The following is a 54,639-nucleotide window of genomic DNA, read 5'->3' as shown; positions in this document are numbered from 1 at the left end:
GCATCGACCGTCCGGATCGAATTGGCGATGTCGAAGCTGTTGGTGAAGGTCGAGCCCATGCCCGGCAGGGGGGCGACGATCACCGTGGCGCCCGCGAACCAGTCGACCACCTCGTGCAGGTTGTCGTCGGGCGTCCAGATGCCGCCCATGACGAACAGCACCGGCCGCTTCTCGTCGGTATGGACCCGGCCGACGAAATACAGCGGCCCGTGCTCGGTCGACAGAATCAGGTGGTTCATGGGCGCGCCTATAGGGGCCTATGGCCGCGCTGGCTACCAGTCCCCGAATGGCGGGCGTTCCGGATCAGCCGGGGTTCTCGCTGATCCCCTTGACCAGCCGCAGGTGGATCGGCGTGCCCAGCACGTCGCGGGAGTCCACGCCCTTGGCCATGTCGACCGGCAACGCCTGGCAGAAGCTGATCGGCAGGGTGGGCGGCCGCGACTGGCGCAGGCAGACCTTGCCGTCCTTCAGGAACCAGTGACCGGCGAGCGGCGTGCCCTTGCGGCTGAGGCCGGTCCAGTTCCCGTCCGGTTGGATCCAGACCTTCTGCGAGCGCCCGTCGGGATAGACCGAGACGACCGTGTTGCCGAAGGTGGCCGCCACATTAGGCGCCGGCGCGGCGGGCTCGGCCGCGCGCGCGCGCCCGGCAAGCGCCAGCACGGCCAGGACGAGGGCGGATCGGCTCATGGGAGGCTCAACGCACAGCGACAGGATTTGGCGCCCCCGGCTCAGAAGCCGGGCGGCCGGCGGACGCCGCCGAACGCGCGCTCGACCAGTTCGGCGAATCCGAGGGTCGTGCGGTCTTCCAGATAGGGCCCGATCACCTGGGCGCCGAAGGGCAGGCCGGCCTTGGTCAGCCCGACCGGGATCGCCGTCGACGGCAGGTTGGCGACCGTGGCGACACCCGACCAGCCGATCTGGAGGAAGTAGGGGACGGTCTGCCCATTCACCGTCAGGGTGCGGGCGTTCAGGTCGGGATTGTCGTCGTGCGGGTAGGCCGCCGTGCTGGCCGCCGGGGCGAGCACGACGTCGAAGCTGTCGAACAGCACGGCCCACTGGCGGCGCAACTCCGCCTGGGCGTCCAGCTTGGTCAGCCATTCGTGCGCCGAGATGCTCTGCGCGCCGGGCTGGCCGCGCGACATGGCGGTCGTCAGGAGGCTGGAATAGAGCTCCTGGGCCTTGGCCAGGTCGGGCAGCAGGTCGCTGCTGCGGGCCACCTTGGCGCCCTGTTTCTCCAGGCCCGCCGCCAGGTCGTGGAGGCCCGCGCGAATCTCGGCGTCCAGCGGCGCCAGGGGATGATGGTCGAGCAGCAGCACGCGATAGTCGGCCAGGCGCGCGTGGCGGGCCGGCTTCAGGTCGAGCCTGTAGCCGCGTTCCTCGAACTCGCCGGGCCCCGCCAGCACGTCCATGGCCAGGGACAGGTCGGCGGCGCTGCGGGCCAAAGGCCCCACCACGGCCAGGATGACGCCCGCGCCCGGGGGGACGTTCGGCGGTTCATGGCCCCGCGACGGGACCAGATTGTAGGACGGCTTGTGGCCGAACACGCCGCAGAAATGCGCCGGGACCCGGATCGAGCCGCCGATGTCGGAGCCGTACTCCAGGGGGATCATCCGCGCCGCCAGCGCCGCCGCCGCGCCGCCGGACGAGCCACCGGGCGTCCGCTCCAGGTCCCAGGGATTGCGCGTGCGGCCGTAGATCGGGTTGTTCGACTGCCAGTCCGACAGGAAGGGCGGGACATTGGTCTTGCCCAGGATGATCGCGCCCGCGGCCTTCAGCCGGGCGACGCCGACGGCGTCTTCCGAGGCGACGAACTTGCCGAACACCGACGTGCCCCAGGTGGTCGGCAGGCCGGCGACGTTGTGCGACTCCTTCACCGTCATCGGCAGGCCGAGCAGGGCGCCACGCTCTCCGCGCGCCAGGGCGTCGTCGGCGGCGCGGGCGGCTTCGCGGGCGCGGTCGAAGTCGCGCACCACCACGGCGTTGATCGGCCCGTCGCGGGCCTCGATGCGGGCGATGGCGGCGTCGGTCAGTTCGAGCGCGCCCACCTTGCGTGCGGCGAGCGCGGCGACCAGTTCGGTCGCGGTGGCGTCAAGATCGACGGAGCTCATGGTCTCGGACATGGCAGGCAGGCTCCCTGGGCGAGCCGCCAGCATCAGCATTCCGGCGCGGCGGAGTCTAGTTCGCCGCCGTGCGGTGGGGGCTGTCCACCGACCAGATCTTCTCGATGTTGTAGAAGCTGCGGACCTCGGGCCGGAACAGGTGGACGATCACGTCGCCGGTGTCGATCAGCACCCAGTCGCAATGCGGCAGGCCCTCGACCCGCGCGCGGCCGTAGCCTTCGTCCTTCAGGGCGCGCAGCAGGTGGTCGGCCATGGCGCCCACATGCCGGTGCGAGCGGCCGGAGGCCACCACCAGGCCGTCGGCGACGGCGGATTTGCCCTTGAGATCGATAAATACGACGTCCTGCGCCTTGTCGTCGTCCAGACGGGCCAGGATCAGGTCCTCCAGCGCGCTGATGCGACTGGAAGGGTCTTCGGAAGGCCCGGTTTCCCTTTTGGAGGGGGCGCCTTCCTGCGCACGCGGCGCACTTTCACGGGACAGCGGGGTTGCTCCTTTGAATGCCTCGCAGAGGTCACCCTAGCATGACGGGGCCCGCCGGTCAGCCGCCGTCATGCGGGGCGGTCAAGGAGCCGCGCTTCATCCGCTCGCGAAGCGCCGTGGAGCTCTGGAAGTTGAGCGGGCCGCGCAGGAAGACCCAGGCCGGCGGCTTGGTCCCAGGCAGCGTCGCGGCGGCCATGGACGGGATGCGGAAACGGGCGAACCGCCGCGCGGCCGGTGAGAAGCGGCTCTTCAGCGCGATCCAGGGCCGCGAGACCACGGCCACCGGGACTTCGCGCATGATCTGGGTCCAGCCGCGCCAGCGGTGGAAGCCGGCCAGGCTGTCGGCGCCCATGATCCAGACGAACTTCACGCCCGGGAAGCGGGCCTTCAGCGCGCGCACCGTGTCGATGGTGTAGGCGCTGCCGAGCCGGCCCTCGACGTCGGTGATGATCATGTCGCGGCCGCGGGCGAAGGACCGCGCGCCGGCCATGCGGTCGGCGAGGTCGGCGGTCTCGTGACGAGCCTTCAGGGGGTTCTGCGGAGAGACCAGCCAGATCACCCGGTCCAGCCGCAGCCGCTTGCGCGCCGTCTCGGCCACGTGGGCGTGGCCCTCGTGCGCCGGGTTGAACGAGCCGCCGTAGAGGCCCACGCGCATCCCCGGCTCCAGATGGAATCCGGGCCTGAGCGCGGCCGGCCGGCCGCCCTCAGGGACGCGTCTGGCCGGTCCCGCGGACCACATATTTGAAGGTCGTGAGCTGTTCGGCGCCCACCGGGCCCCTGGCATGCAGGCGGTCGGTGGCGATGCCGATCTCGGCGCCGAAGCCGAACTCGCCGCCATCGGCGAACTGGGTCGAGGCGTTGATCAGCACGATGGCGCTGTCCACTAGGGCTGCGAACCGCTCGGCGGCCGCGCCGTCCTCGGCGACGATGGCGTCGGTGTGGGCAGATCCGTAGGCCGCGATGTGCGCCGCGGCGCCCTCCACCCCATCGACCACGGCGATGCTGATGGTCGGCGCCAGGTATTCGGTGGTCCAATCCTCCTGCGACGCTTCAGCCATGCCAGGGACCAGGCTGCGGGCCCGCGCATCGCCGCGCAGTTCGCAGCCGGCCTCGCGCAGCGCCTCGGCCACCGGCGGCAGCAGGCGCTGGGCGTCGGCGCTGTCGACCAGCAGGGTCTCGGCCGCCCCGCAGACCGAGACGCGGCGCATCTTGGCGTTGACCGCGATGGCCTTGGCCTTCTCCAGGTCGGCGCTCTTGTGCAGGAAGACGTGGTTCAGGCCCTCCAGGTGGCCCAGCACCGGGGCGCGGGCCTCGGCCTGGACGCGGGCCACCAGGCTCTTGCCGCCGCGCGGGATGATCAGGTCCACCGCGCCGTCCAGCCCCCCAAGGATCAGGCCCACGGCGGCGCGGTCGGCGGTCTTCACCACCTGGACGCAGGCTTCCGGCAGGCCGGCGGCCGCGAGACCCTTGGCCACGGCCGCGTGGATCGCCAGGTTCGAGGCCAGGCATTCGGAGCCGCCGCGCAGGATCGCCGCATTGCCGGACCGCACGCACAGCGCCGCGGCGTCGGCGGTCACATTGGGCCGGCTCTCGTAGATGATGGCGATGACGCCGATCGGTGTGCGCACCCGGGCGATGTCCAGGCCGTTGGGCCGGCTCCAGCGCTGCGTCTCCACGCCCAGCGGGTCGGGAATGGCGGCGACGGTCTCCACGCCCGCGGCCATGCCCTCGACGCGGGCGGCGTCCAGGGCCAGGCGATCCACCATGGCCGGCGCCAGGCCGGCGGCCCTGGCGTCGGCGACGTCGCGGGCGTTGGCGGCCAGGATGGCCCGGGCGTCGGCGCGGATGGCGGCGGCCATGGCCATGAGCGCGCGGGTGCGCGCCGCGCCGTCGGCCAGCCGCAGGGCCTGGGCCGCGGCCTTCGCCGCGCGGCCCATGGCGCTCATCTGCGCGGTCAGGCTGGCGCCTGCATCGTCCATCCCGATAAGGCTTCCTGGGTCGCCCATATGCTCAATCTGAGCCTTACCTAGCCTCTTTGTGTCGCGAAGGGCTAGAACCATCGCCCATGGACGCCTTCCCCGCCTTCTTCCCGCTCTCCGGCAAGACCGTGGTTGTGGCCGGGTCAGGCGAGGGCGCGGCGGCCAAGCTGCGCCTGTTCGAAAGCTCGCCGGCCAGGCTGAAGACGATCGACGGCGCCGAGGCCCTGCGGCCCGACGCCTACGCCGGCGCGGTGCTGGCGTTTGTCGCCTCGGACGACGAGGCCTTCGCCGAAGCCGCCGTGGCGGCGGCGCGGGCGGCGGGCGTGCCGGTCAACGCCGTGGACCGCCCGGGGCTCTGCGACTTCACCACGCCTGCGCTCATCGACCGCGGCGAGGTGGTGGCGGCGATCGGCACCGGCGGCGCATCGCCCATGCTGGCGACCCTGCTGCGCCACGACCTGGAGGCCCGGGTCCCCGAGGGCGCGGGCCGGGTCGCGGCCCTGTTCGCGGCGATGCAGGACGAGGTCCGCGCCGCGCTACCGGAGGCCCACCAGCGCCGGGCCTTCCTGCGCGCCGCCCTGACCGGCCCCACCGCCGAGGCGGCCCTGCGCGGCGACCGGGCGACAGCCCAGCGCCTGCTGCGCGAGGCCCTGGCGCGCGGCGCGCCCGCCGCCGGGCGGGTGCAGTTCATCGACGCGCGCGGGCCGGCGGACCTTTTGACCCTGCGAGCCGCCCGCGCCCTGGCGGCGGCCGACGTGCTGGTCTGCGACGAGGCCGCCCACGCCGACGTCCTGGCGCTCGCCCGCCGCGACGCCGAGCGGTCCGGACCCCAGCCGCCCGAGGTGCTGGCGACCCTGGCCGGTCAGGGCCTGGCGGTGGCGCGGCTGGTCACCAATCCGGCCTGGCGCAGCGAACAGGCGGCCCTCGACGCCGCCGGAGTGGACACCGAGGTGCTCCCCATCGCAGGCTGAGCCCGAATTCGAATCCCGGGGGCTTCCATGCATAGACTGACCATCGCCCTGCTGGCGGGCGCCGCCCTAATCGCAACGGCCGCTGCTACGAGTGCTTGGGCCGCCCCGTCCGACGCCGAGATCGCCGCGCGCGTCGCCAAGGTGCTAAAGGCCACGCCGCTGATCGACGGCCACAACGACTTCCCCTGGGAGGTGCGCGAGCGCTTCGCCCAGAAGACCGGCGTCTTCGACTTCAAGTCCGACCTCAGCCACCAGCCGCCCGTGCCCGGCGGCGAGGGGAACGGCGGGCTGATGACCGACATCCCGCGCCTGCACAAAGGCGGCGTCGGCGGCCAGTTCTGGAGCGTCTACATCCCGGTCAGCATCACCGGTCCGGCGGCGGTGCAGACCACCATCGAGCAGATCGACATCGTCAAGCGCCTGGCCGCCCGCTATCCGGCCGACCTCGGCATGGCCTACACGGCCGACGACATCGTGCGGCTGCACAAGGAAGGCCGCGTCGCCTCGCTGATCGGCGTCGAGGGCGGCCACCAGATCGACGATTCCCTGGCCGTGCTGCGCGCCTACTACGCGCTGGGCGCGCGCTACATGACGCTGGCCCACGCCACCGACAACGACTTCGCCGACAGCGCCACCGACAACCCCAGGCGCCACGGCCTGACGCCGTACGGCAAGGCGGTGGTGGGCGAGATGAACCGGCTGGGCATGCTGGTGGACCTGAGCCACGTCTCACCCGACGTGATGCGCCAGGCGCTGGCGGTCTCCCAGGCGCCGGTGATCTTCTCCCACTCCGGCGCGCGCGCGGTGGACGACCATCCGCGCAATGTGCCCGACGACGTCCTGGCGATGGTCGCCAAGAACCACGGGGTGGTGATGGCCAACTTCGCCACCACCTACGTCAGCCACGCCCGCGCGGTGTGGAGCGCCGACCGTTCGGCCGAGATCGCCCGGACCAACAGCCCGCCGTTCGGGGGTCTTTTCATCGGCCAGCCGGAAAAGGCGGCCGCCTATATGAAAGCCTGGGATGCGGCCCATCCCAAGCCGCCCGTGACCATCCCCATGGTCGCCGACCACATCGAGCACATCGCCAAGGTCTGCGGCGTCGACTGCGTGGGCCTGGGCTCCGACTTCGACGGCATCCCCGACACGCCGGAGGGGCTGGAGGGCGTCGACAAATATCCGGCCCTGCTGGCCGAGCTCGCCCGCCGCGGCTGGTCGGACGAGGACCTTTCCAAGGTCGCCGGCGGCAACCTTCTGCGCGTGCTGCGCGAGGCCGAGGCGGTCGCCAAACGCCTGCAGGCGGCGGAACAGCCCTCCGAGGCGACCATCGCCGAGCTGGATGGAGCGAAGAAGTAGCCCCCAGCCCTCGTCATCCTCCGGTCAGCCGCCTGGCTGATCCGGGGGACCCATTCGACGCCACCACACCCTGCAACTCGGCTCGGGTCCCCCGGATCGCCCTTCAGGCGACCGGAGGATGACGGGCGTTTGGGGCTACTGGTGCAAATCCCGCCCCTTCGTCTCTGGCAGCAGGAAGAGGCAGGTCACCACGCTGACCAGGGTGAAGGCGAAGGGATACCAGAGCCCGGCGTAGATGTTGCCCACCGCGGCCACGATGGCGAAGGCGGTGAAGGGCACGAAGCCGCCGATCCAGCCGGTGCCGATGTTGTAGGGCAGGCTCATGGCCGTGTAGCGGATCCGGGTTGGGAACAGCTCTACCAGGCAGGCGGCGATCGGGCCGTAGAGGGCGGTGGCGGCGACCACGAACACCAGCAGCCAGGCGAAGGCTCCGGGCAGGTTCATGCGCTTGGGGTCGGCCTTGGCGGGATAGCCAGACCGGGCCAGGCCCTCCTTGATCTTGTCATCGACGTTGGCCTTCAGCGCCTTGGCGACGGCCGCCGGGACGCCGCGCGCGTCGATGGAATCGACGGTCGCCAGGCCGACGCGGACCATGGCCGGCTGCCCGGGCTGGCCCGGCTGGTTGACGTAGGAGACCCCGGCGTTGGCCAGGGCGCTCTTGGCGATGTCGCAGGAGCTCGTGAAGCTGGCCTTGCCGATCGGGTCGAACTGCAGGGAGCAGTCGGCCGGGTCGGCGATCACCGTCACCGGGTTGGCCTTCTCCGCCTCGGCCAGCGCCGGGTTCAGGGTGGCCGACAGGCCGTGGAAGGCGGGGAAGTAGGCGATCAGCATCAGGGTCATGCCGAACAGCATCACCGGCTTGCGGCCCACCTTGTCCGACAGCCAGCCGAAGACGACGTAGAGCACGGCGCTGACCGCGGTGGCGGCCATCAGCAGGGCGTTGATCGTCGCCTGGTCGACCTTGAGGAAGTTGCCGAGGAAGGTCTGGACGTAGAAGAAGGCCGTGTACCAGACCGCGCCCTGGGCCGACATGATCGCCACCAGCGCCAGCAGCACGATCTTGAGGTTGCGCCACTGGCCGAAGGCCTCGGCGTAGGGGGCCTTGGACTGGGTCCCTTCGGCCTTCATGGCCGCGAAGGCCGGGCTCTCGGAGAGTTTCAGCCGCATCCAGATCGAGACGATGAGCAGGCCGGCGGAGAACAGGAACGGGATGCGCCAGCCCCAGGCGTCGAACGCTGCAGGGCCCGCCACCGCCCCGAGCCCCAGGCGCGTCGCCAGGATCACCAGCAGGGCCGCGAACAGGCCGAAGGCGGCCGAGGTCTGCACCCAGCCGGTGGAGCGGCCGCGGGCGTCGTCGGCCGCGTGCTCGGCCACATAGATCGCCGCCCCGCCATACTCGCCGCCCAGCGCGAAGCCCTGGATGATCCGCATGATGAGCAGCAGGATCGGGCTGGCGATCCCCACCTGGGCGTAGCTGGGCAACAGGCCGATGGCCACCGTCGCCCCGCCCATCAGGGTCACGGTCACCAGGAAGGCGCCCTTGCGGCCCACCCGGTCGCCGATCCGGCCGAACACCAGCGCCCCGATCGGACGGAACAGGAAGCCGGCTCCGAACAGGGCCAGCGCCGCGGCGATGCCGGCGGTCTGCGGCAGGCCGGAAAAGAAGGTCTTCTGGATGACCGCGGTCAGGCTGCCGAAGACAAAGAAGTCATACCACTCGAAGGCGGTGCCAGCGGCGGAAGCCGCCACCACGGTGCGCAGGCCCGCGCCTTTCAGCGGCGCCTGTGCGGCGCCTGCGGCGATCTCCGCCATGCCCTCATTCCTCCCCGACACTTTCGTGAGGAGTTACCTGGGTTTGATGAGGCGGGGAAGGAGGAGAGCGTCCTTCTCCCGCAAGGGGAGAAGGGAACTAGCAGGTCTTGTGCTTGGGGTTGCCGGCGATGGGCGGCAGGGCGTGGATGTATTCGCCCAGCGCCGCGAGGTCCGCGTCCGGCAGCTTGCTGGTAGACGCGATGACGTCCTTCATCCCGTCCGGCTCGTTGAAGCACTTGTCGGTCCCGGACTTCAGGAAATCGGTGATGTCCTGGGCGCTCCAGTCCCCGAGGCCGTCCTTGTGCGGGGTGATGTTGGAGGCGAAGCGGCCGCCGGCCTCGAGGTTGGGCGCGCCGGCGTAGAGCTTGTCGGCCTCCAGCCCGCCGAGCGCGTTCCTGGGCGTGTGGCACTCGGCGCAGTGGGCCGGGCCCTCAGCCAGGTACTCGCCGCGGTTCCAGGCGTCGGAGTGCTTCGGATCGGCCTTGAACTCGTGCGGGTGGAAATAGAGCAGCTTCCAGCCGCCCAACGCCAGGCGGATGTTGAACGGGAACTTCAGTTCGTGCGGCGCCGTGGGCTTGGCCACCGCGGGCAGGGTCTTCAGATAGGCGAAGACGTCGCGCACATCGGCCGTCTTCATCAGGCTGTAGGAGGCATAGGGGAAGGCCGGATAGAGGTGCTCGCCGCGCCGGCCCGTTCCCCGCTTCATGGCGTTGACGAACTGCGCCTCCGTCCAGCCGCCGAGGCCGGCCTTCGGGTCCGGCGAGATGTTGGGCGTGACGAACGTCCCGAACGGCGATTTCAGCTTCAGCCCGCCGCCCAGGACGGTGCGATCGGTCTGGCCGGGGCTCATGTGGCAGGCCGAGCAGTTGCCGGCCGTGAACATCAGCTGGCCGTTGGCCACGTCGGGCTTGTAGCCGGCCGGCAGCTCCGAGGCGGGCAGGGTCTGCGGGCGGGTGATGAACAGGCCGCCGGCGACGCCGACCACGATCAGCACCGCCAGAATGATCAGAACGCGCCGCATGACCGCCCCTCCTTACGATCCCGCCGTACGACCTGGGGCGATCAGGTCGTCTTCTTCTTCATGCGATAGACGTCGTGGCAGCTCTTGCAGGTCGCGCCCACCGCCGCATAGGCCGGCTTGTAGGCGTCGGCGGTGGTCGCCTTCGACGCGGTCGTGGCCAGGCTCGCCAGTTCGGTCAGGCGCTTGTCGAAGTCGGCCTTGTTCTCCCAGATCTTCGGGTCGGCCTCCGTCTTCGGGTCCTTGTCGCTGCCCGCCGGATAGAGGCCGTGCAGCTTCTTGGCGTTGGCGGCGACGCTTTCCATGGCCGTCTTGGCCTTGGCCGCGTCGAAGGCGGTCGGGTTGTTGATCCCCGCGCCTTCCTTCATGGACTGGCCGACGGCCTTCATGGCGGCCTGGCGGTCCTCCACCGGATTGCCGGCCGAGATCGCCGCGAAGGCCACGCTGAGCGCCAGGCAGGCGCCGCCGGCCGCAGCCCAAACCACCGTCGAAGAACGCTTCATCCCCAATCTCCCAGCAAGGCGAGGTTATTCCGTTATGTCAGCGACCTACCGCGCCCGCGCGGACGCGACAAGGGGCTTGGCCCCATGGAACTGCGCGTACCGGAAATTCGAAAATGTCCGCGACGCCAGGCGCCCGGTTCGTCAGGGCTTCAACGTCATCAGGTAGTCGGCGATCTGCTTGGCGGTGGCCGCGTCGGCCCCCGAGTAGTCCATCTTGTTGTTCGGGATCGTCTTGGCCGGGTCGGTGATGAAGGCCGTCAGCGTGTCGGCGCTCCAGACGATCGGGGAGTTCTTCATGGCGTCGGAATAGTCGAAGTCCTTGGCGGTCCCGACCTTGCGGCCGCCGACCCCGAACAGGTTCGGGCCCACCGACGGGCCGGCGCCGGCGGTGCTCTCGTGGCAGGCCTGGCAGACGGCGAACAGCGGCGGTGGGGTCGCGGCGGGCGGGGTCGCAGTCGGCTGGTTCTGGCCCGGCGTCTGGGCTGGCGGTTGGGACGGGGTTTGCGCCTGGGCGGAGAGGGCCCAGAAGCCCCCGCTGAGGACGGTCGTGACGGCGAGGATGGCGCCGGCTGGGAGGAATCGGCGGTTCATAGGGGTTCCCCAAGGACGGAAGGCGCGCAGCACTAGCATTGCTGCGCGAGCCCTTGGAAGCGCTTTGCGATCAGGCGGCGACGGTCGCCGCGTCGCCCTCGACCGGGGCCGAGAGGCGAGCGATCTCGCGCAGCAGGACGCCGGGCGAGATCGGCTTGCCGACCACGCCGTCCATGCCCGCGTCGAGGTAGGCGCGGCGCTGGTGGGCCAGCACATTAGCGGTGAGCGCCACGATCGGCGTCTGGGCAGGCGCGCCGCCCAGCGCGCGGATGCGGCGCGCCGCCTCCAGGCCGTCGATGCCCGGCATCTGCACGTCCATCAGGATCAGGTGGAAATCGCCGCGCTCGGCGGCTTCCACGCCCAGATAGCCGTCGGCGGCCGTCTCGACCTCGGCGCCCAGGCTTTCGAGCAGCTTGGTGGCGATCATCCGGTTGGTGGCGTTGTCTTCCACCACCAGCACCCTCAGGCCTTCCAGCACCGGCTCCAGGCTCTCGGACTGGGCGGCCACCGCCTCGCCGGCCGCGGCGGCGATCTCCAGCGAGAAGGTCGAGCCGACGCCTTCCTCCGAGACGAAGCTCACGTCGCCGCCCATCATCTCGGCCAGCTTCTTGGTGATCGCCAGGCCCAGACCCGAGCCGCCGAACTTGCGAGTGGTGGACGCATCGCCCTGGTCGAAGCGCTGGAAGATGCGCCCCTGGGCCTCCGCCGGGATGCCGACGCCGGTGTCGATGACGTCGAAGCGCAGGGCGCCGGGTTGCGGCGCGGTACAGCGCACCGTCACCGAGCCGCGCTCGGTGAACTTCACTGCGTTGCCCACCAGGTTGAACAGCGCCTGGCGCAGGCGCACCGGATCGGACTGCACCCAGCCCAGGTCGGCCGGGGCGTCGAAGCGCAGGATCAGGCCCTTGCCCTCGGCCTGCGGCCGCAGCAGGCGCACCACCCCCTCCACCAGCCCCTTGGGGTCGAGCGGTTCGGAGGTCAGCTCCAGGCGCCCCGCCTCGATCTTGGCGAAGTCGATGACGTCGTTCAGCAGTTCGGCCAGCATCTGGCCGCAGCTCAGCGCCTCGTCCAGCATGTGGCGGCCTTCCTCGGAAAGCCGCTCGCCCTTCAACAGGTGGAGCACGCCCATCACCCCGTTCATCGGGGTGCGGATTTCGTGGCTCATATTGGCCAGGAAGGCCGACTTGGCCTCGGCGGCCGCCTCGGCGGCGCGCTGGGCCTCGATCAGCGCGATCTCCTGGCGCTTGCGTTCGTCGACGTCCTGCAACAGGCCGACGGCCTTCAGCCAGCGCCCTTCCTTGCCGACCTTCAGGTGGTGCGAGATGCGGATCCAGCGGGTCTCGCCGTCCGGCCGCACGATGCGCGCGTCGAAGGCGCCGGACTTGTCCTGGCCGGTGTGCAGGGTGCGGAAGGCTTCGCGCACATGGTGCAGGTCGTCCGGGTGGAAGCCGGGGAACCGGAGCTGGGTCGCCTCCTCGTAGGTGGCGTTGGTCTGGCCGGTGATCCGTTCGAACTCCGGCGAGGCCCAGAAGGTCTTCCCGACGTGGTCGATCTCATAGACGCCGGATTCGGCGGATTGCAGGGCGACGGCCAGGCGCTGGGCGTTGGCCTTCGCCTCGCGCTCGGCCCGCTTCATCTTCAGCTCGCCGTGGCGGGCCGCGTCGCGGGCGCGGGCAAGCTCGGTGATGTCCTCGGAGACGCCGCGCAGCAGGAACAGGCCGCCGGCCCGCGGCTCAGTGCGGAAGGTGGCGCGCCAGGAGGTCCAGCGCCCGGCCACCTTCAGCCGGTGCTCCAGGGTCGCGCCTTCGCCGGTGAACACGGCGCCGCCCATCACCTCGCGGGTCCTCTGGCGGTCGGCGGGGTGCACCAGGGCGTAGAAACGCTCCGGACTCGCCATTTCCTCGGCGGTGCGCGCGGTCAGCGACAGCAGTTCGCGCGACCACTCGATGCAGCCGGTCTCCGGATCGTAGGCCCAGGCGCCGATGCCGGCGGCCTCGCCCAACAGGCGCCGCGTGCGCCGGGTCTCCTCCAGCTCCTCGGCGCGGGCGCGTTCCTCGGTGGCGTCACGCATGGTGACGATCAGGTCGCCGCCTTCCATCTTCTGGGTGCGCGAGGCGAACCAGGCCCATTCCTCCGCGCCCACGGCGGAGCCCTTGCGCTTCACGCGCATGGGGTTTTCGGCAACCTCGCCGGGGGTCAGCGCGCGGATGTTGTCGCGCACCACGGCGATGTCCTCGGGATGCAGGAAGTCCAGGGCGCGTTCGCCCACCACCTCGGCCTCGTCCCAGCCGACCAGCGTCTTCCAGGCGCCATTGACGAGCTTGAAGCGGCCATCGGCGCCGATGACCTGCATGAGATCGCGGCTGTTCTCGAACAGCCAGCGGATCATCTCAGCCTTGTTGGCCGCGCCTGACGCGCTTTTGCCGGCCATGTACGGTTCCCCCCAAGGGACGGGGGAAATTAGCGGCCATCCGTAAAGTTTCCGTTCGCCGCCTCCGTAGTTCTACGGATACGCGCGTCGCCTCTCCCTCTGTCGCTACGCTCCGGGGAAAGGAAGATCAGAAGGCGTTCTCGCCGGTGATCGCGCGGCCCAGGATCAGCGCGTGGACGTCGTGGGCGCCCTCGTAGGTGTTCACCGTCTCCAGGTTCGCGGCGTGGCGCATCACGTGGTACTCGCCGCTGATCCCGTTGCCGCCGTGCATGTCGCGGGCTTCCCGCGCAATGGCCAGCGCCTTGCCGCAGTTGTTGCGCTTCATCATCGAGATGGCTTCCGGAACCCAAGCGCCCTCGTCGATCAGCCGGCCCAGCGCCAGCGCGCCCTCGAAACCCAGCGCGATCTCGGTGGACATGTCGGCCAGCTTCTTCTGGACGAGCTGGCGGCTGGCGAGCGTGCGGCCGAACAGCTTGCGGCTGGAGGTGTAGTCGCGGGCCGCATGCATGCAGAACTCGGCCGCGCCCATGGCGCCCCAGGCGATGCCGTAGCGCGCCTTGTTCAAGCAGGAGAACGGGCCGCGCAGGCCGGAAACGTTCGGCAGCATCATGTTTTCCGGCACGAAGACGTCGTCGAGGGCGATCTCGCCGGTGACCGAGGCGCGCAGGGACAGCTTGTTCATGATCTTCGGGGTCTCGAAGCCCTTGGCGCCCCGCTCCACCAGGAAGCCGCGGATCGTCCCGTCCAGCTTGGCCCAGACCAGGGCCACGTCGCTGACGGGCGAATTGGTGATCCACATCTTGGCGCCGGAGAGCGAGTAGCCGCCGCTGACCTTCTTCGCGGTCGTGCGCATCGAGGCCGGATCGGAGCCGCCGTCCGGCTCGGTCAGGCCGAAGCAGCCGATGATCTCGCCCTTGGCCATGCCGGGCAGGAACTTCTTCTTCTGCTTCTCCGAGCCGAACGCGTAGATCGGGTACATCACCAGCGAGGACTGCACGCTCATCGCCGAGCGGTAGCCAGAGTCGACCGCCTCGATCTCACGGGCGATCAGGCCGTAGGCCACGTGGTTCACCCCGGCGCAGCCGTATTCCTCGGGCAGCGTCGGGCCCAGGAAACCCAGCTCGCCCATCTCGGTCATGATCTCGCGGTCGAACCGCTCCTCGGCGAAGGCCGAGACCACCCGCGGCAGCAACCGGTCGCGCGCATAGGCCCGCGCCGCCTCCCAGATCATCCGCTCCTCCTCCGAGAGGCGGGCGGTCATGTCGAAGGGGTCTTCCCAGCGGTAGGTCTTCTGAGGCGCGGCCGTATCGAGCGGCATGGAAATCTCTCCGGATAACAATGCGGCGCCTTATGACGGCAAATCAGGTCCCTGAGTAGACGCCCGGGCGCTTTTCCAGGAAGGAGTCGCGGGATTCCTTCACATCGTTGGGCGCGCGCCGGGCGTAGTAGAGGCCCTGGCTCTCGTAGCGCAGGGCGTCTTCCAGCGGCGCCTCGACATTGTGCTGCAGCACCCGCTTGGAGACACGCAGCGCCACCGGCGGCCAGCGGGTCATCTCGTTCGCATAGTCGACGGCCGCGTCGAGCAGGGCGTCGGCGGCGGCCATCCGGTTCAGCAGGCCGAGCTTCAGGGCCTCCTCGGCGCCCACGGCGCGAGAGGTGAAGATGATGTCGGCGGCGGCCGCGTAGCCCACGATCCTGGGGAGGAAGAAGGATAGGCCGCTGTCGGGCGACAGGGATCGCTCGATGAACACGCTGTTGAAGCGGCTGGCCTCGCAGCCGATGCGGACGTCGCAGGCCAGGGCCGTGGACATGCCGGCGCCGGCCGCCACCCCGTTGATCGCGCCGATCACCGGCTTGTCGAAGTCCGACCACATCGTCGCCCAGCGGCCGACCCAGCTCATCTCGTCCAGCCGCTCGAACTGGTTCTGTGGTTCCGGCGCCTTGCCGGCCACCGCCTGGCCCGCGCCCATCAGGTCGGCGCCGGCGCAGAAGCCCTTGCCGGCCCCGGTGACCACCAGGGCGCGGACCGCGTCATCAGCTCGGGCCTGGGCCACGGCGGCGGCTACTTCGGCCATCATCGTCCGGTTGATGGCGTTCAGCCGGTCCGGGCGGTTCAGCGTCAGGATGGCGACGTGGTCGCGTCGCGAAAGCGTGATGGTCTCGTAGTCGCTCACCTCATAGGCCATGGCCGCATCCTCCGCCGGGGTCCCGCCCTCAGCGGCATCCTCGCGCCGATCCCCGCCGGCGTCGAATCGGCTTCTGATTTTTGCAAATCATTCTCATTGCTAACTTGCGGCGGTCTAACTAAGAACGACTCGCAATCGCAGTTGAGGGCGGCGCCGGAGACTTCCGGCCGGGCCGCCGGGGAGTGGGTGATGAGCGTGTCGGGAATCGTGGCCTATCGCCGGGCGCGGCCGATGCTGCTGGGCTTGGCGGCCTCCGCCAGCCTGTGCGGGGCGGCGCAGGCGGCGGAGATCGCGGGCGACGCGGACGCCGTCACGGTGTCCGGCGTCACGGTCACCGGCGAGGGCCAGACGCTGAACCGCGGCACGGGCCTGTCGGTCCTGCAATCCACCGTCCAGGACACGCCCCAGGCGATCAGCATCGTCGGCGCCGACCAGCTCAAGGCCCAGGGGATCGCCAGCCTGGAAGGCGCGCTGCGCAACGTGCCGGGCATCACCGTCGCCATCGGCGAAGGCGGCACGCTTTCCGGCGACCAGTTCAAGATCCGCGGCTTCGACGCCAAGGACGACGTCTACGTCGACGGCCTGCGCGACTTTGGCGCCTACACCCGCGACAGCTTCAACTACGAAGAGGTTCAGGTGCTGAAAGGGCCGTCCGGCGCCCTGTTCGGCCGCGGCTCCACCGGGGGCGCGATCAACATCATCTCCAAGGCGCCCAAGCTGGACGATTTCACCAGCCTCGACGGCTATGTGGGCAATGGCGACTACTACCGGGCGCTGGCCGACATCAACCGCAAGCTCGGCGACACCAGCGCCGTGCGCCTCACCCTGATGGGCAACTCCACCGGGGTGGTGGACCGCGACCTGATCTATTCCGACCGCTGGGGCGCGGCGCTCACCGGCGGCTGGGGCCTGGGCGCCGACACCTCGCTCACCGCCAGCTACCTGCACCAGCACGACCACCAGCGACCCGACTACGGGATCACCATCGTCCAGCCGCCGGGACAGGTCATAGCCCTGCCGGCCACCGAATACGGCGTCGGCGTCTCGCGCTCGAGCTTCCTGGGCTACCGCAACGACATCGACCGGTCCGACACCGACATGGCGACCGTGCGCTTCGCGCATGCGTTCAACGACAAGGTCAGCCTGACCTCCGACACCCGCTACGCGGTCTATTCGCGCTATTTCCAGTACTCGACGCTCGACCAGTGCGGCGCGGCCTGTACGGCGGCCCTGTTCGACAACAATCCGGCCACCGAACCCCTGGGCGGCAACGGTGGCCAGGGCCCCTACGACATGGACGCCTGGGGCCTGCAGAACATCACCACCCTGCGGGTCGACTACGACCTCGGCCCGATGAAGAACCAGGCGATCTTCGGGATCGACCTCTCGCGGCAGGTCAATGACAAGACCATCTCCGTCTACGCCCTGCCGCCTGGCTTTGCGACGCGCCAGGCGATCCCGCGGCCGCTGGTCCACACCAACCCGAACTTCCCGGCGGGCTATTTCGTGTTCCGCGCCGTCCCCGGCCAGACCATCGCCTGCCCGTCGACCACGGCCAACTGCACCATCCAGGTGAACGGCGCGACGGTGTTCACCAACACCGCGTCGACGGCCGTCGAGCGAAGCAACGGCGCGGCCGACGACGCGGGAATCTTCCTCACCGACCGTCTGTGGCTCACCGAGGCCCTGTCGCTGATCGCCAGCGACCGGATCGATCTCTACGAGGCGAAGCTGAACTCGCTGACCTTCGCCAACCAGGACTCCACCCTCGAGGTGAAGCCCACCCTGCACAGCCCGCGCGCGAGCCTGGTTTGGGAGCCGGCCTCGGACCAGACCTTCTACCTCTCCTGGGGCCGGTCGCAGACGCCGCAGGGGACCTCCATCGTCGGCGCCGGCGCGGCCCTGACCCTCAGCGCCAAGGACCTGGCGCCCGAGGACGGCCAGATCTGGGAGGCCGGCGCCAAGGCGCGGATCCCGGGGACCCAGCTGTCGGCCACCGCCTCGATCTTCGACGTCAGCAAGGACAACGCCCTGCAGACCGACCCGGCGACGGGCTTCCTGCAGGCCCAGTCGGGCGAGCGGCAGGAGGTCAAGGGGATCGAACTCGGCCTCACCGGCAAGCTCGCGCCCGCCTGGACGCTCAGCGCCGGCTACACCTACCTCGACGACCGGATCAAACAGTCCTTCGCCAACTGCGCCGTGCCGACCAGCACGGCGGGAACGCCCACCGGCATCGTCTGCCCCGCGGGCGTCGTCGCCGCCATCCCGGTGCTGAACACCGTGGCTGTCGGCCAGCAGGTGACCTTCGTGCCGAAGAACTCGGCGACGCTGTTCACCACCTATGACCTCGGCAGGTGGGTGGAAGGCCTGCAGGTCGGCGGCGACGTGACCTATCAGTCCAAGCTGTTCCTGGGCTACACGGCCCGCTCCGTCAGCTTCGCCGATCGCGCCGACCTGACCGCGCTGAAGATCGCCGAACAGCCGCAGACCCTGACCTTCGACGCCTTCGTGGCCTACAAGACCGGCCGCTATCGCTTCGCGGTGAACGGCTACAACCTGGCCGACCGGCTGAACTACACCCAGGCCTTCGGCACCCGCGCCACGCCGGCCCCCGGACGGACCATCGTCGTCTCGGTGGGGGCGACCTTCTAGCGCCCATCCGGCGGGCGGATTAAGGCCAAGCCATGCTGATCCAGATCGAAGGCGTGCTGACCCCCGACCAGTTGGCCCAGTGCCGGCAGGCGCTGCAGGGCCAGGACTGGGTCGACGGGCGGGTGACCGCCGGCGAGCAGTCGGCGCGGGCCAAGCACAACCTGCAGGTCCCGGAGGACGCCCCGGCGGCGCGCGAGCTCGGCGACCTGATCCTGACCGCGCTCGGCCGCAATCCGCGGTTCGTCTCGGCCGCCCTGCCGCTGCGGGTCTTCCCGCCGCTGTTCAACCGCTACGACCAGGGCATGGCGTTCGGGACGCATGTGGACAACGCCATCCGCTTCGCCAAGACCTCAGGGGGCCCCGTGCGCTTCCGCACCGACGTCTCGGCGACCCTGTTCCTCACCGACCCGGCCGACTACGACGGCGGCGAGCTGATCGTGGAGGACGCCTATGGCGAGCACGCGGTGAAGCTGCCGGCCGGCGACATGATCCTCTATCCGGCCACCAGCCTGCACAGGGTGGCGCCGATCACCCGGGGCTCGCGCTGGGCGGCCTTCTTCTGGGCCCAGTCCATGGTGCGCGCCGACGCCCAGCGCAGCCTCCTGTTCGACCTGGACAACGCCATCCAGGACCTGTCGGTGAAGGTGGGCCAGGACGACCCGGCCGTGGTCAGCCTGACCGGGACCTACAACAACCTGCTGCGCATGTGGTCCGAGGTCTGACGGTCCAGTCCCGGACCCGAGCGGCGCCATGGTTTACGCCGCAAATCATTCATTAAGTTCTCAGCAACCCGACGCGTCCGACGGTGTTGTCCATCCGTAGACTCCAGCAGGAGATCGACGATGACGGCCGTGACCTTTTTCCATCCCATGACCGAGCGCCGCGACAGCGGATGGCTCGGGTTGCTGGCGATGGGGCGGACGTTCCTGGTGATGGCGGTTCTGGCCTTCTTCGCGGGCTTCGGCGGCTATCTGATCCTGGGCCCGCCGCACGTGCTGGCGGCCGCCCCGGCCCTGCAGCCCTCCGCCGCCGCCGCGCCGGTTGCGATTCCCGCCGACGAGGGCGTGGCGCCCGACTGGAACCCGGCGAAGCCGGTCTAGGCTTCCCGCGTCCAAGCGCCGATCTAGGCCCCCCTGGCCACGAACCAGCCGTTGCGGAACCCGTCCTGCGCCTTGCCGTAGACGAAGGGCTCACCCTCAGGGGTGGTGAAACGGCCGCCGGCGGCCTCCAGCACCGCGTGCCCCGCCGCGGTGTCCCACTCCATGGTCGGCCCGTGGCGCGGATAGATGTCGGCGGTCCCCTCGGCGATCCGGCAGAGCTTGATGGAGCTGTCCATCGGCTCGCGCAGGTCGAAGCCATATTCGGCGGCCAGCTTATCGGCGGTCTCCGGCTTCATGGTGTGGCTGATCAGGCAGATCGCCTCGCCCTTGGGCCAGGGCCGCACGCGCACCGGATGGGCCGCGGCGCCGGCCATGCGCTTCAGCGTCCGCCCGCCCTCGGTGAACCAGCTCTCGCCCGACGGTGGGCAGGTGACCGCGCCGGCGACCGGACGGCCGTGGTCGATCAGGCCGATGTTGACGGTGAAATGCGGGTCGCCGCGCACGAAGGCCTTGGTGCCGTCCAGCGGATCCACCAGGAAGAAGCGCGGGCCGATGGCGTCGGGCGTGCCGAACTCGCTGGCGTCCTCCTCCGAGATCACCGGGATATCCGGGAAGGCGGCCTTCAGCCGCGCCAGGATCAGCGCCTCGCCCTGGCGGTCGGCCTCGGTGACCGGGCTCTCGTCGGCCTTGTGGGTCACCGCCAGGCCGGATCGCCACAGCGGCAGGATCAGCGCCGCGGCGGCCTCGCAGATTTCGGCCAGCTCGGCCCCGATGTCGTCGGCAATGTTCGGCATGGGCGTCTCATAAGCGGCGCCCTGCGGTTTTCCAAAGGGTCAAATCAAGCCAAGGTCGCGCCCATGACGGAAGAGACCGCTCCCCAACCGAAACCCGCCGAGTTCGCCGCCTACCTGGCGGCGCGGATGTGTCACGACTTCATCAGCCCGGCGAGCGCCATCGTCTCGGGCCTGGACCTGCTGGAGGATCCAACCGCCCAGGACATGCGCGAGGACGCCATGGGCCTGATCGGCGCCTCGGCGCGCAAGCTGGCCGACCTGCTGGCCTTCTGCCGGGTGGCGTTCGGCGCCTCGGCCTCGGCCGAGACCTTCGATGCGCGCGAACTGGAGAAGCTGGCCCGCGGCGTCTTCGCCCACATGCGCGCCGAGCTGGACTGGCAGGTCGAGCCGCCCGGGGTCAACAAGCCCACGGCGCGCACCCTGCTGAACCTGGCCCAGATGGCCGGCGCGGCCCTGCCCACCGGCGGCCAGGCCAAGGTGCGCGCGGTGGAGGAGGGCGGCTCGATCGCCATCGCCGTGGAGGCTGTCGGCCCGCGCGCGCGCCTGCGCCCCGAGGTGTTGGCCGGCCTGCGTGGCGAGGGGCCTGGCGAGGGCCTGCACGGCCACTGGGTCCAGGCGCGCTATGTGAACCTGTTCGTGGGAGACGCGGGCGGGCGGGTGTTCGCCGACGCCGGCGAGGAGAAGGTCACCCTGGCGGCGACCATTCCGGCCTGACGCAGGATCGTCTCGATCCGATCGAGTATTATAGAGAAATTATGGCAACAATACACGCCAGGCGGTCGTGTTAACCTTTATATTCCCCTAAGAAGAGAAAGCGCGCGACAAGCGAACACCGCTTCTTTACTGGCCACGGTCCACAGTGGATTTTCCCGGGCGCGCCCGGCCAGTCAAGGACGCCTCCCATGCGCAAGTTCCAAACCGCGGTCGCCATCGCCGCCGTCACCGCCGCCCTGGGCCTGGCCCACGCCGCCTCGGCGACCCAACTGCTGGTCAACGGCAGCTTCGAGGACACCGGCGCCGCGCCGCTGCAGGGCTGGGGCGGCTACACCTTCGGCTTCGACACCGGCACGACCGGGACCGACGAGTTCGGCGGCCCGAACGCCCTGCCGGGCTGGACGATCAACTCCGGCAATGTCGATGTGACCAGCCTGGGCTCGCCCTGGGGCCCGGCCTTCGACGGCGTCAACTCGCTGGACATCGACGGCTGGGAGCCGGGTTCGATGTCCCAGACCTTCAACACCGTGGCCGGCGCGACCTACACCGTCTCGTTCGTCTATTCGCGCAACGCGGCCGGCGCGGTGGACCCGGCGACCGCCACCGTCTCGGCGGGCGGGGTAACCGACTTCGTCTCGGCGCCGAACGACGGCAGCCTGGGCTCGGAGTTCAACTTCATCTGGAAGCCGGTGTCCTTCAACTTCGTCGGGACGGGCTCGCCCACGACGCTGACCGTGACCGGGACCAACGGCACCAACGGCGGCGTCTTCTTCGATGACTTCGCGGTCAACGGCCCGGTGCCGGAGCCGGCGGCCTGGACGCTGATGATCGCGGGCTTCGGCCTGGCCGGCGCAATGCTGCGCCGCCGCCGCGCCGTCGCGCTCGCCGCCTAGGACCCGGCGTCCATCCACGCCGGGTGGTCGGGGACGCGATATTCCCCGCCGATGACGCAGGTCGTCCCCTCCGGGCGAACGGCCACCGTCGCCGAATGGCCGACGCCGGGCTCGAAGATCGTGGTCCGGCCGCCGGTCGTGACCACGATCCCGCCCGGCGCGTCGAAGTGGCAGGCCGCGAAGGTCTGTTTCCCGAACCAACCCAGCGGGGCGGCGTCGCAGCTGACGTCGCCGATCTGGAAGGCGAAGTGCGAGCCCTTGTAGTCGAAGGGCTTCGGCGGCTTGGCCCCCATCGCCGCGATCGACAGCTTCGCCACCCTGGGGCAGGCCGGGCCCGGCGGGACGGCCTCGCGCCGCAGGCTCTGGCGCGCCGCCCAGGTCCCGAAGGCGGTCGCGAAGGGCAGCATGGCCGCGATCAATATGAAGGTCATCGCGCCCACCACCTGCAGCGCGCTCACCGTGCCTTGCCCGCGACCCTTGCGGACCACGATGGGCGTCACGAAGTCCTGGTCGTCCCCAAGCCCTTGGGGCGGTGCGTTCGGCAGATAGGCGGGGGTCGGCTCGTTGCGCATATTACGCATGTAAGTAAATTACACACGTCGTTTTGGCTAGAGGCTTAGTGGGAGCTGCCGTCCCCCTGGTGGGCCTTACGCAGATAGCTGGCGATCGCAGAGCGCTGCATGGTCCCCGCTTCGCGCGGATCGACCTTGTAGAGCCCTTTCAGCAAGGCAAGGTCGCCGCCCGTCGCCGCCTCCGGCCGGTCCTCGGCGCCGCAGCCGTCGGCCATCAGGTTGAGGATGGTCGGAAGCCCGCTGCACGTCTCCAATCCCCTCCAGCGGGACAGGGCCAGCACAGCGATGTAGTCGGCGACGGCCCCGATCGGCTCGCCGGAAACCTTTCCCGAATCCGCGATGATCAGGCTGTGCACCAGCTCCGAGCTCATGTCGTTGCCCAGCCGGCTGCCGGCCCTGCCCTTCACGGCGGGCGCCTTTAGGTCGCAAGGCGGGCCTGTGGATGATGTCTGGCACGGCGCCGGATCGTAGAGTTCCAGCATATCGGCGCCTTCGGTTCCGACGCTGCGGGTCAGGTACCAGGACTGGATCGGCCGGCTGAACGTCGCGATCTTCTTGGCCTGCGCCCTGAAATAGAACCCGAACAGCACGTCGCGCCGCTTGGCGATGTCGCTGAGCTGGGCCTGCGGCTGGGCCGAGAAGATCACGTCGACGTTGGGTTGGCAGCCCCCGGAGGTGTCGACCGACGCGCCGACCTCGCGGGCGATCTCTAGGATGCGCTTGGCGACGAAGGCGTCGAACTCCGCAGGCAGGCCCAGGACCTTCACGCAGACGGGATCGTGGAAGCGGGCGTATTGCTCGTTCTGGCTGGTCGGCAGCCGGCGGCGCACGAACTCGGTGGTCTTGTCCACCAGCGGGTCGGGCTTCTCACCGGTCACGGTGACGCCGCTGACGGTCGGCGCGGGCGCCGCGGCCACAGCCGGCGCGGGCTCGGTCTGCTTGGCCGGCGCGCCCTGAGGGATCAGGACCGCAGCGGTCGCCGACAAGACGGCGGCCAGGCCGGCGCGCCTCATTTCGCGGCCTCCCGGGCCTCGGCGGCGGCGGCCTTGCGGACGGCGCTGGCGATCTCAGCGCGCTGGAAGCTGCCGCCCTCCCGCGGATTGACGGTGTAGAGGCCCTGCAGCAGGGCCACGTCCTCGGGCGTCGCCGCCTCAGGGCGGTCGGCCGCATCGCAGTCCTCGGCCATCAGGTTGAGGATGGTGGGCATCCCGCTGCACTTCTCCAGGCCACGCCAGCGCGACAGCGCCAGAACCGCCACATAGTCGGCCACCGCGCCGATCGGCTCGCCCGCGACCTTCTTCGCGTCGGCGATGATCAGGCTGTTGACCAGCTCGGAGCTCATGTCGTTGCCGAGCCGGCTGCCGGGGCGGCCCTTGACCGCGGGCATCTTCCCGTCATCGGGATCGTAGGGATGGGGATCAACCAGCTCGAACGCGCCGATGCCGTCGGTGCCGACGTTGCGGGTCAGGTACCAGGACTGGATCGGCCGGCTGAAGGTCTTGGTGGCCTTGTATTGGGCGCGGTAGAAGAACCCGAGCAGGAACTCGCGCTTTTGGGCGACATTGTCGAGCTGGGCCTGCGGCCGGGTCGAGAACAGCACCTCGACGTTGGTCTTGCAGTTCGCCGCCTCGTCGACGCTCGCGCCGACCTGCCGGGCGAGGGCCACGATCCGCTGGGTCACGAAGGCGTCGAACCCCTCCGGCAGGCCCAGGACCCTCACGCAGATCGGGTCGTGGAAGCGGGCGTATTGCTCGTTCTGGCTGGTGGGGAGCCGGCGGCGCACGAACTCGGTGGTCTTATCCACCAGCGGGTTGGATTTCTCGCCGGTGACGGTGACGCCGCTGACGGTCGACGCGGCCTTGACCGGCGCGGCGGCCGGCGCGGGCTCGGTCTCCTTGGCCGTCGCGGCGGTGGCCGCCAGGATCAGGGCGGCGGCGAGGACGGCGCGTCTCACTTGCTGAGCTCCCGGGTCTCCGCGGCTGTGGCCTTGCGGATCGCGCTGGCGATGGTGGCGCGCTGCTGCGAGCCGTTCTCCCGCGGATCGACGGAATAGAGCCCCTTCAGCAGCGCCAGGTCCTGCGGCGTCGCGGCGTCGGGCGCATCGGGGCAGTCGTCGGCCAGGCGGTTCAGGATGGTGGGCAGGCCGTTGCAGCGCTCGATCCCGCTCCAGCGCGCGAGCGCCAGGACGGCGATGTAGTCGGCCACCGTGTCGATCTTCTCGCCCGCCGCCTTGCCCGCGTCGGCGACGATCAGGCTGTGCATGATCTCGGTGCTCATGCTGGCGGTGAGCCGGCTGCCGGCGCGCCCGTGCGGCGGATCGGTCCAGGCCAGCGGGTCGTGAATCTCCAGGCGGCTGTTGCCGAACTGATCGATGTTGCGGGTGACGTAGCGCGCCTCGACCGGGCGGGTGAAGCTGCGCAGCTTTTTGAACTGGGCCTGGCTGTAATAGAAGCCCAGCAGGATGTCCTTGCGCTTGGCGATGTCGCTCATCAGCATCGCCGGCTCGGTCGTGAAGACCACATTGACGTTGGGCGTGCAGTCGGCCGCCTTGGCCACCGGCGCGCCGACCTCCTTGGCCACCTCGACCACGCGCTTGGCCACGAAGGCGTCGAAGCCTTCGGGCAGGCCGACCACCTTGACGCAGACGTCCACGTGGAAGCGCGGGTACTGCTCAGTGATCACGCTCTGCGGCAGGTGCTGGCGCACGAACTCGCTGGTGCGGTCGACGAGAGGGTCGGCCTTCTGGCCGTTCACGACCACGCCGCTCACCGTAGGGGCCGGCGCGGCGGCGGCCGGCGGCGGCTCGGTCTGCTTGGCCAGCGACGGGCTCGCGGCCAGGGCCGCCGCGCCCAGCAGTCCGGCCGTGATCTTTCCCCGTCTCGTCATCCTGCGCTCCGCGAACTGCGTGCAGCTTCGACTACGATGATAGTCGGATATCGGGTTACGAGGAAAGAGGCCGCCGCCGGCCAAGACCGCGGGTTTGCACCGGTCCTTAACCAAACCGGCGCGACAACCGCAGGCATGGCTCCGGACCTCGCAGGCGCTGACCCAGAAGGCGTGAAGCTCTGCCTCGTCGTCGACGACAGCCGGGTGGTGCGCAAGGTCGCCCGCCGGATACTCGAGGACCTGGGGTTCGGGGTGGCCGAGGCCGGCGACGGCGCCGAGGGCCTGGCCTGGTGCCGCGGGGCCATGCCCGACGTGGTCCTGCTGGACTGGGCCATGCCCGGCATGGACGGGCTGGAGTTCCTGAGGCGCCTGCGCGAGGAGCCGGGCGGCGCGGGGCCCAAGGTGGTGTTCTGCTCGGCGGAGAACGATCTCGACCGCATCCGCCAGGCGCTGGACGAGGGGGCCGACGAGTACATCATGAAGCCCTTCGACGGCGATATCGTCGCCTCGAAACTGGCGCTCGCGGGCGCCCTGCCGAGCGGCCAATGACCCCGCAGGACCGTGAGTTCGTGGCCCACCTGTGCGCGGCGCGCGCCGGGCTGAAGGTCGACCCGGAGAAAGTCTATCTGCTGGAGAACCGGCTGGCCCCGGTGGCCCGCCGCGAAGGCTTCGCCTCGCTGCACGACCTGGTCGCCGCGGTGCGCCACCGCGATGACGACCTGCTGGCCTGGAAGATCGTCGAGGCCATGTCGCCGGGCGAGAGCGCCTTCTTCCGCGAGCCCGGGACGTTCGAGCGGATCGTCGGCGAACTTTTGCCGGAACTCGCCATGCGCCATGAGGGCGGCGGCCTGCGAATCTGGTCGGCCGCCTGCGGCACGGGCCAGGAGGTCTATTCCCTGGCCATGGCGCTGGAGGAGCGGGCGCCGCCCGGCGTGACGCTGGAGATCTTCGCCTCCGACCTCTGCGAGCGGCGACTGGAGAAGGCCCAGGCCGGCGTCTACAGCCAGTTCGAGGTGCAGCGCGGGCTCTCGGCGCGCCGGCTGGTCCGCCACTTCGAGGGCCAGGACGACAATTTCACGCTCTCGCCCAGGGTGCGCCAGATGGTGCGCTGGCGGCGCGTCAACCTGATGGACGACCCCTCGCGCCTTGGCCAGTTCGACCTGGTGATCTGCCGCAACCTCTCCGGCCATCTGCTGGAGGAGGCCCGCGCCCGGGTGCTGGGCAACCTGGAGCAGACCCTGAAACCCGGCGGCTGGCTGGTGCTGGGCGCCGGCGAGATCGCGCCCGGCCTTGCCGCCGCGCCCGACCGGCCCGGCTTCTTCAGCCGTGGCGGGGCCCGCGCGGCCGCCTGACGCCCCAAGGCAAAGACCCCCCAAAGCAAGAGCCCCGCCGCTTGCGCGACGGGGCCCTCGTCGAGTCCGATTGTCGAAGGCGCCTTAGTGCTTGGCGTCGTCGGCGGTGTTGGTGACGGCCTTGCCGGCGTCGGAAACGTCGCGGCCGGCGCCGGCGACGGTGTTGCAGGCGGCGATGGCCAGACTGGCGGCCATAACGCAGAACAGCACGATCTTACGCATTGGGTTTCTCCGGGCTTGAAAACTTGCCGCTTGGAAACCCCTACGCTGCCGCTTGGTTCCCGCCGGCGCGACCGCCGGCGTCCGGAAGCGGCTCATCGGCCACAGGCGTCGGGAAGATCAGCCGCGCGGTGACCCCGCCGGCGTCGTTGCGCACCAGCTCCGAGCGGCCGCGCAGCTGGCGGGCGAAGGCGGTCATCAGCACCCGGCCCACGCCGGAGGAGACCAGCGCCTCTTCCGAAGCCTGGCCGTCGTCGGAGATCTCCAGCCGCGCCTCCTCGCCCGCCACGTGGAAGTTCACGGTCAGCATCCCGCCGCGGCCGGCGAAGGCGTGCTTCTGGGCGTTGGTGATCGCCTCCACGGCGAACAGCGCCAGCGGCGCCAGCCGGTCGGGGTCGATCACCAGGGCGTCCACCGACAGCGCCGTGCGCACCGGCGGCCCGTGGCCGATCTCGCCGGTGACCAGCTGGGCGGTCAGCTCCTCCAGGAACGGGCGCAGGTCGACGCGCTTCAGGTCGGGACCCTGGTAGAGGGCGCGATAGATCAGGGCGAGCGCGGTGATCCGCTGGCGGGTGTCGCTCATCGCCGCGCGCGCCGCCGGGTCGGTGAGCGCGCGCTGCTGCATGTTGAGCAGCGAGGAGATGACCTGCAGGTTGTTCTTCACCCGGTGATGGATCTCGCGCATCAGCGCGTCCTTCTGGGCCAGGTTGTCGCGCAGCGAGGCGTCGCGCCCGACAATGGCGTCGGCCATGTCTTCCAGGGTCTCGGCCAGCTCGCGGATCTCCGGCGGCGCGCGCTCGGCCTGCACCGGGCGCACCGAGAAGCGGCCGCGGGCGTAGAGCGAGGCGATGCGCTGCAGGTAGTTGATCCAGCGGATCACCACCTGTTCGGTCACCGCCAGCACCGCGGCCAGCGCCAGGCCGAAGGTCATCAGCGGGAAGAGGATGCCAGACAGCGGATTGAGCCTGGCCCAGGACAACAGGCCCGGCGACTGAGCCGACAGCACCACATAGACCTCGTCCCCGGCCACCGGGGCGGCGGAATAGACCCGGCGTTCGCCGCGCGCGTCGAAGCCGTAGAAGATCAGCGCCCCGGTCTTCTGCCCCGGGGCGCGCCAGCCGGCCGGAAGCTTCGGGAAGGCGCGGCCGTCGGTCTCGGAGATGTAGCGGCCTGACGCGTCGGCGAGCGCCACGTCGGCGTGGGCCGGCAGGGTCGGGTCGCTGACCGAGGGCTGCAGGCTGGACAGCGTGATCACCGCGGCGAAGGCGCCGTCGAAGCTGTTGTCCGAGGCCGTCGCGCGCACCGCGGCCAGCACCGAGGGCACGTTGGCGGTGCCGGGATCGCGGGTGATCACCAGCGGATCGCCCCGCTGCAGCCGCTGGAACCAGGGCTTCATCGCCCGCAGCGGGTCATAGGGCACATCGCCGGCCGCGCAGGCCACCCGCCCGCGCCGGTCGAAGCGCACCAGGTTGGCGTAGCCCGGAATGCGGCGGGCCACCTCGGCCAGCCGGTCGGCGCATTGGTAGCCGATGGCGCCGGGCGCCAGCGTCTGCAGCAGGATACCCGCGCCTTCCATCCGCGAGCGGGCGGTGGCGGCGCTGCGCTCGGCGGCGAAGCCCAGGTTCTCGCGCAGCGCGATGCGTTCGCGGTTGAAGGCGATGGCCGACTGGGCGACGCCGATCACCAGCACGGGCAGCAAGGCCGCGGCCAGGGCGGCGGCCAGGCGCACGCGGATCGTGCTGAGCGAACCCCAAGCAAAGCCCGTCATGGGGGAAGGCCGGTCATGCAGCGTCGAGGTCCGTCCTCAACGGACGGTGCTTAGCCGCTCCGCATCGGCCAGGATAGACCGCATGGCGTCGCCGGCCGAAGCGCCATCGCGCTCGTAGGCGCCGTCCTCCAGGATGGCGTGCAGCGCCCGGCGCGCCCGGCTGACCCGGCTTTTCACCGTTCCCACCGCGCAGTCGCAGATCTCGGCCGCTTCCTCGTAGGCGAAGCCGCCGGCGCCAACCAGGATCAGCGCCTCGCGCTGTTCGGCCGGCAGCATGGCCAGGCCCTGGCGCAGTTCGTCCAGCGCCACCGGGGCTTCGGGATCGTCCACCGCCACCAGGGTCCGCTCGGCGGCCTCCTGGTCGAGCTGGGTCTGGCGCCAGGAGCGCCGCTTCTCGGAATAGAACTGGTTGCGCAGGATCATGAAGGTCCAGGCCTTCATGTTGGTGCCCATCTGGAAGCTGGCCCGCGCGTCCCAAGCCTTCATCATCGCGTCCTGCGCCAGGTCGTCGGCCGAGGCCGGGTCGCCGCACAGGGTTCGCGCGAAGGCCCGCAGATGCGGGATGAGCTGGACCAGCTCGTTCTTGAAGGCATTGTCGTCGGCTGCGCTCCGCGGCGCGCGCTGGGTCTGGTGATCGCCCATCAGCCCTGCTCCGACGACTTGTTGTCGGCCTTGCGCAGGATCTCGATGAACTCATCCGGGACCGCTTCGTTGACCACCTCGTCGAACATCTGGCGCAGGCGCACGCCGATGGCCTGCTGGCGCAGGCGGGCTTCGTCCAAAGCTGCGGATGATCGACGCGGATCCGGCGACGGCATGTTCTCGTTCATAAGTTCGGCGTTCCGCTCACGCGGCGACCGCCCCCTCTTTTTGGCATCCTCGACGTCCTTCAACGCCCCACTCCCGTGCGAGTTCCAAACTCGACGTCCCAAGATGCAGAAAACCCGCAAGGCTGGGAACCAGTTCCCTACGGCAGCGTTTTTAGACCATGATGGGGTCCTTGTGGGGGACGAACGCCTGCGAATGCTTCGTTTCCTGAGCCTGAGGACCGACGCGTTCAATCCAAAGGGAGGGGTCCACCCTTGAGTCTTTTAGCTCGTCTTGCGCCGCATCTGCCTTATGTGCGCCGTTACGCTCGCGCCCTGACCGGCGACCAGACCACCGGCGATCATTACGTCCGGGTCGCGCTCGAGGCCCTGGCGGCCGGGGAGCGGACGCTCGGGGACCAGCTCACGCCGCGCGTGGCGCTGTACCACGTGTTCCACGCCATCTGGTGCTCGTCGGGCGCCCAGCTCGAGGGGCCCGAGGTCGAAGATCTCTCCATGACCGACGACGCCACGCGCCGGCTGCTGCGCATCGCGCCGCGGTCGCGCCAGGCCTTCCTGCTGACCGCGCTCGAAGGATTCACGCCTTCCGAGGCGGCTCAGATTCTCGACGCCGATTTCTCCGAGGTCGAACAGCTGATCGCCGAGGCCCAGGCCGAGATCGACGCGGAACTGGCCACCGATGTCCTCATCATCGAGGACGAGCCGGTGATCGCCGCCGACATCGAGGCCCTGGTCACGGAGCTCGGCCACACCGTGGTCGATATCGCCGCCACCCGCACCGAGGCGGTGGATGCGGTGGCCCGCAAGACCCCGGGCCTGGTGCTGGCCGACATCCAGCTCGCCGACGGCTCCTCCGGCATTGACGCGGTGAAGGACATCCTGGCCCGCTACAACGTGCCGGTGATCTTCATCACCGCCTTCCCCGAGCGCCTGCTGACCGGCGAGCGGCCGGAGCCGACCTTCCTGATCACCAAGCCGTTCCAGCCGGAGACGGTGAAGGCGGCGATCGGCCAGGCCCTGTTCTTCCATCCCCGCAAGGCTTCGAAACAGGCGGCCTGAGGCCACAGGAACAGGCCGCCAAGCTCCACGTTTGGCAAAGGGCGCCGCGGCGATCGCGGCGCCCTTTTCGTTCGAGGAGATAGACATGCTTGGTTGGGCTCTGGTGTTCGCGGTGCTCGCGATCCTGGCCGGCGTGCTGGGGTTCGGCGCCCTGGCGGGCCTGGCGGCGACCATCGCCAAGGTGCTGTTCGTGGTCTTCCTGGCGCTGCTGGTGGTGAGCTTCATCATCCGCGCCTTCCGCGGCCAATCGGTGGTTTAGGTTCAGCAGCGGTCCAGGTCCGGCCGATCCGGCCCGGTGCACTTTTTTGAAAAAAGTTGCGACGGGCCTCGGAACCAGATCGCAGATCGCGGGTTTTCACCCGTGCGGAGGCGGCGACGCCCCCCCGACTTGAGGCTGGCGACCCTGCTGGCCTGCCGTCTCCGCACCCCTTTTCCTGATGATGCACGCAACTGGGCGGACTTCGGTCCGCCCATCTTCTTTGGGCGTCTGCCCGTTCTCGCGAATCCCGGGGCGAAAGAAAACCCGGCCCGCCGCGTGGCGAGCCAGGTCTTCGGACGTTCGAACGCCTTCGTTCCTAGAGCGGCGGGCCGCTGCGGCCGCTGCGCACGAAGTTCATGATCAGCGAGACGATGAACAGGACGATGAACACATAGAAGGCGATCTTGGCGATGCCGATCGCAGCGCCGGCGATCGTCGTGAAGCCAAGCACGCCGGCGATGAGGGCGACCACCAGAAAGGTCAGGGCCCAGCCAAGCATGGGGTGTCTCCAGTCTCTGCGCGCCGGGAGCGGCGCTACTGGGAAACCCAACGCCTCCGTAGGTGGCCCGTTCCGGCTGGAGGGATGTCAGCGCTTGGGGGGCGGCGGCGGCGGGCGGCTGGCGAAGGCGGCGGTGATGATGGCGGTGAGGATGCGCGGGTTCTTGATCACCACCGCGGCGGCGGCGGCCACGGCGCCGGCGGCCACCAGCGGCCGCTGGCGGGCCAGTTCGATCAGCTTGGCGGTCAGGTTCTGGCTGTCGCCCTTCACCGGCTTCGGCCGCGCCTTGCGGGTCAGGATCAGCGCCAGGATCAGCGCGATCAGGGCGACGACGCCCGCCACCGCCGTCGCCGCCCAGGCAGGGCCGATCACGTCGCGCAGGGCCGCATAGATCGCGAAGGCCAGCGCGACCACGCAAACCGCCGCGGCCGCGGCGATCGCTGCGAAGGCGGCGACCATGCCGACGAGTCTCCGGAACATCATGCCCCCAACGGCCCCCGGACCGGATGCGCGGTTCAGCGACGCGGCGAGGCGGCGGCCGACAACAGCAGCCCGATCAGCACGCCGATGCCCAGGGCCGCGCCGGTGGCCGCCAAGGGCCGCTCGCGCACGCGCTCGGACATATATTGCGAGGCCTCGTCGATCGATTGGCCGGCGGTGTCGGCATAGGCGCGCGTCTGGGCGCGCAACTGCTCGATGCCGTCGTTGATCGCACGCTCGAACTTTTTGGCGGCGTCGGCGAACGAACGTTGCGCCTCGGCGGTCATCTTGGTTGCGGTTTCGGTAGCGGAATTGACCGCGGCCTTGGTCTCGTCGGCGGCGTGATCAACGCTGTTCGCGGGCATAGGAAGTCTCCGAAGGGTTGCCCCCGGCTGGCGTGCGGGAGGACTAGGCCAGAACGTCGCCTACCCTAGCCGGTTCCAGCCAAGGTCGCAAAGCTGCGTCCCCGGGGCCGCCAAAGGACCCCGCCCGCGAAACCAGGACGCCGAAACGCGTCGTCCAAGCCACGGTTCCTGTCGCGATCTTCCGTAAGCCACCCTATGTTCGCCGCATGACCTTGGGTGACACCGGCCACAGCGAGGAGCATCGCCGCCTGGAAATGGCCCTGGAAGTCGCCGGCCTGGGCGAGTTCGAATGGGACATGGCCGGCGGCGTGCTGATGGTCAGCCCGCGCATGGCGGCCATCACCGGCTTTCCGGTCGGGCCGATGCCGGCCGCCGGGACCCGGTCGCTCGAGCCCTTCATCCACCCCGACGACTTCGCGGCCTTCCGGGCCAGCCTGGCCGACCAGCGCCCGGCCGGCGGCCAGTACGAAGTCGAGTTCCGCATGCGGCCCACAGGCGGGCGCACGGTCTGGGTCCGGGTCACCGGCGTGCTCACCCGCGATCCCGACGGCAAGCCGCTCAGCGTCACCGGCATCGTCGAGGACATCACCCGGCGGCGGCTGGAGGAGGACCAGCGCCAGACCCTGATGGCCGAACTGGACCACCGGGTGAAGAACGTGCTGGCCACCTGCCAGGCCCTGGCCCTGCAAACCGCCAAGCGCACCACCTCGCTCGACGCCTTCCTGACCAATTTCGGCGGGCGGCTGAAGGCCATGGGCTCGGCCAACGAACTGCTCACCGCCGCCCGCTGGCGCGGCGCAGCCATCGACCACCTGGCCGCCGCCGAACTGGGCGCCATCGCGCCCGGCCAGACCGGCTGGGAGGGCCCGGAGCTGTTCCTCACCCCGCGCGCGGCCAACGCCCTGGCGCTGGCCCTGCACGAGCTGGCGGCCAATGCGTTGAAATTCGGGGCGCTGTCGGTGGAGACCGGCCGGGTCAACCTGCGCTGGACGCGCCTGGCCGACGGCGGCTTCGAGATCAGCTGGACGGAAAGCGGCGGCCCGACGGTGTCGTCGCCCACACGCCGTGGCTTCGGCGCCACCCTCCTGGATCAGGTGACCAGCCGCGAACTGAACGGCGAGACCTCGATCGACTACCGCCCCGCCGGCGTGGTGGCGCGCCTGAGGGCCGGCGCGGCGGCCGTCGCGCCCCGGCCGGAGACCGTGCCCGAGGTCCCCGCCGCCCGCGCGCCGGAGACCGTGGCGACCGCCTCGGGCCCTGCCAACCTGAGGGGCGCCCGCGTGCTGATCGTCGAGGACGCGGTGCTGTTGGCCATGGAGCTGGAGAGCGGCCTCTCCGACGCCGGGGCCTCGGTGATCGGCCCGGCCTACGAGCTGGAGGAGGCGCTGGGCCTGCTCAACCAGCCGATCGACGCCGCGGTGCTGGACGCCAACCTGAACGGCCATTCGGTGACCCCGGTCGCCGAGGCGCTGAGCCGCCGCAAGGTGCCCTTCGTCTTCGCCACCGGCTATGGCGAGGCGGCCGGCGCGCCCGGCGGCTTCGACGCCCCGGTGATCCGCAAACCCTATGACGTGACCCAGGTCGCCGCCGCCGTGGCCGAGCTGCTGGCGGTCAACACGCCGCACCCCTAAGGCCCCGCCTGAGACAAGGCGCCGCCTCGGCCCGGCTCCGGGAAGCGGGTACATAGGCGGTCAGGGGGGCCTGCGGACCTACCGCAGGGGCCGGACCGGCGGCCCTAAGGATTTCGCCCGAGTCAAGCGACCCGACTTCCTCGTTCGGTCCGCGGCACAGGTCGCGGACCGGGCGATACTCCCCACCTCTTTCCGAGGCCGCCCACCCGTCAACCGCGGCCTTCAAGTTGGCGAGCCAGGGCATCGAGCGATGGCCACGGCGCCCCCTTGCGCAGGGTGCGGATGAACAGGCGGGCCCACTTTCGGCCGTTCGGGAACTGGTCGCCCGCCGCCCACCGCCACGCCGCGACCATCGCAAGAACGAGGGCGCGGCACTCGTCCAACAACGCCTGGTCAACGTCCGGATAGTGTTCGATGACCGCCTCAGGCAAGTGAGCCAGGTCGAACGCAATCGGCCCACGGCAACAGGTCTCCAGGTCGATGAACAGCGGCCCGATCTTGGTGTTCAGCACATTGCCCGGGTGTGGCTCCCCGTGGAGCAACTGCTCCGCTGCACCGCGCTCGACGATCGTTCGCCTGTGCTGCTTCAGCATGCCGATGAGAAGCGCCCGGTCCTCCTCGGAGAGCTCAGGCGTCTGGTCCCGGTCCGCCACGAGTTTCTCGGCTTCTGCGACGCGGTCCGTGAAGTGTGGCGCCGCGGTTTCGATCTGCCACATGCCGTTGTGCAGACGTGAGAGCGCCTTCGCATAGTCGGCCGGAGCGACGTCCGCCGTCACCGACGCATAGTAGGTCCAGAGCGTAATCGCGAAGCCGTCGCGCGCGTAGACGCGCCGCGGAACCCGAGGTTCGAGAGCCGCTGCGGGACTCCCGGTCTCGGCGAGGCGCCCGGCAAGATCGACCTCGAACTGGGCCACCTGGTGCGCCAAGGGCGCGACCCGGGCGAGGGTGTCACAGGGCAGCAGGCGCACGGCGAGCTTGTTTGAGTTCTGAAGAACGACCGCATCGTCGGCCGGGAGGCCAAGCGCCCTGGCGGTCGAGATGGCCGCGGCGACCCCACGCTGAACTTCGGACGCCTGCAAAGGACGCTCCCTGTGCGCTTAGTCAGATCACGCCCGCGCGGCGTAGCCCGGCCAGGCGCTCCGGCGACAGGCCTGCCCGCGCGCCCAGCACCTCGTCGGTGTGCTGACCCAGGGCTGGCCCCGGCCAGCGCACCGCGCCTGGCGTGCGCGACAGCTTCGGGAAGACGTTCTGCATCTTCACCTGGCCGAACACCGGGTGATCGGTGGTGACGATGGATTCGCGGGCCTGGTACTGCGGGTCCTCCAGCATGTCGGGCGCGCGGAACACCCGGCTGGACGGCACGCCTCTGGCCTCGAGCAGCGCCAGCAGCGCGTCAAGGCTGTGGCGGCCGGTCCATTCGGCGATGATGGCGTCCAGTTCGTGCTGGTTCGCGCCACGGCTGGCATGGTCGACGAACTTCGGGTCGCCCTTCAGGTCCGGCCGGCCCATGGCCTCGGTGAGGCGGGCGTAGACCGTGTCGCCGTTGCCGCCGATCAGGATCATCTCGCCGTTGGCGCAAGGGTAGGCGTTGGACGGCGCGATGCCCGGAAGCACCGAGCCCGAGCGTTCGCGCACGTAGCCGGTCAGGTCATATTCGGTGACCAGGTTCTCCATCACCGCCAGCACGCTTTCGTAGAGCGCCGCGTCGATCACCTGGCCGCGGCCGGTGCGCTCGCGCTCGTGCAGGGCCATGGTGATCCCCATCACCGCGTGCATGGCCGCCAGGCTGTCGCCGATGGAGATTCCGGCCCGCGCCGGCGGCCGGTCCGGCTCGCCGGTCACGTGGCGCAGGCCGCCCATGGCCTCGCCGATCAGCCCGTAGCCGGCGCGTTGCGAATAGGGCCCTGTCTGGCCGAAGCCGGAAACCCGGGCCATCACCAGCTTCGGATTGTCGGCCGACAGCGCCTCATAGCCGAGGCCCCACTTCTCCATGGCGCCGGGGCGGAAGTTCTCGATCACCACGTCGGCGCCCTTGATCAGGTCGCGCGCGATCTGCTGGCCATCCGTGGTGCGCAGGTCCAGGCCCACCGACTTCTTGTTGCGCCCGATCACCGGCCACCAGGGCGAATGCCCCTTGGGCAGGCTGCGGCCCCACTGGCGCATGGGATCGCCCACCTTCGGGTCCTCGAGCTTGATCACCTCCGCGCCGAAGTCGCCCAGGATCTGGCCGGCGAAGGGCCCGGCGATCAGCGAGCCCATCTCGATCACCAGGAGGTCGGCGAGGGGGCCTGCGTTTTCCGTCATCTTCTCAAACCGTCATGGCCGGGCTTGTCCCGGCCACCTCCAAACACCGCGCTCGCGGACTTGCCTGCAGCGATGCCGCGTATGGGTCCCCGGGACAAGTCCGGGGATGACGGCTTTGATGAACGGGCCGGGGTGGACACCCCCGCATCGCGCGGCGTAAGGCCCAGGCCATGAGCGCCTACCTCTTCGATCCGCCGCCCGTCGTGACCGTGCCCGTCGAGGGGCGAGCCGAGGCCTTCCCCGTGCGCCGCATCCTTTGCGTGGGGCGCAACTATGCCGCCCACCGGCGCGAGATGGGCGGCGACGACCGCGACCCGCCGTTCTTCTTCGCCAAGCCGGCCGACGCCATCGTCCCGCCGGGCAAGGATGCGGCCTATCCGGCGGCCACGGGCAACCTGCACCACGAGATCGAGCTGGTGGTGGCCCTGAAGGCCGGCGGGGCGAACGTGCCGGTCGACAAGGCGCTGGGCCTGATCCTCGGCTACGCCGTGGGCGTCGACATGACCCGCCGCGACCTGCAGAACGCGGCCAAGGACAAGGGCCAGCCCTGGGACTCATCCAAGGGCTTCGACCAGTCGGCCCCGATCAGCGCCATCAAGCCCTGGACCGGCGCCCCGCCGCAGGGCCGCATCACGCTTTCGGTCAACGGCCAGGTGATGCAGGACGCCGTGGTCGCCGACATGATCTGGGCGGTGGCCGAGATCGTCTCCGAAGCATCCAAGCTCTGGACGCTGGCGCCCGGCGACCTGATCTACACCGGCACGCCCGAGGGCGTGGGGCCGCTGGTCAAGGGCGACAGGGTGGAAGGTTCGGTGGACGGCGTGGGTTCGCTCGCCTTCGCGGTGGTCTGAGGGGCGTCGGATGAGCTTCACCCTCTATTCCGCCTGGCGCGCCACGGCGCCCTATCGGGTGCGCCTGGGCCTGAAGCTGAAGGGCGTCGACTACGCCTATTCGGCGCTGGACCTGATCAAGGGCGACCAGCGCGCGCCGGAATACGAAGCCGTCAACCGCCAGAAGCTCACGCCCGCGCTCGACATCGGCGGCGGCCGCGTGCTGACCCAGAGCCTGTCGATCCTGGAGTGGCTGGAAGAGACCCATCCGGAGCCGGCCCTGCTGCCGCAGGGCGCGCTGGCGCGCCAGGCCGTTCGCGCCATGGCGCTGATCGTCGCCTGCGACATCCATCCTCTGAACAACACCCGCGTGGGCCGCAAGCTACACCACATGGGGATCGACCAGGCCGGCATCCTGGAATGGACGCAGGGCTGGATCCGCGACGGCTTCGACGCCCTGGAGCCGATGGTGGCGAAGTACGGCGCCGGCTGGGCCTTCGGCGAGACGCCGACCATCGCCGACTGCTGCCTGATCCCGCAGGTCTATTCCGCCAACCGCTACCAGCTGGACTTGTCGCCGTGGCCGGCGATCCGCGCGGTCGACGAACGCGCCAAGGACCACCCGGCCTTCCAGGCCGCCCATCCGAACAACCAGCCCGACGCGGTTCCCCTCTAGATGCTTGACGATCTGAAGGCCAACAACCGCCGCTGGGCCGAGCGCAAGGTCGCGGCCGACGCCGGTTTCTTCAAACGGCTGGTCGGCCAGCAGGCGCCGGAATATCTGTGGATCGGCTGCTCCGACAGCCGGGTCCCGGCCAACGAGATCATCGACCTCGACCCGGGCGAGGTGTTCGTCCACCGCAACATCGCCAACCTCACCCCGCCGCAGGACGCCAATTACCTGTCGGTGCTGCAGTTCGCGGTCGACGTGCTGAAGGTGAAGCACATCCTGGTGGTCGGCCACTACGGCTGCGGCGGGATCGCGGCGGCGGTCGACGGCCAGCGGCGCGGCCTGATCGACCATTGGCTGCACCCGATCCGCGAGGTCTGCCACGAGCATCAGCACGAGCTGGACGCCATTCCCGAGGAACGCACGCGCCTCGACCGGCTCTGCGAACTGAACGTCATCCGCCAGGTGCGCAACGTCACGTCCGACATCATCGTCCAGGACGCCTGGGCGCGGGGCCAGAACCTCTGCGTCCACGGCTGGGTCTACTCCCTCGGCACCGGGCTGGTCACAGACCTTAACGTGACAGTTGGCGGGCGAGAGGAGCTGGCGCGGCTCGAGGATGAAGACCGCCCCTAGCCGCCCCGAGTGGCGACATGGTGAACGCTTCTGTTCACTATAAGTGTGTTGAATCAAAGTTTTACCGTTCTTCGTAACGGATTGCGCACGCTGTTGGGTCAATCTGGGTCCGTACTAATCGGATTCAGGTGATCCAAATGCGGACCCTCTTCAGACAGCACGCCCTCAAAAGCTCCCTTGCGCGGTTCCTTGCGCGGTTCGCTCGCGACCGCCTGGGGGTTTCCGCCGTGACCTTCGCCATCACCTTCGCGGTGCTGGCGCCGATGTCGCTGGGAATCTTCGACGTCTTCACGATGACCCAGCAGCAGGGGAGGTTGCAGGACGCGCTGGACGCCGCGGCGCTCTACGCCGCCCGATCCACCGCGACCACGACCCCGGATATCAACACCATCGGCAACAAGGCCCTGGTGGCGAACCTGCAGCTGATCCCCGGCGCCACCTTGCAGTCGTCGAGCTTCACCCTGGTCAGTACGCCAGGCGGCGACACCAAGGTCACGGGCACCGCCCAGGTGAGCCTGCCGGCCTATGCGCCCACCGAGTTCACCCACGCGCCGATCAGCGTGAACACCGAGGTCACCCGTCCGGGCAACAACCTCGAAGTCTCCCTGGTGCTCGACAACACCGGCTCGATGGCCGGCACGCCGATGACCAGCCTGCAGTCGGCGGCCAACCAGCTGATCGACCTGGTCGTCTCCGACCAGCAGTCGCCCTACTATTCGAAGATGGCGATCGTGCCCTATTCGAACGCCGTCAACGCCGGGACCTATGTCAACACCGTGCGGGGCACGCCCACCACCGCGCCCAGCCCGATCGCCTCGCCCTGCATCGACCAGGTCGGGTGCACCAAGATCAAGTTCACGCCCTACTCGGGCTCCACCCATCCCACCTATAACGTATCGAACTGTGTCAGTGAGCGGATCGGCATCCACGCCTTCGACGACACCGCCTACAGCGCGGCCAGCGGCGCGGTGGGCTGGGTCTATCCGCCCAGCGACGGCTCGAACAACTGCATCAGCGCCGCCATCCAGCCGCTGACCAGCAACAAGACCACGCTGCACAACGAAATCGGCACCCTGACGGCGGCGGGCTCGACGGCCGGCGCCATCGGTGTGGAGTGGGGCTGGTACATGATCTCGCCCAGCTGGGGCCCGCTGTGGCCCTCCGGCAGCCAGCCGGCGGCCTACGGGACCGACAAGCTGATCAAGGCCATGATCCTGATGACCGACGGCGCCTTCAACACCACCTACTGCAAGGGTGTCGTTTCGGGCCCCACCTCGGCCACCGACGGCACCTCGGGCGCCACCACCACCCACGCCGCCTGCGCCTCGCCGAACGGCGACTCCTTCACCCAGGCGCAGACGCTGTGCACCAACATGAAGGCCGCGCCGAACAACATCGTGATCTACACCGTGGCCTTCCTGCACGGCGGCGCCGATCCACAGGCCCAGGCGATCCTGGCCAACTGCGCCACCGATGCGGCGCACGCCTACGTCCCCTCGACCGGAGCCTCGCTCACCTCGGCCTTCCAGTCGATCGCCGCGGACCTCAACAAGCTGCGGATCTCGAAGTAGCTGCCCTCTCCCCCGGGGCGCAGCTCCGAGAGGGAGAGGATCGGGACTGGACCGGCGCCCGCGCCGCCCTCTCCGCGATCCTCTCCCTCTCCCCTTGCGGGGGAGCGGGGGTTTTTCAGGCGAGCTTGATCTCCCGCAGCCGCTCCTGGAGGAACTCATCGGCGGTGATCGGCGTCGGATAGCGGTCCGGATGGGCCGCATCGACACAGTTCGGCAGCGTCCGGATGCAGTAGTCCGAGTTGAAGTGCAGGAAGAAGGGCGTGGAGTAGCGCGGCACGCCCCGGCGCTCCGGCGCCGGATTGACCACCCGGTGCGTCGTCGACGGCAAGCGGTGGTTGGTCAGTCTCTGCAGCATGTCGCCGATGTTGCAGACCAGCGAGCCCGGCGGCGGATTGATCGCCAGCCACTGGCCGTCGCGGTCCAGCACCTCCAGCCCCGCCTCCTCGGCCCCCATCAGCAGGGTGATGACGTTGATGTCCTCATGCGCGCCGGCGCGGATGTGCGGGCCGTCCTTCGGCACCGGTGGATAGTGCAGCAGGCGCAGGATCGAATTGCCGAAATCCACCGTGTCGTCGAAGAAGTGGCGCTCCAGGCCCAGGTAGACGGCGATCGCCTCCAGCACCTTCAGGCCCATGGAATCGAGCGCGCCGTAGAGCCAGCCCACGCTCTCGTGGAAGCGCGGCAGGTCGGCGTCCGGCCAGACGTTGTCGGCCATGTGGTCGCGGTACTTATGGCCGGCCGGCAGATCGCGGCCGACGTGCCAGAATTCCTTCAGGTCGAAGTGGGCGGCGCCCTTGGCGGTCTCGATGCCGAACGGCGTGTAGCCGCGCTGGCCGCCCACCGGCAGCGTGTATTTCAGCTTGGCGGCCTCCGGCAGGGCGAAGAAGGCCTTGGCGTCGTCGAGGGCCGCCTCGATGCGATCCTGCGGCAGGCCGTGGTCGCTGATCACCGCGAAGCCGAAGCGGGCGAACGAGCCGCCCAGCTTGTCGGAGAAGGCCTGGAAGTCCCACTCGAATTCGCGGAACGAGACGGGGTCGATGCGGGGCGGAAGGGTGTGGGCTTGGCTCATCTGCAGCTTTCTACACCCGCTCTTTCGGGCGCTCCACCCGCTCCGGCTGGCCCTTGCGCGCCGCGCGGGTCTCCTCCTCGGCCTCCTCGGCGGCGATGCGGGCCATTTCGGCGCGCAGCACCTTCTCGGTGGTCTCGCGGCTGTCGCGCGAGGCCATGACGTAGCGGTCCTCCTCGCCGGCCAGGGGCGCGAGCTGCTTCCACAGCTCCGCATCCTGTTCGCGGAACAGGCCGGCCGCGCGGCTGGCCCGGCGTTCGCTGAGGCCCAGTTTCAGCAGCGCGCGGCGGCCATAGTTCAGCGCGCTCTCGAAGGTCTCGCGCTCCACCTCCACCCCCGGGGTCTTGATCAGCTCGTAGGCGTGGCGGCGGTCGAAGGCGCGGGCGAAGATCGCCAGGTGCGGGAAGGCGGCCCGCGCGCCCTCCACCATCTCGACGGCCTTGTCGCGGTCGTCGATGGCCACCAGCAGCAGCCTGGCCTTCTCGGCGCCGGCGGTGCGCAGCAGATCGACGCGGCTGGCGTCGCCATAGTGCACCCGCCAGCCGAACCGGCGCAGGATCTCGATCTGCTCGATGGAGTTCTCAAGCAGCACGACCTTGAAGTTGTTGGCCAGCAGCAGGCGCGTGGCGATCTGGCCGAAGCGGCCGAACCCGGCGACGATCACATCGGGGTCGCCCTCGTCGAAGGGGATGTCCTCCGGCGTCTCGCCCGGCTCGTCGCGGCCCAGGATCAGCCGGTCGTAGGCGGCGGTCACGATGGGCGTCGCGGCCATGGAGACGGCGACCACGGCGGTCAGCATGCGCGCCAGCGCCCCGTCCATCACATGGGCGCCGACCACGAACCCCAAGAGGACGAAGGCGAACTCGCCGCCCTGCGCCAGGCCCACGGCCGTGGTCAGCGCCACCCGGTGCGGCGAACGGAACAGGCGGCCGCAGACGTACATGGCCGCCGTCTTGGCGACGATCAGCCCGATCACCGCAGCGGCGAGGCCCAGCGGGTGCTGGCGCACCAGCCCCACGTCCAGCTCGGCGCCCACGGTGATGAAGAACAGGCCAAGCAGCAGGCCGCGGAACGGCTCGATGTCCGTCTCCAGCTCCTGGCGGAACTCGCTGTCGGCCAACACCACCCCGGCCAGGAAGGCGCCCAGCGCCGGCGACAGGCCCACCAGCTCCATCAGCGCCGCCACCGCCACGACGATCAGCAGGGCCGCGCCGGTGAAGATCTCGCGCAGGCGCGCCGCGGCGATGAAGCGGAACAGCGGCCGGGTCAGGTAGCGGCCGCCGCCCACCACCACGGCCACCGATCCGAACTGCGCCGCCATCCGCGCCCAGATCGGCAGGTCGCCCAGCGCGCCGGCCACCGAGGTTCCGCTTGGCGGCGAGAGCGTCGCCGCGCCGTGCGGCGCGAGCAGCGGCAGCAGGGCGAACAGCGGGATCACCGCCAGGTCCTGGAACAGCAGCACCCCGAACGAGGCCTCGCCCACCGGCCCCTGGCGCACGCCCTTCTCCTCCAGGCTCTGCAGGACGATGGCGGTGGACGACAGGGCCAGGATCAGGCCGGTGGCGAAGCCCAGGCGCCAGTCCAGCCCGAAGGCCAGCGAGCCCGCGCCCACCAGCGCCGCGGTGGCCAGCAGCTGGGCCGAACCGACCCCGAAGATCGCCGTGCGCATCCGCCAGAGCAGCGCCGGGCGCACCTCCAGTCCGATCAGGAACAGCAGAATCACCACGCCGAACTCGGCGAAGGTTTTCACATCGGCCTCGGCGCCGACCAGGTTGAGCGCGAAGGGTCCGATCAACAGGCCAGCGATCAGGTAGCCCAGCACCGAGCCCAGGCCCAGCCGCTTGGCGATCGGCACGGAGATCACGCCGGCGGCCAGATAGACCATGGCCTGGACCAGGCTGGCGTAGCCGTTCACGGCCGGGCTCGCGGGCTGGGCATGGCGGCATGGAGGCAGTCCCGTCCGGTCTTGGCCAGCCTTTTTCTGAGGCTCAGCTCGCCTTGCCCGTTCCCAGATGCTGCGTCGCGGCGTAAAGGGCGCCCATGGTCAGCAAGACAGTGAAAGACGCCGCCGACGCGCTCTCGGGCGTGCTGTTCGACGGCATGACGATCATGGCGGGCGGCTTCGGCCTCTGCGGCATCCCGGAAAACCTGATCGCGGCGATCCGCGACCACGGGGTCAAGGACCTGACGGTGGTCTCCAACAATTGCGGGGTCGACGACTTCGGCCTTGGCCTGCTGCTGGCGGGCGGCCAGATCCGCAAGATGATCAGCTCCTATGTGGGCGAGAACAAGCTGTTCGCCGAGCTCTACCTGTCCGGCAAGCTGGAGCTGGAGTTCAACCCGCAGGGCACGCTGGCCGAACGCATCCGCGCCGGCGGCGCGGGCATCCCCGCCTTCTTCACCCGTACCGGGGTCGGCACCCTGGTGGCCGAGGGCAAGGAGGTCCGCGAGTTCGACGGCGAGAAATATGTGATGGAGCGGGGCCTCACCGCCGACCTGGCCATCGTCAAGGCGTGGAAGGGCGACCACGAGGGCAACCTGATCTACCGGATGACCTCGCGGAACTTCAATCCGATGATGGCCACCGCCGGCAAGGTCACCCTGGTCGAGGTCGAGCACCTGGTCGAGACCGGCACGCTGGACAAGGGGAACATCCACACGCCCGGCATCTACGTCGATCGCATCTTCCAGGGCGCCCACTTCGAGAAGCGCATCGAGCAACGCACCCTGCGCGCTCAGGAGACCGCATAATGTCCTGGACCCGCGAACAGATCGCCGCCCGCGCGGCCATGGAACTGCGCGACGGCTTCTACGTGAACCTGGGGATCGGCATCCCGACCCTGGTGGCCAACTACATTCCGCCGGGCGTCGCGGTGACCCTGCAGAGCGAGAACGGCATGCTGGGCATGGGGCCGTTCCCGACCGAGAACGAGGTCGACGCCGACTTGATCAACGCCGGCAAGCAGACCATCACCGAACTGCCGATGAGCAGCTATTTCAGCTCCGCCGACAGCTTCGCCATGATCCGCGGCGGCCACATCGACATGGCGATCCTCGGCGCCATGCAGGTGTCCGGCGCCGGCGACCTGGCCAACTGGATGGTGCCCGGCAAGATGGTCAAGGGCATGGGCGGGGCCATGGACCTGGTGGCCGGCGTCAAGCGCGTGGTCGTGGTCATGGAGCACACCGAGAAGTCGGGCGCGCCCAAGCTCGTCCGGGCCTGTTCCCTGCCGCTCACCGGCCAGGGCGTAGTCGACCTGGTGATCACCGAACTCGGCGTGTTCGACGTCAGCCGCGGCAGGAAGCCGCTGACCCTGCTGGAATTGGCGCCCGGCGTGGCCCTCGACGAGGTGAAGGCCAAGACCGAGGCGTCGTTCGAGGTCGCCCAGGCCGTGGCGGCCTAGGATCCCGGGCCTAGGTTCCGGGCAGCTTCCCGGAATCGATCTGATAGGGGCGCAGCGCCTGGGCCTGGCGGGTCGCGGCCTGGTCCACGCGACGGCGCTCGGTGATCTCTTCCTGGGTGGCGCAGACGCGCTTGGGGAACAGGGTCCCCAGCACCGGCTCGTCCTGGCAGACCAGCCGGCGCTTCTGGATCTCGACCTTGTCGGGGACCTTGGGCGTCACGGTCAGCGGGCTGGCCGTCGGCCCGGACGGCGCTGCGGCGGTGGCGGGCGCGCCGGCCATCAGCACGACGGCGGCGGACAGGGCGGCGAAGACCATGGCTCCTCCAAGGACGCAGGTTCGCCGAACAGGCTAACCCAAACCCGCGGCCTGTCCAACGCGGAGCCGCCCGCCCGTCGCCAGGCGCCACCGCCACACCAGGGGGTAACCTCAGGCGGCGGATTTGCGTATATTGGGTATCCCGAGGCTCACCGATGGCATTCCGCAAACCCATGAGAACCCAGCTTTTCGCGGCCGTGGCCGCCGCTTCGCTCCTCTTCGCCAACGCCGCGCCGGCGGCCGGCGCGCTCAAGACCGCGATCTTCGCCGGCGGCTGCTTCTGGTCGGCCGAGCACGACATCGAGCACACCAAGGGCGTCACCGACGTGGTCGTGGGCTACGCCGGCGGGACCACCAAGAACCCGAACTACGACCACCACGACGGCTTCCTGGAATCGATCAAGGTCACCTACGACCCGTCGGTGATCAGCTATGCGCAGCTGGTGGACGCCTTCTTCCACCACATCGACCCGACCGATCCCTCCGGCCAGTTCTGCGACCAGGGGCCGAGCTACCGGACCGCCGTGTTCACGGCCGACCCGCAGGAGAAGGCCGAGGCCGAGCTCATCAAGTCCCAGGTCGGCCAGCAACTGCGGATGCCGATCAAGACCATGATCCTGGGCCCCACCACCTTCTGGATGGGCGAGAGCTACCACCAGCACTACGCCGAGAAGAACCCCGGCAACTACATGGCCTATCGCATCGGCTGCGGCCGCGACCGCAGCCTCAAGGCCGTGTGGGCGAAGCCGCCGGGCGGGAACGAGCGGGGCCGCTAGGGCCAGAATCGCCAGGGCCAGAATCGCCAGGGCTGGAATCGCTGGGGCCCGACCCCGTCGGGCCCCAGCTTGGCGACCACTTTGTCGCCGGGTTTCCACTGCGGGTTGGGATAGCCGGTCTTCGGGTCCCGCGGCTGCGGGCGGAAGCCCTCGCCCACGAACATGGTCAGCAGGCGGCTGTGCTTTCGGTCCAGCCAGACGTCGTCGATCTCGGGGCGCAGCACCTTGGTGAAGTCGGCCGCCATCTCGGTGTCGAACCAGCCCTCGTAGGCCACCGCCAGCACCCGTTGGCCATTGGCGGGGCCGAGCGGCGCGCTGGCCTCGGCTTGGTTGCCGACCCGCTCGCCGCGGATCCAGATGGCCAGCTTCGGGGCCAGCGGCTGGCCGAAGTAGCTGCGGCCGTAGTAGGCCAGGGCGTCGTAGAGGAAGCGGTTGTTGACCGCGACGGCCGATATGCCGCCGATCTGCTCGCTGCGCGCCTTGCGGATCACCGCCTCGGCCGTCTGGTCCCAGCCCCGGGCGCGTTTCAGGCTGTTGGCCTGGCCCAGGCTGTCGGCCAGGCGCGGCTGCAGGACGACCGCGAAAAACGCCGCGGCGATGACGCCCTGGATCGCCAGGGCGGCCACGGCGAGCCTGTGGGCCCGCCAGCGGGTGAGCCAGGCCGCCACCAGCACCGCGCCGGCCAGATAGCTCGCCCCCGACCAGTTGGCGTTGGCGCGGCTGACGAAGGCCTGGGCGGCGACGATCAGGATCGGCGGCAGGGTGAAACAGAGCAGCAATAGATCCGGGGGCTGGAGCCGCCTGCGGGCCCCGAGGATGGCGGCCCCGGCCAGCAGCACCGCGAACGGAATCGGCCCGAACACCGCGAACTGCGTCCCCAGGAATTCGCCCAGCTCGCCGATGTTGAACAGCTGGCGGCCGATCCAGTTGGCGTCGCTGGCGGTGTGCCGGAAGGTGGCGAATCCGTGGGCGGCGTTCCAGGCCAGGTTGGGCGCCAGGACGGCGGCGAACACCCCGAGCGCCAGGGCCGCGGCGGCCGGCGACCAGCTCCGCCGCGCGGTCTTCGAGACCACCAGGTGCAGGGCGATCCCCACCAGGGCGTAGACTGCGGCATATTTACTCAGGAACGCTAGGCCCAGCGCGGCGCCCAATCCGGCCGCCGGCGCCAGCCTGCGGCCGGGCTCGGCGCCCTGGAGCGCCGCATAGGCCAGCAGCGCCAACCCCAGGAAGAACAGCAGCGGCGCATCGGTCGCCACCGCCAGGGCCGACAGCTGGATGCCCGGCGCCAGCGCATAGAGCGCCGTCGCCAGCAGGGCCGTGCGCCCGTCGTAGAGCCGCCGCGCCAGCAGAAAGACCGTGAACGCCGCCCCGCCCTGGAACAGGGCCGCCGGCAGCCGCACCCAGGGCTCCGTGTCACCACCCAGGGCGGTGGAGGCCCAGATCGCCCAGGCGATGATCGGAGGTTTCGAGAAGTAGCCGAACGCCAGGCTGCGCGACCAGAGCCAGTACTGCGCCTCGTCGGGATAGAGCTCCAGCGGTGTACGGAACAGCGCGATCAGCCGAATCAGGGTCAGGCCGCCCACCAGCAGCATCGCCGTGCGGGTCTCGGCCTGCTGCTGGAGCGCTTGGTCGGGGTCAGGCGTCCGTGGGCTCACCATTGCCCCGCTCCCTAACCGGAACCGGGCGCCCGGAGCAGGGCGCCGGCGCCACAGTTGGCGGCTTTGAGGCGTCGCCGACGTTTCGAGTGGTCACAACCGTAGCAAAACCGTCACCATCGGATGCCAATTGCACGATATACGGCTAAATCAAGACTGCGGAGTCGTCTGGGGTGATGTCTCCGGGGCTGTTCCATGAGGGGAATTAGATGCAAGTGAAACTAAATCGCGCACTCTGCGCGAGCACCGCCTTGGTCACTGGTCTGCTGATGGCGTCGGGCGCCTTGGCGCAGTCGACCGCCACGCAGGTGCAGGAACTGATCGTCACCGGCGCGCGCGGCCAACCGACCGTCTCGGGTGTGATCACCCAGGTCCAGGAAGCCAAGGACGTGGCGGTCATCAACAACGAGTTCTTCTCCCACCAGCAGGCGGGCCAGAACTTCGCTCAGCTGATCAACCTGCTGCCGGGCGTGAGCTACACGTCCGAAGACGCCTACGGGAACCTGTCGGGCGACCTGCGCATCCACGCCTTCGACGGCCCGCACATCGGCATCACCATCGACGGCGTGCCGGTGAACGATTCCGGCAACTACGCGATCTTCCCCGGCGAATACCTGCTGCCGGAGATCACCGACCACATCACCGTCAACCTCGGCGCGACCTCGGTCGACAGCCCGACGGCCTCGGCGCTGGGCGCCTCCGTCGACATCGTCTCGAAGATCCCGACCAAGGACCGTGAACTGATCTTCGCGCCGACGGTCGGCTCCAACGACCTCACCCGCTACTACGTCGAAGGCGAAAGCGGCGAGATCGGCCCCTGGGGCACCCGGATCATGCTGTCCGGCAACTACGACCACTACGACAAGTTCGTCGGCGCCGGCGACGAAATGAAGGAAGGCTTCGACGCGCGCATCTACCAGCCGCTGAAGGGCAGCGACTTCATGAGCCTGGCGGCCGGCTTCCTGCTGGAGCACGACTACTTCTACGACACCTCCTCGCCGGCCCAGTTCGACCAGGCCGCGCTCGGCGTCGGCAAGAACAACCTCGACTACAACACCCAGTGGGCGCCGCCGACCGCGCGGGCCGGCATCGCCGACACTCCGCCGCTCGGCACCGGCCCGCTGATCAACAAGGGCTCCACGCCGGGTTTCAACCAGGGCAACGACCCGTTCGGCGACGGCCTGGAAGGCAACTTCTGGGCCCTGCACCCGAACCCGGTGATCTTCGGCACCATCCGCGGCACCTCGAAGTTCTCGATCAACGACAAGCTGTCGGTGACCTTCGACCCGTCGTTCTTCTACACCCTGGCCAACGGCGGCGGCGTGTTCTCGGTCAAGGAGAACGACCCGCGCCTGAAGGGCAACAACCTGGCCTCGCCCGGCGTCGACCTGAACGGCGACGGCGACACGCTCGACACCGTCAACCTCTACGGTCCCAGCAACACCAACACCCGCCGCTACGGCCTGCTGACGGCGTTGCTGTACGACATGGACGACCACAACCACTTCTCGCTGAACTACACCTTCGACGACGCCCACCACCGCCAGACCGGCGAAATGGGCTTCATCGATCCGGTGACCGGCCTGCCGGGCTCGATCTTCGGCGGCAAGCAGGGCTGGGGCTCGACGCAGGTGAAGACCGCCGACGGCAGCATCCTGCGCACCCGCGACCGCGCCTCGGTCGCGTTGCTGAACCAGGTGGCCGGCAACTACATCGGCAAGTTCATGGACGACCGGCTGCACATCAACATCGGCATCCGCGCGCCCTTCTTCAAACGCGACCTGAACCAGTTCTGCGACACCTTCAACGGCACGACGGTCCAGTGCGACAGCGTCGACCAGTCCCTGGTGGTCAACGCCCTGAACCAGGACATCGCCCTGGGCAAGGCCGCGATCGCCGCCGGCAAGGCCGTCCCGAGCAGCGCGGTCAATCTGAACACCCTGCTGCTGGGCGCCGGCTCGACCACCATCAAGTACGACCCGGCCACCGGCCTGCCGAACTTCCGCCTGCCGTTCCGCCAGACCATCAACTACAGCCACGTGCTGCCGAACGTCGGCGTCACCTACCGGCTGAACGACGACCAGATGGTCTACGCCACCTACGCCGAAGGCTTCTCGGCGCCGAAGACCGACGACCTCTACACCTCCGCCACCGCGGTGGTGCAGCCGGAAAGCTCGGACAACTACGCGGTCGGCTGGCGCTACCAGTCCCACCTGCTGACCACCTCGTTCAGCCTGTGGGATGTGGAGTGGAAGAACCACATCGTGCAGTCGTTCGACCCCACCGACCCGACGGTCAGCATCGACCGCAACATCGGCAACGTGCGAATCTACGGCGTCGACCTCGAGGCCGGCATCCAGCCGTTCGAGCACTTCTCGCTCTACGCCAACGCCGAGTTCTCCAAGAGCGACGTGCTGAGCGACGAAGTGGTCGCCACGGCGGGCGTGCTGCCGCTGGCCCTGCCCACCAAGGGCAAGGAACTGGTGCTGTCGCCCGACCAGTCCTACTCGCTGAACGCCCGCTATGACTTCGGCTGGATCGATGTCGGCGGCAACGTCGAGTACAAGTCCAAGCGGTTCCTGGACGACATGAACACCGCCAGCATGCCGGACACGACGTTCCTGAACGTCGACGCCCGCATGCCGATCAGCTGGTGGGGCGTGCAGAACACCTATCTGCAGCTCAACGTCTTCAACCTGACCAACACCCGCCAGCCGGACCGGGTCAGCTCGGTGACCAACGCCACGAACGTGGTCGTGAACGGCAACACGATCTTCGCCAAGTCGTTCTTCTACACCTACAACTCGCCGCGGACGATCTCGCTCACCCTGCACGCGCAGTTCTGATCGAGGGCTCCGGAGCGGAGTGTTTTGGGGGCGGCCCGGCCACGGGCCGCCCCTTTCATTTGAGGGCGAGAGCCCCTTGACGGCCAAAGCCTGGCGGACCATTTGCGCTCGTCCCCCGCTGTTCGCATTTCCCCTGCGTTTTCCGCGCTTAGCGTCCGCCCTAAGGATACGATGACCTTCACCGTCCCTCCCGAATGGGCGCCGCACCGGGCCATGTGGCTGGGTTTCCCCAGCCGTGCGGACCTGTGGGAGGACGACCTGGCGGCGGCCCAGGCCGAGGTGGCGGCCCTGGCCCGCGCGCTGGCCGGTCCGGGCGGCGAGCGCGTGCGGCTGATGACCGGCTCGCCGCAGGGCGAAGCCGATGCGCGCGCCCAGCTCGGCGGCGTGGACGGCGTCGAGATCGTCCCCGGCGCCTTCGGCGACATCTGGCTCAGGGACACCGGCCCGATCTTCGCCAAGGGGCCGGACGGCCCGGTGGCGCTGGGCTTCGGCTTCAACGGCTGGGGCGGCAAGTACCAGCTGGACCACGACGACACGGTCGCCGCCCAGATTGCCATGGCGGCCGGGGTCCCGCTGATCGCCCACGACTTCATCCTGGAAGGCGGCGCGCTCGACCACGACGGCGGGGGCTCGGTGCTGACCACCGGCCAGTGCCTGCTGAACCCCAACCGCAACGCCGGCTGGACCGACGCCAAGGCGCAGGCCGCGCTCGCCGGGGCGCTGGGCGCCAGGAAGGTGCTGTGGCTGGGCGAGGGCCTCGCCAACGACCACACCGACGGCCACGTCGACAACCTGGCCCGTTTCGTGGGGCCGGCGGCCGTCGCCTGCCCGATGGGCTTTGGCCGCAACGACCCGAACACCCGGGCCTACGACGACGCCGCGCGCCGGCTGGGCGGTCTCACCGACGCCGCCGGCCGCCGGCTCTCGGTGTCGCGCATTCCCTCGCCGGGCTGGATCGACGGGCCGGACGGCAAGGCCGCGCCCGCCAGCCACATGAACTTCCTGATCGCCAACACCGCCGTCATCGCGCCGATCTACGCCGAGGCGCCCGGCCGGTTCGCCGTCCAGGCGCTGGAGCACCTGTTCCCCGGCCGCCAGGTGATCGGCCTGCCGTCGCGCGCTATCCTGACCGGCGGCGGATCTTTCCACTGCATCACCCAGCAGGAGCCGGCCTGATGCCCCGAACCCTGTCCGTCGCCGCGATCCAGGCGCCGTTCGGCGATGACCTCGCCGCCAACATCAAGCGGGTGGCCGAGCACGTCCGCGAGGCCGCCGCCCGGGGCGCCCAGGTGATCCTGCCGCCGGAGCTGTTCCAGGGCCCCTACTTCTGCGTGGCCCAGGAGGAGCGCTGGTTCGCCCAGGCCCATCCCTGGCGCGAGCATCCGTGCGTCACGGCGCTGGCGCCGCTGGCCCAGGAGCTGGGCGTGGTCCTGCCGATCTCGATCTTCGAGCGCGAAGGGCCGCACTATTTCAACAGCCTGGTGATGGCCGACGCCGACGGCTCGCTGAAGGGGGTCTATCGCAAGAGCCACATCCCGGACGGCCCGGGCTATATGGAGAAGTACTACTTCCGGCCCGGCGACACCGGCTTCAAGGTCTGGGACACGCGCTTCGGCCGGGTGGGCGTCGGGATCTGCTGGGACCAGTGGTATCCGGAAGCGGCGCGGGCCATGGCGCTGATGGGCGCCGAGGTGCTGTTCTACCCGACCGCCATCGGCTCGGAGCCGCACGACCCGAGCCTGGACACCGCCGCGACGTGGCGCCGCGCCATGCAGGGCCACGCGGTCTCCAACGTCATCCCGGTGGTCGGCGCCAACCGCATCGGCTTCGAGGCCTGGGATGGCTATCCGAACGGCGGCCAGCTGTTCTACGGCTCCAGCTTCATCGCCGACCACCGCGGCGACCTGGTCCAGGCCTTCGGCCGTGAGGACGAGGGTGCGCTGGTCGCGGAGTTCGACCTCGACTTCCTGAAGACCCACCGTGCCGCCTGGGGCTTCTTCCGCGACCGTCGCCCCGACCTCTACGGCGCGCTGACCCAGGGCCGGCCGGCTTGATCGAGACCGAACGCCTGATCCTGCGGACCTGGTCGGACGCCGACCGCGAGCCCTACGCGGCGCTCAATGCCGACCCAAGGGTCGGAGACTGGCTGGGCGGCGTTCGCACGAAGGCGCAGACCGACGCGGCGATCGATCGTTTCAACGCCGGCATCGCCAGGAGTGGCTACGGCTTCTTCGCCGCGGAACGGAAAGCCGATGGCCGACTGGTCGGCATGATCGGCGTCGATCGGTTCGCGCCGGGTGAGATGCCGTTCGGCGAGGCCGTCGAGATGGCGTGGCGGCTGTCTCCGGATAGCTGGGGCGCCGGTCTGGCCAGCGAGGGCGCCGCCGCGGTCCTGGCGTGGAGCTGGGCGCGTGTGGACGATCCGGAGATCGTCGCCATCACCGCCCAGGCCAACCTGCGGTCCCAAGCGGTGATGCGCCGGATCGGCATGACGCCGGACCCGACGCGCGCCTTCGACCATCCGAAGCTGGCGGCGGACCATCCGCTCCGCCGCCATGTGCTGTTCTCGGCGCGCCGGCCGGCCTAGCTGCGCAGCACCGTCAGGCCGTTCTTGATCACGGTGGCCTCGCGGGCCTTCACCCGCGCCTCGAAGCTGATTTCCCTGCCGTCCTTCCAGAGGTCGACGGTGATCACGTCGCCGGGGAAGACCGGCGCCGAGAACCGCGCCTGGTGGCTCAAGATCTGATCGGGATCGTAGCCGGTGATCGCCTGCAGCACGGCGCGGCAGGTGATGCCGTAGGTGCACAGGCCATGCAGGATCGGCCGCGGGAAGCCGGAGCGTTTGGCGCTCTCGGGGTCGGAGTGCAGCGGGTTGCGGTCGCCGTTCAGCCGGTAGAGCAGGGCTTGGTCCTCGCGGGTCGAGATATCGACGGATAGGTCGGGCTTGCGCGAAGGCGTCGGGTGCGGCTCGGGCTGGCCCTGCGAGGGGCCGCCGAAGCCGCCGTCGGCGCGGCAGAAGCTGGAGCCGGTCAGGGTGGCGACCAGCTCGCCCTTGTCGTCCTTCCAGGTGGTTTGGTTCAGCAGCACCGCGCCCTTGCCCTCGCCCTTGTCGAAGGCGCCGACGGTGCGGCTTTCGGTGGTGAAGGTCCCGGCCGACGGCAGAGGCTTGTGCAGCTCCACCTTCTGCTCGCCGTGCACCAGCATCAGGTAGTTGGGCTGGCTCTGCCGGTGCCCAGGCTTGGTCGGCAGCGCCTCGCCGCGCCCGGCGCCGGAGGCCAGCACCGTGGCCGCCGTCGGCACCACCTTCAGCCCCTTCTCATAGACGAAGGCGAGTTCGGTCTCGTCCATCGGGTCGTGGCCGATGCCGATCCCCAGGGCATAGAGCATCACGTCCTTGTCGCCGTAGCTGAAGGTGCGCGGCTTGGTCCCCTGGTCGAGCACGTCCGGATAGAAAATGGGCACGGGCGATCTCCTTCATCTATGGGGTCGGCTTATGGGTCGGCTCTGGCGGCCGGGCATCTATGGCGAGGATCAAAGCCCGCCCGATCCGGGCGCGCAAGCGGCCCATTTGCGAGGGGCGGCCTGATCGGCTAGAGGAGGCGACCTTCCGCGGCGGGCGCCTTCCGGGCCCTTCGCGGCTTTCCTCGACCTCGAAGGCGCTTCATGACGACCCCCGCCACCGCCGGCATCTCCGGCAACGTCCTCTTCTACCAGCAGCCGGAACCGCTCTCGCCCGAGATGCACGGCAAGATCGGCGTCAAGAACATGGACGGCCCGTTCGGGTTCGCGAAGGTCGGCCACGCCATCCCGCTGACCGTGGGCGAGTTCCCCACCGCGGCGCTGACCGGCCCGATCATCTTCGTGGGCGAGGAGAAGATGCCGATCGCGGTCATGGGCCTGAACGCAGGCGAGAACATGTTCCTGCGCGACGACGGCCTGTTCGAGGCGGGGATCTACGTCCCGGCCTACATCCGCCGCTATCCGTTCATCTTCGCCAACGACGACCAGGCCAAGCAGATGGTGCTGTGCGTCGACCGCGCGGCGGAATTCATCGTCGACAAGGGCTTCGACATGCCCTTCTTCGAGGCCGACGGCCAGCCCAGCCAGTACACCAAGAACTGCATCGAGTTCTGCAACAACTTCGAGCTGGAGCGCCAGCGGACCATGAACTTCGTCCAGATCCTCAAGGACCTGGACCTGTTCGAGGAGAAGACCGCCAACTTCACGCCGACCAACCCGGACGGCTCGCCGGGAACGCCGCAGAAGATCGCCGACTACTTCGGGGTGTCGGAGGAGAAGCTCGCCAAGCTGCCGGTCGAGAAATACATCGAGCTGCGCGACAACGGCGCCCTGCCGCAGATCCACGCCCACCTGCTTTCGCTGCAGGGCTGGGACCGGCTGGTGGCGCTGACCCTCGTCAAGCAGTTCAACGCCCAGCAGGCGGCGACGGCCGCGCCGGCGGTCTAGGCGTTTCCCGATAACCGCGCCTCCCCGTGCGGGCGGGGACTCGGGGTTTTTGAACCACGGACCACACGGACCACACGAACGGATTCCTCCGGCCGCCTTCCGCGTGGGTTCGTGGCTTTGACTCCCGCTCATCCCGGCGAAAGCCGGGACCCATAGGGCGCACGGGGCCTGGGCGCCGTCCGCACGAGCGCATCAATTCAGCTTGGGTCCCGGCTTTCGCCGGGATGAGCGGGGGTTTCAGCCGGTGTCGGCCAGGGGTGGCTGGGCGCTGGTGTTGGCCGGGACGAGGGTCTCTGCGGTGGTGATGACCAGCTCACCGGTAAGGCGCATGTCGCGGGCCAGCGTCTCGGCCAGGACCGCGATGGGCATCTCGGCGAAGCCTGGGGCGTCGCAGGCTTCGTAGAGGCGCGCGTCCAGGTCTTCGAGGAGAACCTCGTATTCTTCGCTGTCGCCTTCGGCTTCGGTCCAGAGCAGGCGGTTGAGGATGTTCCGCACCCGGCGCTTCTGGTTTTCCTCAGGGGTTATGCGGCCAGGCGCTGGCTTGATGATCCGGCTCTCGCGCCGCTCAGCCTCGGCCGCC

At 69.6% G+C, this 54,639-nt stretch carries 57 protein-coding genes (1 of these 57 only partly in view); 24 read left to right on the top strand and 33 right to left on the bottom strand.

The genetic code is table 11. The features are described 5' to 3' along the window. The 6 genes from VGL85_RS13410 to VGL85_RS13385 all read right to left on the bottom strand — a co-directional run. On the bottom strand, positions 1 to 239 hold the 5' portion of the coding sequence (locus VGL85_RS13410) for an alpha/beta fold hydrolase (protein WP_331589449.1). 508 nt of this gene lie to the left of the window's left edge; the window shows 239 of its 747 coding nt (coding positions 1–239); the start codon lies at positions 237 to 239; its stop codon lies off the left edge, out of view. A gap of 64 nt (positions 240 to 303) precedes the next feature. Beyond that, positions 304 to 687, bottom strand: a complete 384-nt coding sequence (locus VGL85_RS13405) for a hypothetical protein (RefSeq protein WP_331589448.1) — start codon at positions 685 to 687, stop codon at positions 304 to 306. A 41-nt stretch (positions 688 to 728) separates the two neighbouring features. Then, positions 729 to 2,120 (bottom strand): amidase family protein, encoded by a 1,392-nt coding sequence (locus VGL85_RS13400; protein ID WP_331589447.1) that lies wholly within the window; start codon positions 2,118 to 2,120, stop codon positions 729 to 731. 55 nt (positions 2,121 to 2,175) lie between these two features. Continuing rightward, complete coding sequence (gene rsfS / locus VGL85_RS13395; RefSeq protein WP_331589466.1) at positions 2,176 to 2,601, bottom strand: ribosome silencing factor; 426 nt, start codon at positions 2,599 to 2,601, stop codon at positions 2,176 to 2,178. A gap of 58 nt (positions 2,602 to 2,659) precedes the next feature. Beyond that, positions 2,660 to 3,340: a nicotinate-nucleotide adenylyltransferase gene (locus VGL85_RS13390; protein ID WP_331589446.1), complete on the bottom strand. Its 681-nt coding sequence runs from the start codon at positions 3,338 to 3,340 to the stop codon at positions 2,660 to 2,662. Further along, a complete protein-coding gene (locus VGL85_RS13385; RefSeq protein WP_331589445.1) occupies positions 3,306 to 4,580 on the bottom strand; it encodes a glutamate-5-semialdehyde dehydrogenase in 1,275 nt (424 codons plus the stop codon). Before VGL85_RS13385 ends, VGL85_RS13390 begins: the two co-directional genes overlap by 35 nt. Positions 4,581 to 4,666: 86 nt before the next feature. Here VGL85_RS13385 and VGL85_RS13380 point away from each other — a divergent pair, with 86 nt between their 5' ends. Continuing rightward, entirely contained in the window at positions 4,667 to 5,551 is an 885-nt protein-coding gene (locus VGL85_RS13380; protein ID WP_331589444.1) for a bifunctional precorrin-2 dehydrogenase/sirohydrochlorin ferrochelatase, read from the top strand. A gap of 27 nt (positions 5,552 to 5,578) precedes the next feature. Then, entirely contained in the window at positions 5,579 to 6,907 is a 1,329-nt protein-coding gene (locus VGL85_RS13375) for a dipeptidase (protein WP_331589443.1), read from the top strand. 135 nt (positions 6,908 to 7,042) lie between these two features. Here VGL85_RS13375 and VGL85_RS13370 read toward each other — a convergent pair whose 3' ends face one another. The 7 genes from VGL85_RS13370 to VGL85_RS13340 form a co-directional block, all read right to left on the bottom strand. Next, entirely contained in the window at positions 7,043 to 8,719 is a 1,677-nt protein-coding gene (locus VGL85_RS13370; protein WP_331589442.1) for an MFS transporter, read from the bottom strand. 97 nt (positions 8,720 to 8,816) lie between these two features. Next, positions 8,817 to 9,740, bottom strand: coding sequence for a cytochrome c (locus VGL85_RS13365; RefSeq protein ID WP_331589441.1), 924 nt, complete (start codon positions 9,738 to 9,740; stop codon positions 8,817 to 8,819). Positions 9,741 to 9,781: 41 nt separating this feature from the next. Further along, positions 9,782 to 10,240: a cytochrome c gene (locus tag VGL85_RS13360; protein ID WP_331589440.1), complete on the bottom strand. Its 459-nt coding sequence runs from the start codon at positions 10,238 to 10,240 to the stop codon at positions 9,782 to 9,784. A 141-nt stretch (positions 10,241 to 10,381) separates the two neighbouring features. Beyond that, a complete protein-coding gene (locus VGL85_RS13355) occupies positions 10,382 to 10,831 on the bottom strand; it encodes a c-type cytochrome (RefSeq protein ID WP_331589439.1) in 450 nt (149 codons plus the stop codon). 70 nt (positions 10,832 to 10,901) lie between these two features. Continuing rightward, positions 10,902 to 13,262 carry a PAS domain-containing sensor histidine kinase gene (locus tag VGL85_RS13350; protein ID WP_331589438.1) on the bottom strand — a complete coding sequence of 787 codons (2,361 nt, stop codon included), beginning with the start codon at positions 13,260 to 13,262 and terminating at the stop codon, positions 10,902 to 10,904. Positions 13,263 to 13,389: 127 nt separating this feature from the next. Beyond that, positions 13,390 to 14,580 carry an acyl-CoA dehydrogenase gene (locus tag VGL85_RS13345; protein ID WP_331589437.1) on the bottom strand — a complete coding sequence of 397 codons (1,191 nt, stop codon included), beginning with the start codon at positions 14,578 to 14,580 and terminating at the stop codon, positions 13,390 to 13,392. Between the two features lie 43 nt (positions 14,581 to 14,623). Next, a complete protein-coding gene (locus VGL85_RS13340) occupies positions 14,624 to 15,448 on the bottom strand; it encodes an enoyl-CoA hydratase/isomerase family protein (protein WP_331589436.1) in 825 nt (274 codons plus the stop codon). A 189-nt stretch (positions 15,449 to 15,637) separates the two neighbouring features. On the opposite strand from VGL85_RS13340, the gene VGL85_RS13335 reads away from it, so the two are divergent. From VGL85_RS13335 to VGL85_RS13325, 3 genes are all read left to right on the top strand, one after another. Beyond that, complete coding sequence (locus VGL85_RS13335) at positions 15,638 to 18,100, top strand: TonB-dependent receptor (protein ID WP_331589435.1); 2,463 nt, start codon at positions 15,638 to 15,640, stop codon at positions 18,098 to 18,100. Between the two features lie 32 nt (positions 18,101 to 18,132). Beyond that, positions 18,133 to 18,822: a Fe2+-dependent dioxygenase gene (locus tag VGL85_RS13330; RefSeq protein ID WP_331589434.1), complete on the top strand. Its 690-nt coding sequence runs from the start codon at positions 18,133 to 18,135 to the stop codon at positions 18,820 to 18,822. 120 nt (positions 18,823 to 18,942) lie between these two features. Then, positions 18,943 to 19,200 carry a hypothetical protein gene (locus tag VGL85_RS13325; RefSeq protein WP_331589433.1) on the top strand — a complete coding sequence of 86 codons (258 nt, stop codon included), beginning with the start codon at positions 18,943 to 18,945 and terminating at the stop codon, positions 19,198 to 19,200. A 23-nt stretch (positions 19,201 to 19,223) separates the two neighbouring features. Here VGL85_RS13325 and cysQ read toward each other — a convergent pair whose 3' ends face one another. Next, positions 19,224 to 19,994 carry a 3'(2'),5'-bisphosphate nucleotidase CysQ gene (cysQ, locus tag VGL85_RS13320; RefSeq protein WP_331589432.1) on the bottom strand — a complete coding sequence of 257 codons (771 nt, stop codon included), beginning with the start codon at positions 19,992 to 19,994 and terminating at the stop codon, positions 19,224 to 19,226. Between the two features lie 63 nt (positions 19,995 to 20,057). Between cysQ and chpT the strand changes: the two genes are divergently transcribed. Both chpT and VGL85_RS13310 read left to right on the top strand, forming a co-directional pair. Next, positions 20,058 to 20,708, top strand: coding sequence for a histidine phosphotransferase ChpT (gene chpT, locus VGL85_RS13315; RefSeq protein WP_331589431.1), 651 nt, complete (start codon positions 20,058 to 20,060; stop codon positions 20,706 to 20,708). A 188-nt stretch (positions 20,709 to 20,896) separates the two neighbouring features. Continuing rightward, the gene (locus VGL85_RS13310) at positions 20,897 to 21,601 is read left to right on the top strand and encodes a PEPxxWA-CTERM sorting domain-containing protein (RefSeq protein WP_331589430.1); all 705 of its coding nucleotides are present in this window, start codon (positions 20,897 to 20,899) and stop codon (positions 21,599 to 21,601) included. Here the strand turns inward: VGL85_RS13310 and VGL85_RS13305 are convergent. The 4 genes from VGL85_RS13305 to VGL85_RS13290 are packed head-to-tail and all read right to left on the bottom strand — an operon-like array spanning position 21,598 to position 25,059. Next, positions 21,598 to 22,173 (bottom strand): hypothetical protein, encoded by a 576-nt coding sequence (locus VGL85_RS13305; RefSeq protein ID WP_331589429.1) that lies wholly within the window; start codon positions 22,171 to 22,173, stop codon positions 21,598 to 21,600. The two genes, VGL85_RS13310 and VGL85_RS13305, sit on opposite strands and share 4 nt — an antisense overlap. Positions 22,174 to 22,217: 44 nt before the next feature. Next, complete coding sequence (locus VGL85_RS13300; RefSeq protein WP_331589428.1) at positions 22,218 to 23,186, bottom strand: hypothetical protein; 969 nt, start codon at positions 23,184 to 23,186, stop codon at positions 22,218 to 22,220. Continuing rightward, positions 23,183 to 24,127 carry a hypothetical protein gene (locus VGL85_RS13295; protein ID WP_331589427.1) on the bottom strand — a complete coding sequence of 315 codons (945 nt, stop codon included), beginning with the start codon at positions 24,125 to 24,127 and terminating at the stop codon, positions 23,183 to 23,185. The genes VGL85_RS13300 and VGL85_RS13295 overlap by 4 nt, the downstream gene beginning before the upstream one ends. Beyond that, positions 24,124 to 25,059, bottom strand: coding sequence for a hypothetical protein (locus tag VGL85_RS13290; RefSeq protein WP_331589426.1), 936 nt, complete (start codon positions 25,057 to 25,059; stop codon positions 24,124 to 24,126). Before VGL85_RS13290 ends, VGL85_RS13295 begins: the two co-directional genes overlap by 4 nt. A 171-nt stretch (positions 25,060 to 25,230) precedes the next feature. On the opposite strand from VGL85_RS13290, the gene VGL85_RS13285 reads away from it, so the two are divergent. Next, positions 25,231 to 25,608 carry a response regulator gene (locus VGL85_RS13285; RefSeq protein WP_331589425.1) on the top strand — a complete coding sequence of 126 codons (378 nt, stop codon included), beginning with the start codon at positions 25,231 to 25,233 and terminating at the stop codon, positions 25,606 to 25,608. Beyond that, positions 25,605 to 26,411 (top strand): protein-glutamate O-methyltransferase CheR, encoded by an 807-nt coding sequence (locus tag VGL85_RS13280; RefSeq protein ID WP_331589424.1) that lies wholly within the window; start codon positions 25,605 to 25,607, stop codon positions 26,409 to 26,411. The genes VGL85_RS13285 and VGL85_RS13280 overlap by 4 nt, the downstream gene beginning before the upstream one ends. A gap of 84 nt (positions 26,412 to 26,495) precedes the next feature. Here VGL85_RS13280 and VGL85_RS13275 read toward each other — a convergent pair whose 3' ends face one another. From VGL85_RS13275 to VGL85_RS13260, 4 genes are read right to left on the bottom strand one after another with little or no spacing between them, the layout of a single operon-like run. Continuing rightward, on the bottom strand, positions 26,496 to 26,633 hold the full coding sequence (locus VGL85_RS13275; RefSeq protein ID WP_331589423.1) for an entericidin A/B family lipoprotein: 138 nt from the start codon (positions 26,631 to 26,633) through the stop codon (positions 26,496 to 26,498). Positions 26,634 to 26,673: 40 nt separating this feature from the next. Further along, positions 26,674 to 28,398, bottom strand: coding sequence for a sensor histidine kinase (locus VGL85_RS13270; protein WP_331589422.1), 1,725 nt, complete (start codon positions 28,396 to 28,398; stop codon positions 26,674 to 26,676). 36 nt (positions 28,399 to 28,434) lie between these two features. Beyond that, the gene (locus VGL85_RS13265; RefSeq protein ID WP_331589421.1) at positions 28,435 to 29,040 is read right to left on the bottom strand and encodes a sigma-70 family RNA polymerase sigma factor; all 606 of its coding nucleotides are present in this window, start codon (positions 29,038 to 29,040) and stop codon (positions 28,435 to 28,437) included. Next, complete coding sequence (locus tag VGL85_RS13260) at positions 29,040 to 29,291, bottom strand: NepR family anti-sigma factor (protein ID WP_331589420.1); 252 nt, start codon at positions 29,289 to 29,291, stop codon at positions 29,040 to 29,042. Before VGL85_RS13260 ends, VGL85_RS13265 begins: the two co-directional genes overlap by 1 nt. A 189-nt stretch (positions 29,292 to 29,480) precedes the next feature. Between VGL85_RS13260 and VGL85_RS13255 the strand changes: the two genes are divergently transcribed. Continuing rightward, complete coding sequence (locus VGL85_RS13255; protein ID WP_331589419.1) at positions 29,481 to 30,284, top strand: response regulator; 804 nt, start codon at positions 29,481 to 29,483, stop codon at positions 30,282 to 30,284. Between the two features lie 85 nt (positions 30,285 to 30,369). Then, entirely contained in the window at positions 30,370 to 30,543 is a 174-nt protein-coding gene (locus VGL85_RS13250; protein ID WP_331589418.1) for a DUF1328 domain-containing protein, read from the top strand. A gap of 316 nt (positions 30,544 to 30,859) precedes the next feature. Here VGL85_RS13250 and VGL85_RS13245 read toward each other — a convergent pair whose 3' ends face one another. From VGL85_RS13245 to VGL85_RS13235, 3 genes are all read right to left on the bottom strand, one after another. Beyond that, a complete protein-coding gene (locus VGL85_RS13245) occupies positions 30,860 to 31,042 on the bottom strand; it encodes a DUF1328 domain-containing protein (protein WP_331589417.1) in 183 nt (60 codons plus the stop codon). 87 nt (positions 31,043 to 31,129) lie between these two features. Beyond that, a complete protein-coding gene (locus VGL85_RS13240) occupies positions 31,130 to 31,522 on the bottom strand; it encodes a hypothetical protein (RefSeq protein WP_331589416.1) in 393 nt (130 codons plus the stop codon). A 35-nt stretch (positions 31,523 to 31,557) separates the two neighbouring features. Next, positions 31,558 to 31,887 carry a glycine zipper domain-containing protein gene (locus VGL85_RS13235; protein ID WP_331589415.1) on the bottom strand — a complete coding sequence of 110 codons (330 nt, stop codon included), beginning with the start codon at positions 31,885 to 31,887 and terminating at the stop codon, positions 31,558 to 31,560. A 206-nt stretch (positions 31,888 to 32,093) separates the two neighbouring features. Here VGL85_RS13235 and VGL85_RS13230 point away from each other — a divergent pair, with 206 nt between their 5' ends. Continuing rightward, on the top strand, positions 32,094 to 33,518 hold the full coding sequence (locus VGL85_RS13230; protein ID WP_331589414.1) for an HWE histidine kinase domain-containing protein: 1,425 nt from the start codon (positions 32,094 to 32,096) through the stop codon (positions 33,516 to 33,518). 209 nt (positions 33,519 to 33,727) lie between these two features. On the opposite strand, the gene VGL85_RS13225 is transcribed toward VGL85_RS13230, so the two are convergent. Together VGL85_RS13225 and VGL85_RS13220 are read right to left on the bottom strand one after the other, a co-directional pair. Beyond that, positions 33,728 to 34,597 carry a phosphotransferase gene (locus VGL85_RS13225; RefSeq protein ID WP_331589413.1) on the bottom strand — a complete coding sequence of 290 codons (870 nt, stop codon included), beginning with the start codon at positions 34,595 to 34,597 and terminating at the stop codon, positions 33,728 to 33,730. 22 nt (positions 34,598 to 34,619) lie between these two features. Beyond that, entirely contained in the window at positions 34,620 to 35,822 is a 1,203-nt protein-coding gene (locus VGL85_RS13220; RefSeq protein ID WP_331589412.1) for a CaiB/BaiF CoA-transferase family protein, read from the bottom strand. Positions 35,823 to 35,992: 170 nt separating this feature from the next. Between VGL85_RS13220 and VGL85_RS13215 the strand changes: the two genes are divergently transcribed. The 4 genes from VGL85_RS13215 (at position 35,993) to VGL85_RS13200 (ending at position 39,529) form a co-directional block, all read left to right on the top strand. Beyond that, a complete protein-coding gene (locus VGL85_RS13215) occupies positions 35,993 to 36,673 on the top strand; it encodes a fumarylacetoacetate hydrolase family protein (RefSeq protein ID WP_331589411.1) in 681 nt (226 codons plus the stop codon). 10 nt (positions 36,674 to 36,683) lie between these two features. Next, positions 36,684 to 37,328: a maleylacetoacetate isomerase gene (gene maiA / locus VGL85_RS13210; protein WP_331589410.1), complete on the top strand. Its 645-nt coding sequence runs from the start codon at positions 36,684 to 36,686 to the stop codon at positions 37,326 to 37,328. Further along, positions 37,329 to 37,958, top strand: a complete 630-nt coding sequence (locus tag VGL85_RS13205; protein ID WP_331589409.1) for a carbonic anhydrase — start codon at positions 37,329 to 37,331, stop codon at positions 37,956 to 37,958. A gap of 227 nt (positions 37,959 to 38,185) precedes the next feature. After that, positions 38,186 to 39,529 (top strand): pilus assembly protein TadG-related protein, encoded by a 1,344-nt coding sequence (locus VGL85_RS13200; protein ID WP_331589408.1) that lies wholly within the window; start codon positions 38,186 to 38,188, stop codon positions 39,527 to 39,529. Positions 39,530 to 39,644: 115 nt separating this feature from the next. Here VGL85_RS13200 and VGL85_RS13195 read toward each other — a convergent pair whose 3' ends face one another. Further along, the gene (locus tag VGL85_RS13195; RefSeq protein ID WP_331589407.1) at positions 39,645 to 40,598 is read right to left on the bottom strand and encodes an isopenicillin N synthase family dioxygenase; all 954 of its coding nucleotides are present in this window, start codon (positions 40,596 to 40,598) and stop codon (positions 39,645 to 39,647) included. Between the two features lie 10 nt (positions 40,599 to 40,608). After that, positions 40,609 to 42,510: a monovalent cation:proton antiporter-2 (CPA2) family protein gene (locus VGL85_RS13190; protein ID WP_331589406.1), complete on the bottom strand. Its 1,902-nt coding sequence runs from the start codon at positions 42,508 to 42,510 to the stop codon at positions 40,609 to 40,611. A 125-nt stretch (positions 42,511 to 42,635) separates the two neighbouring features. On the opposite strand from VGL85_RS13190, the gene VGL85_RS13185 reads away from it, so the two are divergent. After that, on the top strand, positions 42,636 to 43,346 hold the full coding sequence (locus VGL85_RS13185) for a CoA transferase subunit A (protein WP_331589405.1): 711 nt from the start codon (positions 42,636 to 42,638) through the stop codon (positions 43,344 to 43,346). Then, a complete protein-coding gene (locus VGL85_RS13180; RefSeq protein WP_331589404.1) occupies positions 43,346 to 43,999 on the top strand; it encodes a 3-oxoacid CoA-transferase subunit B in 654 nt (217 codons plus the stop codon). The genes VGL85_RS13185 and VGL85_RS13180 overlap by 1 nt, the downstream gene beginning before the upstream one ends. Positions 44,000 to 44,009: 10 nt before the next feature. Here VGL85_RS13180 and VGL85_RS13175 read toward each other — a convergent pair whose 3' ends face one another. Further along, positions 44,010 to 44,315, bottom strand: a complete 306-nt coding sequence (locus VGL85_RS13175) for a hypothetical protein (RefSeq protein WP_331589403.1) — start codon at positions 44,313 to 44,315, stop codon at positions 44,010 to 44,012. A 173-nt stretch (positions 44,316 to 44,488) separates the two neighbouring features. On the opposite strand from VGL85_RS13175, the gene msrA reads away from it, so the two are divergent. Continuing rightward, entirely contained in the window at positions 44,489 to 45,091 is a 603-nt protein-coding gene (msrA, locus tag VGL85_RS13170) for a peptide-methionine (S)-S-oxide reductase MsrA (protein WP_331589402.1), read from the top strand. Here the strand turns inward: msrA and VGL85_RS13165 are convergent. Continuing rightward, the gene (locus VGL85_RS13165; RefSeq protein ID WP_331589401.1) at positions 45,088 to 46,749 is read right to left on the bottom strand and encodes an ArnT family glycosyltransferase; all 1,662 of its coding nucleotides are present in this window, start codon (positions 46,747 to 46,749) and stop codon (positions 45,088 to 45,090) included. The genes msrA and VGL85_RS13165 overlap by 4 nt on opposite strands. Before the next feature lie 206 nt (positions 46,750 to 46,955). Here VGL85_RS13165 and VGL85_RS13160 point away from each other — a divergent pair, with 206 nt between their 5' ends. The 4 genes from VGL85_RS13160 (at position 46,956) to VGL85_RS13145 (ending at position 52,179) form a co-directional block, all read left to right on the top strand. Then, positions 46,956 to 49,592 (top strand): TonB-dependent receptor, encoded by a 2,637-nt coding sequence (locus VGL85_RS13160; RefSeq protein WP_331589400.1) that lies wholly within the window; start codon positions 46,956 to 46,958, stop codon positions 49,590 to 49,592. A 171-nt stretch (positions 49,593 to 49,763) separates the two neighbouring features. Beyond that, positions 49,764 to 50,768, top strand: coding sequence for an agmatine deiminase family protein (locus tag VGL85_RS13155; protein WP_331589399.1), 1,005 nt, complete (start codon positions 49,764 to 49,766; stop codon positions 50,766 to 50,768). Continuing rightward, positions 50,768 to 51,646, top strand: a complete 879-nt coding sequence (gene aguB, locus VGL85_RS13150) for an N-carbamoylputrescine amidase (protein ID WP_331589398.1) — start codon at positions 50,768 to 50,770, stop codon at positions 51,644 to 51,646. Before VGL85_RS13155 ends, aguB begins: the two co-directional genes overlap by 1 nt. Next, positions 51,643 to 52,179 carry a GNAT family N-acetyltransferase gene (locus tag VGL85_RS13145; RefSeq protein WP_331589397.1) on the top strand — a complete coding sequence of 179 codons (537 nt, stop codon included), beginning with the start codon at positions 51,643 to 51,645 and terminating at the stop codon, positions 52,177 to 52,179. Before aguB ends, VGL85_RS13145 begins: the two co-directional genes overlap by 4 nt. On the opposite strand, the gene VGL85_RS13140 is transcribed toward VGL85_RS13145, so the two are convergent. After that, entirely contained in the window at positions 52,176 to 53,054 is an 879-nt protein-coding gene (locus VGL85_RS13140; RefSeq protein ID WP_331589396.1) for a MaoC/PaaZ C-terminal domain-containing protein, read from the bottom strand. The two genes, VGL85_RS13145 and VGL85_RS13140, sit on opposite strands and share 4 nt — an antisense overlap. A gap of 201 nt (positions 53,055 to 53,255) precedes the next feature. On the opposite strand from VGL85_RS13140, the gene VGL85_RS13135 reads away from it, so the two are divergent. Continuing rightward, the gene (locus tag VGL85_RS13135) at positions 53,256 to 54,059 is read left to right on the top strand and encodes a SapC family protein (RefSeq protein WP_331589395.1); all 804 of its coding nucleotides are present in this window, start codon (positions 53,256 to 53,258) and stop codon (positions 54,057 to 54,059) included. 237 nt (positions 54,060 to 54,296) lie between these two features. Here the strand turns inward: VGL85_RS13135 and VGL85_RS13130 are convergent. Beyond that, the coding region (locus VGL85_RS13130; RefSeq protein ID WP_331589394.1) for a hypothetical protein at positions 54,297 to 54,639 on the bottom strand (343 nt) is incomplete at its 5' end.

The organism is Phenylobacterium sp., from assembly GCF_036501465.1.
GTDB lineage: Bacteria > Pseudomonadota > Alphaproteobacteria > Caulobacterales > Caulobacteraceae > Phenylobacterium.
This window is presented reverse-complemented; position numbering and strand designations above follow the sequence as displayed.

Excerpts from the sequence above, each read along its gene's own strand:
- VGL85_RS13405 (WP_331589448.1), bottom strand. The coding sequence starts at position 687 with ATGAGCCGATCCGCCCTCGTCCTGGCCGTGCTGGCGCTTGCCGGGCGC.
- VGL85_RS13400 (WP_331589447.1), bottom strand. The coding sequence starts at position 2,120 with ATGTCCGAGACCATGAGCTCCGTCGATCTTGACGCCACCGCGACCGAA.
- VGL85_RS13390 (WP_331589446.1), bottom strand. The coding sequence starts at position 3,340 with ATGTGGTCCGCGGGACCGGCCAGACGCGTCCCTGAGGGCGGCCGGCCG.
- VGL85_RS13385 (WP_331589445.1), bottom strand. The coding sequence starts at position 4,580 with ATGGACGATGCAGGCGCCAGCCTGACCGCGCAGATGAGCGCCATGGGC.
- VGL85_RS13380 (WP_331589444.1), top strand. The coding sequence starts at position 4,667 with ATGGACGCCTTCCCCGCCTTCTTCCCGCTCTCCGGCAAGACCGTGGTT.
- VGL85_RS13375 (WP_331589443.1), top strand. The coding sequence starts at position 5,579 with ATGCATAGACTGACCATCGCCCTGCTGGCGGGCGCCGCCCTAATCGCA.
- VGL85_RS13370 (WP_331589442.1), bottom strand. The coding sequence starts at position 8,719 with ATGGCGGAGATCGCCGCAGGCGCCGCACAGGCGCCGCTGAAAGGCGCG.
- VGL85_RS13365 (WP_331589441.1), bottom strand. The coding sequence starts at position 9,740 with ATGCGGCGCGTTCTGATCATTCTGGCGGTGCTGATCGTGGTCGGCGTC.
- VGL85_RS13360 (WP_331589440.1), bottom strand. The coding sequence starts at position 10,240 with ATGAAGCGTTCTTCGACGGTGGTTTGGGCTGCGGCCGGCGGCGCCTGC.
- VGL85_RS13355 (WP_331589439.1), bottom strand. The coding sequence starts at position 10,831 with ATGAACCGCCGATTCCTCCCAGCCGGCGCCATCCTCGCCGTCACGACC.
- VGL85_RS13350 (WP_331589438.1), bottom strand. The coding sequence starts at position 13,262 with ATGGCCGGCAAAAGCGCGTCAGGCGCGGCCAACAAGGCTGAGATGATC.
- VGL85_RS13345 (WP_331589437.1), bottom strand. The coding sequence starts at position 14,580 with ATGCCGCTCGATACGGCCGCGCCTCAGAAGACCTACCGCTGGGAAGAC.
- VGL85_RS13340 (WP_331589436.1), bottom strand. The coding sequence starts at position 15,448 with ATGGCCTATGAGGTGAGCGACTACGAGACCATCACGCTTTCGCGACGC.
- VGL85_RS13335 (WP_331589435.1), top strand. The coding sequence starts at position 15,638 with ATGAGCGTGTCGGGAATCGTGGCCTATCGCCGGGCGCGGCCGATGCTG.
- VGL85_RS13330 (WP_331589434.1), top strand. The coding sequence starts at position 18,133 with ATGCTGATCCAGATCGAAGGCGTGCTGACCCCCGACCAGTTGGCCCAG.
- VGL85_RS13325 (WP_331589433.1), top strand. The coding sequence starts at position 18,943 with ATGACGGCCGTGACCTTTTTCCATCCCATGACCGAGCGCCGCGACAGC.
- cysQ (WP_331589432.1), bottom strand. The coding sequence starts at position 19,994 with ATGCCGAACATTGCCGACGACATCGGGGCCGAGCTGGCCGAAATCTGC.
- chpT (WP_331589431.1), top strand. The coding sequence starts at position 20,058 with ATGACGGAAGAGACCGCTCCCCAACCGAAACCCGCCGAGTTCGCCGCC.
- VGL85_RS13310 (WP_331589430.1), top strand. The coding sequence starts at position 20,897 with ATGCGCAAGTTCCAAACCGCGGTCGCCATCGCCGCCGTCACCGCCGCC.
- VGL85_RS13305 (WP_331589429.1), bottom strand. The coding sequence starts at position 22,173 with ATGCGCAACGAGCCGACCCCCGCCTATCTGCCGAACGCACCGCCCCAA.
- VGL85_RS13300 (WP_331589428.1), bottom strand. The coding sequence starts at position 23,186 with ATGAGGCGCGCCGGCCTGGCCGCCGTCTTGTCGGCGACCGCTGCGGTC.
- VGL85_RS13290 (WP_331589426.1), bottom strand. The coding sequence starts at position 25,059 with ATGACGAGACGGGGAAAGATCACGGCCGGACTGCTGGGCGCGGCGGCC.
- VGL85_RS13280 (WP_331589424.1), top strand. The coding sequence starts at position 25,605 with ATGACCCCGCAGGACCGTGAGTTCGTGGCCCACCTGTGCGCGGCGCGC.
- VGL85_RS13275 (WP_331589423.1), bottom strand. The coding sequence starts at position 26,633 with ATGCGTAAGATCGTGCTGTTCTGCGTTATGGCCGCCAGTCTGGCCATC.
- VGL85_RS13270 (WP_331589422.1), bottom strand. The coding sequence starts at position 28,398 with ATGACGGGCTTTGCTTGGGGTTCGCTCAGCACGATCCGCGTGCGCCTG.
- VGL85_RS13265 (WP_331589421.1), bottom strand. The coding sequence starts at position 29,040 with ATGGGCGATCACCAGACCCAGCGCGCGCCGCGGAGCGCAGCCGACGAC.
- VGL85_RS13250 (WP_331589418.1), top strand. The coding sequence starts at position 30,370 with ATGCTTGGTTGGGCTCTGGTGTTCGCGGTGCTCGCGATCCTGGCCGGC.
- VGL85_RS13245 (WP_331589417.1), bottom strand. The coding sequence starts at position 31,042 with ATGCTTGGCTGGGCCCTGACCTTTCTGGTGGTCGCCCTCATCGCCGGC.
- VGL85_RS13240 (WP_331589416.1), bottom strand. The coding sequence starts at position 31,522 with ATGTTCCGGAGACTCGTCGGCATGGTCGCCGCCTTCGCAGCGATCGCC.
- VGL85_RS13235 (WP_331589415.1), bottom strand. The coding sequence starts at position 31,887 with ATGCCCGCGAACAGCGTTGATCACGCCGCCGACGAGACCAAGGCCGCG.
- VGL85_RS13230 (WP_331589414.1), top strand. The coding sequence starts at position 32,094 with ATGACCTTGGGTGACACCGGCCACAGCGAGGAGCATCGCCGCCTGGAA.
- VGL85_RS13220 (WP_331589412.1), bottom strand. The coding sequence starts at position 35,822 with ATGACGGAAAACGCAGGCCCCCTCGCCGACCTCCTGGTGATCGAGATG.
- VGL85_RS13215 (WP_331589411.1), top strand. The coding sequence starts at position 35,993 with ATGAGCGCCTACCTCTTCGATCCGCCGCCCGTCGTGACCGTGCCCGTC.
- maiA (WP_331589410.1), top strand. The coding sequence starts at position 36,684 with ATGAGCTTCACCCTCTATTCCGCCTGGCGCGCCACGGCGCCCTATCGG.
- VGL85_RS13205 (WP_331589409.1), top strand. The coding sequence starts at position 37,329 with ATGCTTGACGATCTGAAGGCCAACAACCGCCGCTGGGCCGAGCGCAAG.
- VGL85_RS13195 (WP_331589407.1), bottom strand. The coding sequence starts at position 40,598 with ATGAGCCAAGCCCACACCCTTCCGCCCCGCATCGACCCCGTCTCGTTC.
- VGL85_RS13185 (WP_331589405.1), top strand. The coding sequence starts at position 42,636 with ATGGTCAGCAAGACAGTGAAAGACGCCGCCGACGCGCTCTCGGGCGTG.
- VGL85_RS13180 (WP_331589404.1), top strand. The coding sequence starts at position 43,346 with ATGTCCTGGACCCGCGAACAGATCGCCGCCCGCGCGGCCATGGAACTG.
- VGL85_RS13175 (WP_331589403.1), bottom strand. The coding sequence starts at position 44,315 with ATGGTCTTCGCCGCCCTGTCCGCCGCCGTCGTGCTGATGGCCGGCGCG.
- msrA (WP_331589402.1), top strand. The coding sequence starts at position 44,489 with ATGAGAACCCAGCTTTTCGCGGCCGTGGCCGCCGCTTCGCTCCTCTTC.
- VGL85_RS13165 (WP_331589401.1), bottom strand. The coding sequence starts at position 46,749 with ATGGTGAGCCCACGGACGCCTGACCCCGACCAAGCGCTCCAGCAGCAG.
- VGL85_RS13160 (WP_331589400.1), top strand. The coding sequence starts at position 46,956 with ATGCAAGTGAAACTAAATCGCGCACTCTGCGCGAGCACCGCCTTGGTC.
- VGL85_RS13155 (WP_331589399.1), top strand. The coding sequence starts at position 49,764 with ATGACCTTCACCGTCCCTCCCGAATGGGCGCCGCACCGGGCCATGTGG.
- aguB (WP_331589398.1), top strand. The coding sequence starts at position 50,768 with ATGCCCCGAACCCTGTCCGTCGCCGCGATCCAGGCGCCGTTCGGCGAT.
- VGL85_RS13135 (WP_331589395.1), top strand. The coding sequence starts at position 53,256 with ATGACGACCCCCGCCACCGCCGGCATCTCCGGCAACGTCCTCTTCTAC.